This window comes from Amycolatopsis sp., assembly GCF_025464955.1.
In the GTDB taxonomy this organism is placed as follows: Bacteria; Actinomycetota; Actinomycetes; order Mycobacteriales; family Pseudonocardiaceae; genus Amycolatopsis.
Window position 1 is genome coordinate 1 of sequence record NZ_JAODNM010000107.1, and the last position, 57,049, is coordinate 57,049.

Below are 57,049 nucleotides of genomic sequence, written 5' to 3' on the forward strand. Positions count from 1 at the left end.
AGCACGTTGTTGATCTGGTTCGGGAAGTCGCTGCGGCCGGTGGCCACGATCGCCGCGTACTTCGACGCGATCTCGGGGTGCACCTCCGGGTCCGGATTGGACAGTGCGAACACGATGGCGTCGTCGGCCATGCCGGCGAGCAGCTGCTCGTCGATCAGCGCGCCCGACAGGCCGAGGAACACGTCCGCGCCCTTCAGCGCCTCGCCGAGGCCGCCACGCAGACCCGCCGAGTTGGTGGTCAGCGCGAGCTCCCGCTTGATCGGGTTCAGCCCGTCGCGGCCCTCGTAGATGATGCCCTTCGAGTCGAGCACCGTCACGTCCGCGACCCCCGCGGCCTGCAGGATCTTGGCGCACGCGACCCCGGCCGCACCGGCGCCCGAGATGACGACGCGCTCGGTGGCGATGTCGCGCTGGAGGACCTCGTTGGCGCCCCGCAGCGCCGCGAGCGTCACGATCGCGGTGCCGTGCTGGTCGTCGTGCATGACCGGGCAGTCGAGCGCTTCCTTGAGCTTGTCTTCGAGCTCGAAGCACCGCGGCGCCGAGATGTCCTCGAGGTTGACCGCGCCATAGGACGGGCGCAGCCGCACCAGCGTCTCGACGATCTCGTCGACGTCGGTGGTATCGAGGACCAGCGGGATCGAGTCGAGCCCGCCGAAGGTCTTGAACAGCACCGACTTGCCCTCCATGACCGGCAGCGACGCGCTCGCGCCGATGTCGCCGAGGCCGAGCACGGCGGTGCCGTCGCTGACCACGACGACGAGCCTGTCCGCCCAGGTATACCGCTTCGCCAGCGACGCGTTCTCCGCGATCGCGCGGCTCACCTTCGCCACACCCGGGGTGTACGCGATGGAAAGGTCGCGCGGGTCGGAGATCGGGCGGGTGGCGGCCACCGAGAGCTTGCCGCCCTCGTGACCAGCGAAGATCTCCGCGTCGGTCACCGGCGTGATTTCGGTGCGGACCTGGTGGTTCATCGGATTTCCTGTCGTTGAGTCCGTGATGGTTGCGGTGGGGGACTCGGATTTTGCGGATCGAGCGTAGGACACGTGAATCTCCTGGGACTGCGAGCGGGGAAACACCGGTGACGGGCACAACAGCCCATGGAACCGATGAAGCTGTCTCCTCCGGCACGGCAGCCCAGCGCGGTAGCGCCGGCCTGTCGGCTAGGCGTCACTTCGGCCATCAAGCCCTTGGTGGGGCCGCCCTTGGTCAGGCGATGGCCGCGGACGCGGCGGTCCCTCCATCATGACAGGCCCGCCGCCCGTTGTGCCCCCGTGGTGCGGCTCATGTCACACCCGCCGACCCTTTAGGCTGGTCAGTACCGGTTTACCAAGACGTCCGTCCGGCTTGCTAAAAGATCGTTAAGCTGGCCGCCATGGAAGCGCGTGAGTTGATCGTGCGGGACGCCTACGAGTTCACCCCGCGGACCTTCCCCGACGACCGAGGCGTGTTCGTCGCGCCGTTCCAGGACCAGGCGTTCCTCGACGCCGTCGGCTACCCCCTGCGCGTCGCGCAGACGAACCACAGCGTTTCCCGGCGGGGCACCGTCCGCGGACTGCATTTCGCCGACACTCCGCCGGGCCAGGCGAAGTACGTCTACTGCCCGCAGGGCTCCCTGCTCGACGTCGTCGTGGACATCCGCGTCGGCTCACCGACGTTCGGCCGCTGGGACGCCGTCGTGCTCGACGCCGTCGAATACAAGGCGATGTACATCGCGGAGGGCATCGGCCACGCGTTCGTCGCGCTCGAAGACGGCACCGCGATGAGCTATCTGTGTTCCGAGGGCTACAACCCCGGCGCCGAGCACGGCATCACCCCGGTGGACACCACGCTCGGCCTTCCGTGGCCCCAGGATCTCGAGCTGATCCTGTCCGAAAAGGACACTTCCGCGCCGACCCTCGCGGAGGCGGAGGCACAGGGTCTCCTGCCCCGCTACGAGGACTGCGTCGCGCACTACGAGAAATCACGCGCGGCCGTCTAACTCGCCCGACGCCGAAACAACAGCGCGGATGTCGAACCGTTTAAGCGGCTCCTGCGCCCCGCGCCCGGGACTCGGCGCCTGACAGTCGGGACAGCTGTCCCATCGCACGCAGGTTCTCCTCGCCAACCGTCGCAACTCGACGGCGAGTTGCGATGGTTGCGTGTTCAAGGACCGCAAGTCGCCGTCGAGTTGCCAGGGCACTCTTGGACAAAAGTGGCTCTTGTGTCGTATGTGTGGGTCCGCGACGCCTCCGTGGCTGGTGAGGTTCTTGAGGTCAGCGGGTGTGGTCGGCTGGTGGCGACTGTGGGACTCGTCGGCCTGAACGTGGGACTCGCCAGGCCGGAGTGTGGGACTCGCCGACGTGCTGTGCGAGTCCCACGTTCAGCGAGGGCGAGTCCTACAGTCAAACCGGCGTGTCCCACACCCAGCTCCGGACACCGACACGACCCGGCCCTTGCCGCGGTAAAACGCAGCCAGTCCACAGCAACCAGCACCCACACAGACGACCGAAGAGCCACAAAAGTGCCGGGTTAGGGGTGGATGTCTTCGGCGAGGACGCGTTCGATGTTGCGTTCGGCCAGCGCGGTGATGGTCACGAACGGGTTGACGCCGGTGCTGCCGGGGATGAGCGAACCGTCGGTGACGTACAGGTTCGGATACTCTCTGATCCGTCCGTAGTCGTCGGTTGCCTTACCCAGCACCAAACCGCCGAGCGGGTGGTAGGTGAAGCGGTTTTCGAACACCCGCGTGTCGCCGAAGAGGTCGTACCGGTAGATCGTCGAGTTGGCCCGGTTGATCTTGTCGAACAGCGCCTTCGCCGCGTCGATCGACGGCTGCCCCTGCGACACCGCCCACTGCAGCCGCGCCGAATCACTGGCCGCGTCGTAGGTGAAATGACCGCGCTCGGCGTTCTTCGTGATCGCGAGGTACAGACTCGCCCACGTCTCGATCCCCGCCGGCACCGGGGCGATCTCGGCGAACACCGGGTGCACCGGGTCGTCCCAGTTGTCGATGCCCATCGCGGGCATGCCCGCCTCCAGGCTGCCGGTGGTGTCCCAGAGGTGGTTGGCGCGCCCCAACATGACGTTGCCGTTGGTCCCCCAGCCCTGGCCGACCTCGGCGTTGAGCGCGGGCAGCCGTCCGGTTTCCCTCGCCCGCACCAGAAGTTCGGTCGAACCGAGGCTTCCCGCACCGAGGAACAGATACTTCGTATTCACCGACTTCGTCGCCAGCACGGTCCCGTCGGGGTCGATCTGGCGCAGCACAACGGTGTAAGTCCCGTCGGGCTGGTGGATGATCTCGCGAACTTCGTGCAGCGTCTGGATGGTGACGTGACCCGTGCCGACGGCGGCCGCGAGGTACGTCTTGTCCAGCGACCGCTTGCCGTGGTTGTTGCCGTAGATGACTTCCGACGCGAGCGCCGACCGCGGAACGGTGCCGGCTTCCTCCTGTTTCATGTACTCGAAGTCATAGACGCTCGGCAGGAACACGGTCTTGAACCCGGCCTTCGTCGCGGCCTTCCGCGACACCCGCGCGAAGTTGTACGACTTGCAGGTCTCGAACCACCGCTGGTCGATCTGGTTCATCCCCAGCGCGGTGTTGGCGCGCGGGAAGTACTTGCCATACATCTCGTCGGCGTCGACAGCGGGCAGGATCTCTTCGAAGTAGTCCCGGCGCGGCGTGACGGCCATCGCACCGTTGACGAGCGAACCGCCGCCGACGCCGCGACCGACATAAACGGACATGTCGCCGTAATGCACACGATCGAGGACCCCGGCGGAGGAGTCGATGTCGTGATTGGCGAGGTCGAGCCAGAGAAAGGACGCCAGCGGGGCTTCGGTACGCTTTTTGAACCACATCGACCGCTTATCCGGCGAAAGCATGTTACAGAAGACGTTGCCGTCCGGACCGGGCTGATTCCACAGCTGCCCCATTTCCACCATGAGCGTGGAAACCCCGGCCTCGCCGAGCCGCAACGCCGTCGCCGCGGCGCCGTAACCGGTGCCGATCACCAACGCGGGCACGAAATCCGGCAGCGGCGTCTCCGACGTGGGAGCCGCGCCCGCCGCGCTCGCGGAAATGGTTGTCAAGCCGAGTGCGGCTGCGGTGTTGAGCGCGGCAAGACCGAAAAAACGCCTTCTGGACAAGGGAGAGAGCATAACCGGATGCTTCCTTGATGCCCACCCGATCCACAACCCCGAATGCGAAGGAAATTCATGTCAGCTGGGTGAACGGTGTTAATTTTCACTCGGCTGGGCTACCGGGCCGAGTTGGTTCACGACTTACGCGTAACCCAGATGGTGATCGTGCCGGTCACCACGCCTTTGCCGTGCTCGTCAGAGATGACGACGGGCACCGGCAGGTCGAACCCCTCGTCGCCGAACTCGGGGAGCTCCGGCAGCTCAGCCACCGCGGTCAGTCCGGTCTCGGCCTTTGCGACGTACTCGACGGTCATCCCCTTGGGAAGCCAGCGATGCGTGGCCGGGACGGTCGCCTCGGCGAGCATGCCCATCGCGATCTCCGCGAGGTTGCAGGCCGCGATCGCGTGAAATGTCCCAATGTGGTTGTGGACACCCCACCATTTGGGCGCGCCGACCTCGCACCGGCCGGGCCGCAGGTCCCGCACCGACGGTACGACCGTCCGAAAATAGGGCACACGCAGGCACATCGCCGCGGAGAACAGCTGTTTGCCGCCGGGTTTGGCGGCCAGCTTCCGCCACATCGAGTACGTCGGACTGTCAGCCATCGGTGCTCCTCATCTAGCTACTCGTGAGTAGATAAGCAGATCACAGGTTATATTCGCAAACGTGGAACATCGCCTCTTTCTTCTCCGGCACGGACAGACCGAGTGGTCGCTCAATGGCCGCCACACCGGGCGTACCGACATTCCGCTCACCACGGCCGGCGAAAACCAGGCCCAGGCTGCCGGCGTGACGCTGCGGACCCTGCGCTTCGGCCCCGCGCTCGTCCTGTCGAGCCCGCGGCAGCGTGCCCTGAACACCGCCGAACTCGCGGGGCTGCACGTCGACGAGAGCACCGAAGACCTTCGCGAATGGGACTACGGCGACTACGAGGGCATCACCACGCCGAAGATCCGGGAAACCGTGCCCGGCTGGACAGTCTGGTCGCACCCGGTTCCAGGCGGCGAGAGCCGGGACGAGGTCACAGCCCGCGCAGACAAGGCACTCGACCGCGCCCGTGAAGCCCTGAACAGCTCCGACGTCATCCTCATCGGCCATGGCCACTTCAGCCGCGTCCTCGCGACACGCTGGGTCGAACTGGACGTCTCGTTCGGCGTCCACTTCGGCATCGACCCGGCGAGCATCACCGTCCTCGGCTTCGAGCACGACAGGCCGCAGATCCAGCACCTCAACATCACCCCGTCGTAGAGGATGAGATGACCGACAGCCGTATTCGCCGCGTCCGGGAGTCCGATGTGGACGCCGTCGTCGGGCTGGTGCACGAGCTCGCCGAGTTCGAGAAGTCGCCCGAGGAGTGCCACCTGACCGCTGAACTGCTGCACGCGGCGCTGTTCGGCGAGGCGCCCGCGCTGTTCGGCCATGTGGCCGAAGTGGACGGCGTCGTGGTCGGCTGTGCGCTGTGGTTCCTGAACTTCTCCACGTGGCGCGGGGTGCACGGCCTGTACCTCGAAGACCTCTACGTACGCGCGGACCAGCGCGGCTCCGGGCTGGGCAAGTCGCTGCTGGCGGCGCTCGCCGACGAATGCGTGCGGCGCGGCCTCGGCCGGTTCGAATGGTCGGTGCTCGACTGGAACCCGGCGACCGAGTTCTACCGGGCGATGGGCGCGGTCGCGATGGACGAATGGACCGTCTACCGCCTGTCCGGCGACCAGCTCAAGGCACTGGCCGCGCAGGCCTGACCCCTCACTCGCCCTGTTCGCGGCGGGCGGCGCGCCCGGCGGCACCGTCGCGGGCGGCCGCGGCTTCCTCGGACTCGCCCTCTTCCTGTCCGAGCACCCAGGCCCGCGACGGGCGGCGGAAGAGCAGCACCAGCAGCGCGAGCCCGACCACGCCGACAGGCACGCCGAAGCCGGGTTGCCCGGACGGCACCGCGGCGTACCAGCCGACGCCGATCATGAGCAGCGCGACCACAACGGACGGCGAACGGGCCCAGGTCTTGCCCAGCAGCAGCCCGCCGCCGCAGATGACCGTCCCGATGCCGAACACGGCGAAGTAGGCGGCTTCGGCGAAGACGTTGTTCCCTGGCGCTTCGGGTTTCCCGACGGCGCCGGCCATCTCGATCACCGCCAGCGCGATCAGGGCGAGGCCGGGGAGCACGGTGAGCAATCCGGCCAGGCGCACCTCGCGCGGAGCCGGCGAGAACTTGTCGGCGAACAACACGGAAACCGGCCTTCCGGAGAGTTTTTCCCGGGCACGGCCCTCGACCTGGGCGGGTGACCGTGAGTGAACACATTCGATGGTATGCCACCCGGACGGCCGTTTTGGTGGCGGCTGCGGAAGCAGATGATCGGTGGTGTCGTCGATGAGCGGGCGGTCGGCCCGGGTGCACTTGTCACGATGAGCGGACACCGTCGGCAGATGGAGGACAGCCCGCCACAGGGTCGAGGAGTCAGAGCGGCAACCGGTTCTCAGCGAGCCTCCGCCCGCTGAGCTTCGCGTCACCATGGGCGCCCAGCCCAAGGTTTCGTCACTTACGCTGCGATAGTGGATGTCGAGCGAAATGTGCCGTCGCGCACTCCGGAGGAGTGGCAGTGCGCGCTGTCCTGATCGTGAATCCCCAGGCCACGTCCACCACCCCCGGCGGCCGGGACGTCCTTGCGCACGCACTGGCGAGCCAGGTGAAGCTCGACGTCGTCGAGACCGACTACCGCGGCCACGCGATGGCTGTTGCCCGCTCCGCTGCCCGTGACGGCGTCGACCTCGTGGTTGCCCACGGTGGCGACGGCACGGTCAACGAGGTCGTCAACGGCCTGCTGGCCGACAGCGGCGGCGACCCTCGAGAACTCGGGCACGTGCCGATGCTCGGTGTGGTCCCCGGTGGCTCCGCCAACGTCTTCGCCCGCGCGCTGGGCATCTCGCACGACCCCGTCGAGGCCACCCACCAGCTGCTGAACGCCTCTGAGCAGGGGCGCAACCGCCGCGTCGGGCTCGGACTGGCCGACGGGCACTGGTTCACCTTCAACGCCGGCCTCGGCTGGGACGCCGATGTCGTCGCGAGTGTCGCCCGAAGGCGTGGCAAGCAGACGAGCGCGGCTCTCTATATGCGCGCCGCAGTCACCGCGCACTTCCGCCCACCGCTCGGCAGGCCACCGCTCACCGTGAAGCTCAACGGCGAGGAGCCCGTCGAGGTCGTCACGGCCTTCATCTCCAACACCGATCCGTGGAGCTACCTGGGCGAACGTCCGGTGCACCTCAACAGGGGATGCTCGTTCGACACCGGTCTCGGCCTGTTCGCACTCAAGGGCCTGGCGCTACCTACCGTGTTCAAGCATTTACGTCAAGCACTGAGTGGTTCGGGCGAGCAGCGGGGCCGACGTCTCCTTCGTCACGATGATCTGCCAATTATCCGCATCGAAGCAGGTGAACCGGTAAACTTCCAGGTGGACGGTGACCTGATCGGCCAGCGGACGAGGGTGGAATTTTTTAGTGTGCCCGGCGCGTTGACAGTCGTGGTGTGACGGCTTGCGCCGACCGGTAGGTCCGGTATCAGCTGATCGCCCGCGGCAAAGTGTTACAGCCGCTCGTCGACACCAGAGGTCCGCTCACCGCATCGAGCTTCCCATCGGGGGCCCGTTTCGGACAGAAACCGCAGGTCAGACGGGTCGCTCGGCCGGGTGAGCTGACTCACCGATCTTGAGAAAACCCTTGTCGAACGCGGTGCTTCGTGAAAGCATTCACAAGCACCCAAAAAAACGACCGCCATTTGACGACTGTGGCGCGGCTTGCCGCGTCACATATTGAAGGAGCTCAGAGACATGGATTGGCGCCACGACGCGGCCTGCCGAGACGAGGACCCAGAGCTGTTCTTCCCGGTGGGAACCAGCGGTCCGGCTCTCCTGCAGGTGACCGAGGCGAAGTCCGTGTGCCACCGCTGCACCGTCGCTTCTGACTGCTTGGCCTGGGCATTGGCCAGCGGACAGGATGCCGGCGTCTGGGGCGGCATGAGCGAGGATGAGCGACGCGCTCTCAAGCGCCGCCGCACTCACATCGGCACGCGTACCAACGCCTAAAAGCCAGCACCCAAGCTGATCCGAATACTGGTGAGGAAAGCCTTGCGTCCACCCCACCAGTGGTGATATCAGGATCAGCTTGAGCATAACAACAGAGGCAGACCCGCCTGCACGCGGGCTGGTCAAAGCCTCACCAGGACTTTAAGTCCTCCCGCAGAACCGTTCGAGGCCCGGCACCACACAGGTGCCGGGCCTTCAACGCGTCCGCAGGTAGTTGGACGTTTTTCGACTGGTCGTGAAGGCCACCTTCACGACGGCTAGCGCAATGATGGTGGCCTTCACGTCCCGCGATATATCGGGACGACCCGAGGTGGACAGCTCAGAGGCGACGGCTGAGCGGGATACGCAAAGCGGCTTCGGTGCCACCGCGCGCGAGGTCGTCCCCACGCAAGCCTCGCAGCGAAAGCGAACCCCGCAGCTCGGACTCGACGAGCGTCCGCACGATCTGCAGGCCGAGACCGTCACTCCGTTCGAGTGAAAAACCCGAGGGCAGGCCCCGGCCGTTGTCCCGGACCACGACGTCGAGCCAGCGCGCCGACCGTTCCACGATCAACTCGACCTTGCCGGGCCGGCTGTCCGGGAACGCGTGTCCGATGGCGTTCTGGACCAGTTCGGCCAGCACCATCACCAACGGCGTGGCGATCTCGGCGACCACGACCCCGAACGAACCGGTCCTCGACAGGCTTGCCTGCGACTCGGCGGTGGCGACCTCGCCGACCATCGGCAGCACGTTGTCCAGCAGTTTGTCGAGGTCAACCCGTTCGTCGACCGAAGTCGAGAGCGCTTCGTGCACCATCGCGATCGAGGCGACCCGGCGAACAGACTCGCCCAGCGCGAGCCGCGCCTCTTCGCTCGACGTTCGCCGCGACTGCAGACGCAGCAACGCGGCTACTGTCTGTAGATTATTCTTCACCCGATGGTGGATTTCCCGGATGGTCGCGTCCTTGGACAGCAGCGCCCTGTCCCGGCGTTTGACCTCCGTGACGTCCCGGACGAGCACCAGCGCGCCGGCCGGCTGACCCGCCGGCCGCAGCGGCAGCGCCCGGAACAGCACCACGGCTCCGCGCCGCGAATCGGCCTCCGCCCGGGTGCCGGGTTTGCCGTCGAGCGCGTCGATGATCCGGTGCGAAACCTCGGTCGCGTCGAACGGATCGCGGATGAGCGACCTGGTCAGCGGCGCGAGCCGGGTGCCCACGAGGTCGGACTCGTGGCCCATGCGGTGATACGCCGACAGACCGTTCGGGCTGGCGAAAACCACGGTCCCGGACGGGTCCAGCCTGATCAGGCCGTCGCCGACCCTCGGGCTGGTGTGCGTGTCGGTGGTGTTGTCGCGGCTGGGGAACGTGCCGTCCACGATCATCTGGCACAGATCGCCCGCGCTGCCGAGATAGGCGATCTCGAGCGGGCTCGGCACGCGCGGCTGCGCGAGGTTCGTCTCGCGGCTCAGCACGGCGATGACCGTCTTGTCGTGGGTGACCGGCACGGCCTCGCGCCGCATCGGGACGTCGCGATACCAGTGCGGGTCCTCCTCACGGCAGACCTTGACCTCGCGCATCGCCTTGGCGAGCTGCGAATGGTCGTCGACGACGAACCGCGTGCCGACGACGTCCTCCGGATGGGCCGTGGGCGCCGTCGTCGGCCGCGCGTGGGCGACGCAGACGAAGTCGCCGCCGTCGGGGTGGAGGCCTTCGGCCACCGGCACCCACAACAGGAAGTCGGCGAACGACAGGTCGGCGAGCAGCTGCCACTCCGCAACGACGGTCTGCAGGTGGTCCGCGGCTTCGCCGGGAAGTTTCGTGTTCTCCGCGAGGAGATCCGCCAGTGTCGACACCAGCCAATACAACCAGAACCGGGCGGTCACGGTACAGGCCGGGCGCCTGGCCTCGAAGGCACATGACACACTTGTGGGGTTGACCCGAGCCCGGCAGGCGTGTGAGCGCCCCGCGTGGGCCACACCAGCCGCGAACATCCGAGGAGTGAAACATGTCGAAGCGCGCCCGCAAGCGTCGTAGCCGGAAGAAGAACGGCTCGAACCACGGCCACAAGCCCAACGCCTGATCAGACGGCATACTGAGCAGTTTGCAAGACAAGGCCCCCGCACCGAACCGGTGCGGGGGCCTTTTCGCGTGCCGTCAGGGCTTACTCGGTGCGCCGTTCGACGGTGACCTCGGTGCGCTCGATGGTGATCCCGCCATGGGACTCGACGGTCTGCCGGATCGACGCGCGCAGCCTGCTCTTCAGGTCGGCCGGGGCGTGGTCCCCACCACACTTGCGGGCGAGCAGCTGCTTGAGCGCCTCGTCGATGCCGTACTCCTCGAGGCAGGGCGGGCACGTCTCGATGTGGTGCCGCAGCTCCGCCTCACGCTCGGGGCCACACTCCTTGTCGAGCAGCAGGTAGATCTCCGCCAGCGCGGCGTCGCACTCGGGTTTGCCGGTGAACGTCATCGCCCCGCCACCTCCTGTTTGCCGCTGCGGATGAAACCGCGCTCTCGCGCGACATCGGCCAGCAGGTCGCGCAGCTGGGCGCGGCCACGGTGCAGACGGGACATGACGGTTCCGATCGGCGTTTCCATGATCTCGGCGATTTCCTTGTAGGCGAATCCCTCGACATCGGCGAGGTAGACCGCGATCCGGAACTCCTCCGGCAGCTTCTGCAGGGCGGTCTTGACGTCGGCATCCGGCAGTGCGTCCATCGCCTCGACCTCGGCGGACCGCAACCCGCTCGAGGTGTGGCTCTCGGCCTTGGCGATCTGCCAGTCGGTGATCTCGTCCGTGGGCTGCTGCAGCGGCTGACGCTGACGCTTGCGGTAACCGTTGATATAGGTGTTGGTGAGGATGCGGTACATCCACGCTTTGAGGTTGGTACCCGCCTTGAACGACGCGAACGCCGCGTAAGCCTTGAGGAAGGTCTCCTGGACCAGGTCCTCGGCGTCGGCCGGGTTGCGGGTCATCCGCATCGCGGCCGAGTACAGCTGGTCCAGCAGCGGCATCGCGTCCCGCTCGAAGCGCTCGGCGCGTGCGTCGGCCTGCTCCTGTTCCATGCCCTCGTCGGGCACGACGGGCTCCTGCGTGCTCGGCAAACCGTTCCCTTCACGAAGCGCGTCGATGCGCGGCCGCGCATACGACTGCATCGAGGATACGCGGCGTGAGCCGGGCTGGCCGGGCACACCAGGGTTATCCGGGCGCTCGGACCCGCGAGGGGCTCGGAAGCTGGTTTTCTCAAGCGTTGTCGGCACGTCGGGTGTAACGCCGTCTTCGCGTCGCACATTCCCGGATTCCGGCGTCCCACATCGTAGGCTCGTGGTCATGGCGGGCAAGGGCACACCGGCGACAGCGTTGCTGGCAAAGCGAAAAGTGACACACACGCTGCATTCCTACGAGCACGACCCGCGGCACGAGTCGTTCGGGCTCGAGGCCGTCGAAGCGCTCGGACTGGCCCCGGAACGCGTGTTCAAAACGCTGGTCGCCGAAGTCGACGGAACACTCACCGTGGGTGTGGTGCCCGTCACGGGACACCTCGATCTCAAGGCGCTGGCCGCGGCCGTCGGCGGGAAAAAGGCGAAAATGGCCGACCCGGCGGCCGCCCAGCGCGCGACGGGATACGTACTCGGCGGGATCTCGCCGCTCGGGCACCGCAGCAGGCTGCCGGTCGTCATCGACGCCTCCGCGGAGCGGTTCGAGACCGTCCACTGCTCCGCCGGACGCCGTGGTCTGGAGGTCGAACTCTCCCCCGCCGACCTGGTCGCACTGACCAACGCGACCGTCGCCTCGATCGCGGCCTAGGGACTCGTGAGTGTTCCGACCTGTTCTAAGCGGCCGGAACGCTCACGAGCCACGCTGGGTCAGAGCAGGCGGACAATGCGGGTGAGCCACTCACCGGCGGCGCGGGCGACGCCGTCGAGGTCGGCTCTGAGGCCGTGGTCGCCGGCGAGGACCACGAGTTCGTGGTGCGGGCCCGCCGCCGGACGGCCGAACGGGTCCCGCTCACCCTGGATGACCAGCGTCGGCACCTCGACGGCGTCGAGCTCGGCCTGGCGGCTCTTCTCCGGCTTGCCCGGCGGGTGTTCGGGGAACGCAAGGCACAGGACGGCCGACGCCTGCCCCGCCGACGCCGTCCGGCACGCCACCCTGGCCCCCGACGAGCGGCCGCCGAACACCAGCGGCAGGTCGTCGAACCGGGCGCCGATGTCCTCGGCGACGCTCAACCACGCCGAGTCCAGCTGGTTCGCCGGCGCGGGCGCACGACGTCCGGCCACGCGGTACGGCTGCTCGACCAGCGCGACATGCAAGCCGGCGGCCCGCGCGGCCCCGGTCACCGCGACCAGGTCCTCGGCGCCGATCCCACCGCCCGCGCCATGCCCGAGCAGGAGTATCGCCGCGCCTTCCCCGGTGCAGTGCAGCTCGGCCCTGGCCGGGCCGAAGTCGGTGTCGATCGTGATCGTGGTCATGACGACGGCAGTTCGAACAGGGCGGCCTCGTCCAGGCGCTGCTCGGGTTCGACCCGGTCGAGGAGCTCGGGTCCGTTGTTACGCACGCTGTTGACGCGGGTCGACACCGGCCGCATTTCCAGCACGTCGACGACGTCGAGCGACGGCGGCACGAGCAGCGCGCTGACGTCCTCGCTGTCCGGGTCCAGCCACGGCTCCCACTGCTCCGGGGTCAGCAGCAGCGGCATCCGGTGGTGGATATCGGCGAGCCTGCCCACGGCGTCGGCGGTCAGCACGGAAAAGGTGATCAACGGTGGCCCGTCGGAGTCCTTCGGGTCGCGCCAGCTCTCCCACAGCCCGGCGAACACAAGCGACGCGGCGTCCGGGCCGGTCACGTAGAACGGGTCATTGTGCTTGCCGTCGCGACGCCATTCGAACCAACCGTCGGCGGGAACGAGACAACGCCTTTTGGCGAGCGCTTTGCGGTATGCGGGCTTCTCTGCGACCGTTTCGGCACGAGCGTTGATCATCTTCGCGCCCGAAGCCGGGTCCTTGGCCCAGAACGGCACCAGTCCCCAGCGCATCGCCCGCAGCGTGCGCACTGCCGGCTCGTCGCCGAGGACCTTGCCGTCGGCATCACGGGGATGTCGCTGCACCACGGTTGCCACGTTCTTCGTGGGCGCGACGTTGTAGTCCGCGGGCGACACCAGCCCGCCGGTCTGATCCAGCGCGGCGAATTCGGCGGTCAACGTGGCCGGGTCCTTCGTCGCGGCATAACGGCCGCACATCACCCAACCTCCTCAGTCTCCCTGAACGAACGGGGCATCTCGCCCGTCATCGTGACACGGTTCGCGCACCGATGGCGACCGGCGTGGGATCATTGAACAGGGACTACGCGTAAGAACGACAGAAGGCGTGAGGCGTTGGGCAACACGGACTGGAGCAAGCTGGACGAGTCCGATGTCCGGATCCGACCAGGCAAGAGCACCCGGCCCCGCACCAAGCGCCGCCCTGAACATGCCGACGCGTCGACGGCGATGGTCATCGGCAAGGACCGCGGCCGGTGGACGTGCGCGCTCGAACGTGACCCGGATCGCGTGGTCACCGCCATGCGCGCCCGCGAAATGGGCCGGGTCTCGGTGGTCGTCGGCGACACCGTGGGCATCGTCGGGGACGTCAGCGGCAAGCCGGACACCCTCGCCAGGATCATCCGCGTCGACGAGCGCTCCAGCGTGCTGCGCCGCACCGCCGACGACACCGACCCGTTCGAACGGGTGGTGGTGGCCAACGCCGACCAGCTGCTGATCGTCACCGCGCTCGCCGACCCGCCGCCGCGCACCGGGTTCATCGACCGCTGCCTGGTCGCCTGCTATGCCGGTGGCCTGCAGCCGGTGCTGTGCCTGACGAAGTCCGACCTCGCGAGCCCCGACGAGCTGCTGGCGAGCTACGCGGGCCTTGACCTGCCGACGCTGGTCACCAGGCGCGACGAAGACTCCGAAGCGGTGATCGAGCAGCTCGCGGGCAAGGTCTCGGCGCTGGTCGGGCACTCGGGCGTCGGCAAGTCCACACTGGTCAACCGGCTCGTCCCGGACGCTTTCCTGGCAACGGCCGGCGTCAGCCTGGTGGGCAAGGGCAGGCACACGTCGGTGGCCGCGATCGCCCTCCCGCTGCCGCTGGACACCGGAAAGGGCGGCTGGGTGATCGACACCCCGGGCGTCCGCTCGTTCGGCCTCGCGCACGTGACCGTCGACAACATCGTCGACGCGTTCGAGGAGTTCGCCGAAGCCGCCGAAGAATGCCCCTCGGGCTGCGGACATCTGGGTGCCCCCGAGGACCCGGACTGCATGCTGGACGAAGTCGTCGGCGACAACGTGGCCCGGGCTGAGCGGCTGGCGTCGCTGCGTCGGCTGCTCCGGTCGCGGGCCGGGATGGAAATGTGACCTTCGGGCGGTAACTCCCGGGATGCGGTGGCGATGAGTCAGGTATCGCCATTCGCGGCTCGGGGGAAACCATCTTGCGCAAGACATACTCGTCGCCTGCTGTGCGCTGGTGTTCGCGCTCAGCGCGTGCACCAGCGAGCCACCGCCGACCGGACACCTGACGCCCGCCGGAGCCGGACCGGCCGGGTACGGGCTGTTTCACGACGTCTCGACACTCGCCGCTGTCGCCGGTGTCGCTGTCGAGGGCAAGCCGTGCAAGTTCACGATGGACGCAACCGCGGACGGCAAGTCGCTCAAAGAGAGCGGGCAAGGCGAGTTCGACGGCGTAAAGACCGAGATTTCACTGAAAGTCTTGCTTGATGACCAGCAGATCGAACTGCTCATGATCGACACCGGAATGTACATGAAACTCCCGCCGGGGAGCCCCAAGAGCGGACCGATCGCTTGGCTTCGGATACCGACCGACGGCTCGGGCTCCGCTGACGCGAAAGCCTTCAGCGATAGCGAGATTCAGCTCACCAACCAAGAAGATCCCGTAAAGCTGCTCGCCAGGATCGGCAAAGCCGGCTCGATCTCCCACGCCGAACGGACCACGCTCGACGGTCGCCCGGTCGGCCACTACACGATCAGCCTGGCGTTCGCGAGGATGCTGGACGACTACCCGGTGTCGGCGGACGCCAAACGCTCGGTTATCGCGGCGGACGTCCATTTCGTCCTGGACTTGTGGCTTGATTCCGGCGAGCACCCGGTCCGGGCCACGCTGGACGCGACCTCATGGGAGAAGATAGGCGGCAGCTCGACCCCCGCGAAGATGACCGTCGACTACACCGACTGGGACACCCCGGTCTCCGTTCAAACCCCGCCTGCCGACCAGGTCGGAGACTTCCACTGACCACGAAACAGCGACCCGCGGCCCGGTATGTGACGCATGTCCAGGCTGCGTCGAAGTAACCATTTTCGCCCGTTTGCGATACTAAGCCGATCGACAAAACACACTGGGGGTTCTCATGCGTAGGAAAGCTCTGGCCGTAGCCGGCCTGGCACTGGTGTTGACACTCGCCGCGTGCGGTAAAGCGCCTGTGTCCGCACCGCAGCTCCAGACCGATCCCGGCGCGAACGCGTCGGCGTCGCTGTTCAAGGATTCGAGCGCGCTGGTCGCGGCCGCGAAGGCCGGTACCGAGAAGTCGAAGTCGGTCGACTTCGACGCCAAGATCGACATCGGCACCCTGTCGATGACCACCACGGGCCAGGCGAAGTTCGACGGCCAGAACACGGCCATGGCGATGACCATGGACGTGTTGGGGCAGTCGATGGAGATGCGCCTGCTGTCGGGTTCGGTGTACATGAAGCTGCCGAGCGCGGCGATGAAGCAGATGGGCGTCACCAAGCCGTGGGCCGAGTTCTCGCTCAGTGACCTGGGCTCGCTGGGGCAGGCCATGGGCAGCGGCGACATCAACAAGCTGGCCGAGCAGAACGACCCGAGCACCACGCTCGCGCAGATCCAGAAGTCGGGCACGATCGTCAGCTCGGACAAGACCCAGCTCGACGGGCAGCCCGCGAGTCACTACGTCTTCGACCTCGACGTCGCGAAGATGCTCGACAACCTGCCTGCCGGCGTACCGGCGCAGGCCAAGACCATGTTGGCGGGAAAGAACATCCACATGCCCGCCGAGCTCTGGCTGAACAACGACCAGCTGCCGCTGCAGATCAAGATGGACATGACTTCGATGGTCCAGGCCATGGCGCCGAGCGCCGCCGCCGCCAAGTCGATCGGCTCGATGAAGATGACGATGAAGTACACGAACTGGGGTTCTTCGGTCGACATCGTCGCGCCGCCTGCCGATCAGGTCCAGACCGGTGCCAAGCTGCCGGGTACGGCCGGTGGCGCCCCGACCACCAAGAAGCACATCTGAGAGTTCTTGGAGGGTTTTCGGTGAGGAAGACGACGTTCGCTGCCGGCGGCATCGCACTGGTGCTGGTACTCAGCGCGTGCGGCGGGGGCGGCCAGGCCTCGTCCGGCGGTACCCCGTCGCCCACGTCCGGCGCTTCAGCCGTGGCGGCGGGTACCCCTGCAGCCGGTGACCTGGCGTCGGTGCTCAAGGCCACGACGTCCGCGCTGGAGTCGAAGAAGTCGGTCAAGCTCGCGCTCGAGGCCTCCGAGGACGGCAAGCCCGTCACGGGCACCGGCCAGGCGCGGTACGGCGATCAGAACGTCACTTCGATGACGATCGAGTCCGCGGGCCAGAAGTCCGAAGTGGTGTTCGCGGACAACACGTTGTACGTGAAGCTGCCGGCCGACCAGCTGGCGTCGTTGCACACCACCAAGCCGTGGCTCAAGCTCGCCGGCAACAGTGCCGACCCGACGGCGAAGGCGCTTGCCGGCAGCCTCGGCGACGCGGCCAGCGGAAGCGACCCGGCCAAGGCGCTCGATCTGCTCGGCAAGGCCGGGACGCTCACCAGCACCGAAGAGGTCCAGCTGGGCGGGCAGGCAGTCACCCACTACGTCGTCGACGTGGATTACTCGAAGGCGGCCGATCAGCTGCCCGCGGGTATCCCCGGCCCGCTCCGGGACTCGCTCAAGACCAAGGGCGTCCACGCGCCGATGGACCTGTGGATCAACGGCGACCAGCTGCCGGTCCAGGTGACGACCGACGTCGGCCCGCTGCTGAAGGCCGCGGGAGCGCCCTCGACGGGCTCGACCAAGTCGACGGTGAAGTACTCCGACTGGGGGACCCAGGTCACCGTGCAGGCCCCGCCCGCCGACCAGGTCGCGGACTTCGCCGAGGTCCTCAAGGCGATGTCGGGCGATTCGACCCAGCCGACCGGGTGATCACCACCGCGTAATGGCGCCCCCGGACCAGGTCCGGGGGCGCCATTCTGTTGTGCCGGATCGTGTTGTGGCAGATTGTGGCTTGCCAGGAGGGACGGTTCCGGATGCGGGCGAGGACAGGGCTCGCGGCGAGTCTGCTGGTGGGGTCGTTCGTGGTGACGGGGTGCGGCGGCGATCCCGTGGCGCAGGCACCCGCTTTCGGCAACGCGCAGCAGCTCGTCCAAGCGGTTTCTGCGGCGACGGCCCGCAGCGGCTCGGCGCGGTTCACCACCGACATGTTCGTCGGCGGGGTGCAGACCAAGGGCCAGGGCCAGGCGCGGGCCACTGGCACCACCGCGCTGACGATGACGATGGACTTCTTCGGCGATGCGATGGAGATGCGACTCGTCGGCCAGGACCTGTTCGCGAAGGTGCCGGACGCGGCCCGTGCCGACGTCGGCACGGACAAGCCCTGGGTCAAGATCAAGCCCGACGGTACGGACCCGTTCTCGCAGGTGCTCGGCGGCAGCCTCACCCAAGTCGCCGCGCAGAACGACCCGGCCCGCGCGATCGACCAGATCCGGCGCGCCGGAACGCTGGTCAAGAGCGAGCACACCCAGCTGGCCGGGCGGTCCGCCACCCATTACTGGATCGACGTCGAGCTGGCGAAACTGGACGGCGAACTCCCGGCCGGTGTCGACGCGGGCGTGGTGAAACAGTTGCAGGGCAAGGTGTCCAAGCTCGATCTGGAGCTGTGGCTCGACGACGGCGCGTTGCCGGACCAGGTGCTGATCGACCTTTCGCCGATGCTCGCCGCGGCAGGCGCTCCCGCCGGCTCCGGCGCGAAGATCACCACGGACTACAGCGCCTGGGGCGCCCCCGTCGACGTCGAAGCGCCCCCACTTGACCAAGTCGGCTCCATCACCACCCCCCACTAACCCGGGCACTTTTGTGGGTCTTCGGTCGTCTGTGTGGGTGCTGGTTGCTGTGGACTGGCTGCGTTTTACCGCAGCAAGGGCCGGGTCGTGTCGGTGTATGGCGAATGCCGGCGTCCGGAGCTGGGTGTGGGACTCGCCGGTCTGACTGTGGAACTCGCCCTCGCTGAACGTGGGACTCGCACAGCCCATCGGCGAGTCCCACACTCCGGCCCGGCGAGTCCCACACCGGGTTTCGCCACGGCCGCAACTCGACGGCGACTTGCGGTCCTTGCGGACGCTAACTACCGCGACTCGACGGCGAGTTGCGGGGTGGGTTAGAGGAGTTCCAGGAGGAAGGGGAGTTCTTGGGCGGCGTACCAGGCGAGTTCGTGGTCCTCGGCCTCGCCGAGGGTGAACTCCGCGTCGGAGTCGCCGAGGTCGGCGGCGTCGATCACCTTCGCGGCGGCCAGGACGGCGTCTTCCGCTTCGGCGGTGTCGACGTGGATGGCGTCGACGTCCTCCATCGACACCGGTCCGTCGAGCCGCACGACGGCGGCGTCCAGATCCGGCCGCACGGTGGCGTTCGCGATCTCCGCGACCACGACCACCCGGCGCGGCGGGTCGGCCTCGGCTTCGTCGGCACTCTCGGCGGCGATCAGCCGCAGTGACGCGGTGGCCGCCTCGATCAGCACGGCGTACTCGAGCTCCTCTTCGGAGCCACTCGCGTACGACTCACGCAGCGCCGGCGTCAGCGCGAACCCCGTCCCGCTGACCGGTCGGAACTTCCCTTCCGCCAACAGGTTCCGCAGCATTCCGATCGTCGCCGGCAGATAGACCCTCACCAGTGCGCACCCTTCAGTTCTTCCAGAGATTCCTCGATCATCCCGGCCAGCACGTCCACATCGGACACTGCTTTCCGATCACCGTTCAGTCCGAAGTAGACACCACCGTGGTACGAGGTCACCCCGATCGCCAGTGCCTGGTTGCGCACGAGCGGCATCACCGGGAACATCTCCACCATCTTCGCCTGCCCCGCGTACAACGGCACCTGCGGGCCGGGGGAATTGGTGATCATCAGGTTGAAGATCCGGCCGGAGAACGAGCCCGCCGCACGGGCACCGAGCGAATGCAGCGTAGCCGGGGCGAACCCGCCAACCGTCAGCAGCGCCCTGGCCGCCACCGAACGCCCGGAATCCAGGTGCGCGGCCATCGCGTGCCCGATGTGCTGCAGCCGCAGCACCGGATTGCCCTCGCCGACCGGCAGGTCGACCAGATAGGCATCGACCTGGTTGCCGATCAGGGCAGGAGTCGAGTACTCGGCCGTCTCGGCGTCGCGCACCGCCATCGGCACCAGCGCTCGGACCGTCGTCGTCGCCGACAGTGCCTCGCCCCGCCCGAGCAGCCACTCACGCAGCGCGCCGGTGATCGCCGCCAGCACGACATCGTTCACCGTGCCGCCGTGCTCGGCGCGGACCTTCCGGTAGTCCTCGAGCCGGGTCCGCACCACCGCGAACATCCGCCCGCCGGACACCTTGACGTTGAGCGGGCCCGAAGGCGCCGGCCGCACCACCGTGCGCAGCGTAGACGCGACCCCGCCGAGGGTCTCGGCCATCTTCCCCGCGACGGCGGCGGCGTCATTGGCCGCCGAACGCACGTTCTCGACCAGCTCACCCGGGCGCGCGACGGCTTCGCTGACAGCGTCCAGCATCAGCTGTGTCCGGCTGGGACGGCGACGCGGTGTCCACGTGTCCTCGAACGGCTCCGGCTCGGCGGGCGCCGTGTCGAGGATCAGCTGACCGAGCTCGATCGTGCCGACACCGTCCACCACGGACTGGTGGGTCTTGGTCACCAGGGCGACCCTGTCCCCGGCGAGGCCCTCGACGAAGTACGCCTCCCACAACGGGCGTTCCGGGTCGAGGCGGCGCGACATCAGCCGCGCGACCAGGTCGAACAGCTGCGCGTCCGTGCCCGGTTCCGGTAGCGCCGACCGGCGCACGTGGTAGTTGAGGTCGAAATCGACGTCGTCCACCCAGACCGGGCGCGCGAGGTGCCCCGGCACCTCCGCCACCCGCTGCCGGTAGCGCGGCAGGTACCCGAGCCGCTGGCCGATCAGCGCGACCACCTGGTCGTAGGTGAAACCGGCGCGGGGACGCTCGAAGATCGCCACCCCGCCGACGTGCATCGGAGTCAACGGGTCTTCCACGTACAGGAACGACGCGTCCAGCGCGGAAAGGCGGTCGGGCATGACGTGATCCTGACACAGGTGGCATGCTGCGTTCGTGGGTGATGAGTCGTCGATTTCTCCGAAAGACCGGTTCCTGACGGTGTACGGCCGCAAGCCGGTACTGGAAGCGCTGGACGACCAGTCGCTCGTGGTCGACAAGGTGATCCTCTCCGAGGACTCCCGCGGCCCCGGCGCGTCGGAAATCCTCCAGGCCGCCAAGGCCGCCGGCGTCACCGTGCAGCGCGCGAGCTCGCACCGGGTGAAGGTGCTGGCGGGCAACGGCAAACAGGACCAGGGCGTGCTCGCCGACGTCGTCGCTCCCCGCATGCTGCCGCTGAGTTCTGCGCTGTCGGCCACCCCGCCGCCGTCGCCGGTACTGGTGCTGGACGGCATCACGACCCCGGCCAACGTCGGCATGATCCTGCGGACGGCGACAGCGGCGGGTTTCGCCGGGATCGTCGTACCGAGGCGCGGAGTCGCCGCGCTGGACCCGATGGTCGTCAAGGCGTCCGCCGGAGTGGCGTTCCGGGCGCCGGTGCTGCGCTGCGGGAGCGCGCGTGAAGCCGTCGAGTCGCTGACTGAGGCCGGGTACGGGATCTACGCGCTTGGAGCCTCCGGGGCGACTTCGCTGTTCGACGCGGAGTTGCCACAGCGTGCCGCCTTCGTACTGGGCGGTGAGACCGGCGGCGTGAGCCAGGAGGTCGGTGAGCTCGTCACCGAGTGGCTGTCGATCCCGATGCCGGGCGACGTCGAGTCGCTGAACGTGTCCGCCGCGGCCGCCGTGCTGTCGTTCGAGCTGGTCAGGCGGGGAACAACGCGCTGAGTTCGGCGAGCGTCGCGCCGACCGAGGTGTGGTGCACCCCGACCATGCCGGTGGCGACAGCGCCGCGGACGTTGCGCGGCGCGTCGTCCACGAACACGCAGGCGTCGACCGGCACTTCGAGCAGCTCCGCGGTCAGGCGGTAGACCTCTTCGTCCGGCTTGCCGACCCCGACCTCACCGGAGAAGACCAGGGCGTCGAAGTACCGCTTCAGCTCGCGCTTGCTCTCCGGCGACGCGCCCTCGGCGTTCGACAGCAGCGCGGTGCGGATGCCGCGACCCCGCAGCTCGTCGAGGGCGTCGTACAGCTTGTCCGCGTCGGCGTCGGTCAGCACTCCGACGTAGTCCAGCACCAGCCCTCTCACCGCGCCAACCCTAGCGCCGGCAGACGTCGCATAGCGCATCGCCGAAGCGCGCGTAGCGAAATAGCCCGGTTTCACCGGTTTCGGCGATTACTGTCCGAATTTGGCTGATTACCCGCTCTATCCCTATGTGGGCCGAGGTCATCCGGACCGCGGCGCGAAACCATTGGGGAGATGGGGATGCGAAACCACTCATGCCGTACCTGTTTGCGACCGCTGACACCGTACGAACCGGCGAGACACCTCGCCAGACCTGGATCGCCTATGATATCCGCAGGTCAGGACGTAGTAACCGGCCAACTGACGCTCAACCTGACCTTGCCCGCCCTCATCACCGGCGGACAGCCGAAGCCACCGGCCGACACCGCGGTGCCCGACCAGCGCTTCCTCGGGAAGGTGATCACGTCGGTCCTGGAAGCCACCGAGGGACGACGACCCGCGGCACAGGTGCGCCCGCTGCTCGCGCCGAGCCTGTACACGCGGCTGTTCGCCACCACCCGCAGCAGCAGCGGCGCGCGGTACACACTCCGCTCTGTCCACGCCCGCCAGCCGACTGACAACGCATTGGAGACCTGCGCGACCGTGCACTCGGGACGTCAGGCCTTCGCTGTCGCCGCGCGCTTCGAGAAGACACGGGCAGGCTGGCGGTGTACCCGCTTCGAACTGCTCAAGCCGCCACCGCTTCGCGCCTCCACCGGCCGCCTCGCCCGGTCCGCTTGACCCAGAAAACCCCTCAGGGCCTCCCCAGTGGCGTTGAACGCCACTGGGGAGGCCCTGAGGGGGTGTAAAGGGGAGCCCTCTAGCGGCGGGGGCCCTTCCTGCCCTTCTTCGCGGTGGTGCGCTGGGCGGCGCGGCGGTCGCGGCGGGTGCCGCTGGTGTCGTCGTCGTCCGCGGCGTCCGAACGAGACTCGACGCCGCCGTCCTCATCGGGACCGGAGAACGTCAGGTTCGCCTGGGAACCGCCGCCGAGGCCCTTGCCCCGCAACGCCGAGGGCACGGACTTGGTGTCCGTGGTCGGCGGCTGCGGCGGGGCGGGCCGCGAGTGGCGGCCGCTGTCGACGGCGGCACCGTTCCCGTTGCCGTTGGTCGCACCGACCGGCAGCGCGGTGGCCTGTTCGGGCGCCGCCGCGGGAGCCGGCTCCGCGGCCTCGACCTGGAGGTTGAAGACGAAACCGACGGCTTCTTCCTTCAGCGAGTCGAGCATCGCGTTGAACATGTCATAACCCTCGCGCTGGTACTCGATCAGCGGGTCACGCTGGGCCAGGGCCCGCATGCCGATGCCCTCCTTGAGATAGTCCATCTCGTAGAGGTGCTCACGCCACTTCCGGTCGAGCACGGACAGCATGACGCGCCGTTCGAGCTCGCGCATCGCGCCTTCGCCAACCTTCGCGTCGATGTCGGCTTCGCGTGCGCCGTATGCCGCCATCGCGTCGTCGATCAACGCCTCACGCAGGTGCCCGGCGTCGAGGTCGTCGTTGTCGTTGAGCTCGTCCCAGTTGGCCTTGACCGGATACAGCGTCTTCAACGCCGTCCACAGCTTCTCGTGGTCCCAGTCTTCGGCGTACCCGCCGGCCGTGGCGCCGTCGACGTAGGCGGCGACGACGTCGGTGAGCATGCGCTCGATCTGCTCGCGGAGGTCCTCGCCCTTCATCACGCGCAGCCGCTCGGCGTAGATCACCTTGCGCTGCTCGTTCATCACCTCGTCGTACTTGAGGACGTTCTTGCGGATCTCACCGTTCTGCTGCTCGACCTGCGTCTGCGCGCTCTTGATGGCCTTGGAGACCATCTTGTGCTCGATCGGCATGTCGTCCGGCAGGCGCATGGTGGTCATCACGCGCTCGACCATCGTGGCGTTGAAGCGGCGCATCAGATCGTCACCGAGCGAGAGGTAGAACCGCGACTCACCCGGGTCGCCCTGACGGCCGGAACGACCGCGCAGCTGGTTGTCGATGCGACGCGACTCGTGGCGCTCGGTGCCGAGCACGTACAGCCCGCCGGCCTCCTTGACCTCTTCGGCCTCGGACTTCACCAGCGTCTGCACCTCTTCGAGCACCTTCGGCCACGCGGCCTCGTACTCCTCGGAGTGCTCCACCGGGTCGAGACCGCGGGTGCGCAGCTCCTCGTCGGCGATGATGTCCGGGTTGCCGCCGAGCACGACGTCGGTGCCTCGACCGGCCATGTTCGTCGCCACCGTGACCGCGCCCTTGCGACCGGCGCGGGCGATGATCAGCGCCTCCCGGTCGTGGTGCTTCGCGTTGAGGACCTCGTGCGGCACGCCGAGCTTGAGCAGCAGCTTCGACAGGTGCTCGGACTTCTCGACCGACACGGTGCCGATCAGGACCGGCTGGCCCTTCTCGTGCCGCTCGGCGATGTCCTCGGCCACGGCGAGGTACTTCGCCTCTTCGGTCTTGTAGATCAGGTCGGGCTGGTCGTCGCGGACCATCGGCTTGTTCGTCGGGATCGGCACCACACCCAGCTTGTAGGTCTGGTGGAACTCGGCGGCCTCGGTCTCGGCGGTACCGGTCATGCCGCCGAGCTTGTCGTAGAGCCGGAAGAAGTTCTGCAGCGTGATCGTGGCGAGAGTCTGGTTCTCCGCCTTGATCTCGACGTTCTCCTTGGCCTCGATCGCCTGGTGCATGCCCTCGTTGTAGCGGCGCCCGTGCAGCACTCGGCCGGTGAACTCGTCGACGATCAGGACCTCGCCGTCGCGGACGATGTAGTCCTTGTCGCGCTTGTAGAGCTCCTTGACCTTCAGCGCGTTGTTCAGGTAACCGACCAGCGGCGTGTTCGCGGCCTCGTAAAGGTTCTCGATACCGAGCTGGTCCTCGACGAACGCGACGCCCTTCTCGGTGACGCCGACCGTCCGCTTGCGGATGTCGACCTCGTAGTGGATGTCGTCCTTCATCATCGGCGTCAGCCGGGCGAACTCGGTGTACCAGCGCGAAGATTGGTCCGCCGGGCCGGAGATGATGAGCGGGGTCCTGGCCTCGTCGATCAGGATCGAGTCGACCTCGTCGACGATGGCGAAGTTGTGGCCGCGCTGGACGCAGTCGTCCAGGCTCCACGCCATGTTGTCGCGCAGGTAGTCGAAGCCGAACTCGTTGTTCGTGCCGTGGGTGATGTCGCAGGCGTACTGCTGCCGGCGCACCTCGGGGGTCTGGTCGGCCAGGATGACGCCGACCTCGAGGCCGAGGAAGCGGTGGATCCGGCCCATCCACTCCGCGTCGCGCTTGGCGAGGTAGTCGTTGACCGTGATGACGTGGACGCCCTGTTGCGCGATCGCGTTCAGGTACGCGGGCAACGTCTGGGTCAGTGTCTTGCCCTCACCGGTCTTCATCTCGGCGACCTGGCCGAGGTGCAGCGCGGCACCGCCCATGAGCTGGACGTCGAAGTGCCGCTGACCGAGCACCCGGAAGGCGGCTTCGCGCATCACGGCGAAGGCCTCGGGCAGCAGGTCGTCGAGCGATTCGGGCTTGTGTTCGTCGTTGTAACGCGCACGGAACTCGTCGGTCTTGGCCCGCAGCTCGGCGTCCGACAGATCCTTGACGTCGTCTTCGAGGGTGTTGATGTGATCGGCGATATTGCGCAGCCGCTTAACCATCTTGCCCTCGCCCACGCGGAGCAGGCGGTTCAGAACCATCCGGTCGACCTCATTAGCTATTTGTGATCACACCCGGGCCGACCCCGGGCAGTATCTCGCTCGCGAACGGGTTTGCCGGTCGCGTGCTACCCCCATCGTAGGGAACGTTCGCCCTTCTGTGCATGCCCGTGCACGCGAACGGCCCGCACGCGGCTGCGTGCGGGCCGTTCCCAAGCGGTGCGGGTCGGCCTCAGCCGAGCCGGATCACGCCGTAGTCGAAGCCTCTCCTCCGGTAGACGACGCTGGGTGTGCCCGCATCGGAGTCGTTGAACAGGAAAAAGTCATGCCCGACCAGTTCCATCTCGTAGAGGGCCTGGTCGACCGTGATCGGATCCGCGGAATGTTGTTTCTCGCGGACGACTCGACCCGGTTCGTAATCGGTCGCTTCGTCTTCCCAGCGCTGCCGGGGGATGGATGACTCGGCCGGGCCCATGGCTCCGGCCATCGGGGCTTCGGTCGGTGCTTCGAGCACCGCCGTACCCGCCATGGCGTGCGTGCCGCCGTCCGCCGGGACCGAAAGGTCACCGGATACCGACGTCGCCGTGGCAACGGACTCCGGGCTGCGGCGCCCGTAGTGGACCCGCCTGCGGTCGTGTTGCTTGCGCAGCCGGTTCTCGATCTTGGTCACCGCGGCGTCGAATGCGGCGTAGAAATCGCCTGCACACGCCTCGGCGCGAACGGCCGGGCCTTTGCCCTTGCCGGTGATCTCGACGCGCTGACAGCTCTTGGACTGCCGGCGATTGGGTTCGTGGAAGAGCTCCACGTCGTATCGGATGACTTTCCTGTCGTAACGCTCCAGCCGGGCCAGTTTCTCGCTGACCAATGCCCGATAGTGCTCGGGCACCTCCACGTTGCGGCCCTTAACGACGATGTCCATACACGACCTCCCTCGCTCAAGTGACTGCGAGCTGTTTTGTTCACTAGGGCGCCGGTGAAATCGGGGACGTTGCCCGAAAAGCGGGCGGAGAGCGAGACCTGGGCTCGTGGCTCGCACGAGGGGCTCAGGTGCCGGCTCAGCGCAGCTCCGGCGCCAGGGACATGGGCTTTTCACCTCCCTGCTGACCGGGATTGCTGATAGCGGAGCACGTTAGCTTCATCACGGCTCGAGCAACAGCCCCCGAGCCGGGGGATGTCCCGTGGTGAGTGCTCGTCACTGCGCGCAGCGAAACCCCGGTGATCGACCAGAAATGGGACCCCGTTCGGCGCACCGGATGACGGGACAATTCACGCGGACGGCGCAACGCGGCCGTGCCACCTATTCCAAGAGTGATCGCCGCGGCCGAACCAAGCGCCACCGGAGTGGTGCCTCTCGGCGTCGGTGTGGTTCTGACGATCACCCTCATACCCCGACAACGGGCACACGACAGTGGACGTTCCCGAGCGCCGTCACTCTTGTAGGTGACCAGGCGATCACCCGGCTGCCGTCAACGAGAGCACCGCGGTGACGACCATTCCGGCGTCGGTCAGCGCCCGCGCGCAGACGGCCGCCGTGGCCCCGGTGGTGACCACGTCGTCGAGCAGCACCACGGCCGCGCCCGCCGGCGGCGCCCCCGCCGGCTGGAGGCTGACCCGCCCGGCCAGGTTCGAAACCCGCTGCCGCCGGTCGAGGCCGACCGCGTCCCGCACCCCGGCGTCCAGCCGCAGCGCGGGCGCCACGGCAGCCGGACGGCCGGTCTCGGCAAGGCTCCGCGCACAGTGTCTGGCCAGCCTTCGCATATGCGGGCCGCCACGGACCCTCGCCGCCACACGACGCGACGGAACGGGCACCAGCCACGTCGTCGAGTCCTCCGCAGAGGACACAGAGAGCACCCCTGGTAGCACTGGGACAGCCTCCGCGAGCGCGCCACCGAGCGAAGCGGCCAGGTCGCGCCGCCCGCGCTCCTTGTAAGCCAGCACGAGCCGCCTGGCCACCCCGCGATACGCCGCGAGCGCGTACACCGGCACGACCCCGTCCGTCGGCGCGCGCGCTACCTCACGCAGCGAACCCCAGACAGCCCGGCAGGTCACACAGCACGCGCGCCCCGGCTCGCCACACCCGGCGCACGTCGTCGGAACGAGGAGATCAAGCACTGAACGAAGCACACCGGAGAGTATTCACCCGAGCACCGACAGTTTCTGCGGTTCGGTGGTGCGGCGTCCCCTCGCCGAGCTCAGCCGGGGTAGAAGGGGTCCGCGTCGGCAACGGTGTGCGGCTGGGGGCGCCAGACCTCGCCCACCTCCGACGCCGTCCAGAGGCCGAGCGAGTCGGCGACGACGACCGGCCGGCTGGGCGCCGCGGTCACGCCGCGCACCGGGGCGCTCAGGTTCGACCGGTTGTAGGCATCCATCCGAAACCCGTCGATCGGCACCTTGACCACCGGCAACGTCGTCGAGGACGTGGCCACGACGAGGGTGTCCTGGCTGGCCCAGTCGACGTCGACCACGTTGGTCAGGTCGGCGGCCTGCAGCACCTTCGGCGCCCGCAGGGTTACGGACTCGCCCGAGGACCGGACCACGGCCGAGACCACGATCTGCCCGCCGGCCACGACGGCGGCGTGCGCGCCGTCCCGGGACAGGCGCAGCGCGGTGATCGGGCCGATGGCGCGCACTTCGGTCGCGTTGACCGCACCGGCCGTCCAGGTGCCGTTGGCGGTCTGCACCACGCGGACCACAGTCTGGTTGTTGAGCGTCGTCCACACTTCGCCGGACACCGCGCCGCCCGCCGGCGCCGGGACCCACGTCGGCCTGGTGAGGGAGTCTCCCTGCAGGTTGACGAGCTGTTCGTCGCGGCCGACGTCGCCCACCCGAAGGGCGACCTGGCCGTCGCTCAGCTTCGCGATGATGGCCAGCCGCTTGCCGTCGATGGACTGCGCGGCACTCTGGACGTCGTACGTGCCGTCACCCGCCGGTCCCGGCACCGCGGAGCCGTCGCCGAGTGACCGCACCCGGCCGTTGACCGTCATCAGGCCGGGCAGTTCGGAACTGGGCACCGTCGCGGCGTTGTACGCGGGGAGGTCGCTCGTCCGCCAGTACTCGTGGTCGGGCAGCAGCAGCTCACCGTCCGACAGCAACTTGATCCTGCTGTTCGTGACCCCTTGCAGGGCGAGGACGATCTGGGCGGCGATCAGCCGCTTGTCCTCGACCGTGCGGTCGTGCAGGCCGGCCAGAGGCACGATCAGCGAGCCGTCGTCGTCCGTGCGAACGTTCGAGTCCATGCTCACCTGGCCGTCGAGCAGGTTGCGCACCGCTCCGGTCAGGCCGTCGGACGGACCGGCCAGCAGCAGGTCCATCACCCGGCCGGGCAGCCCGGACTGGGGTTTGGCGACGATGTAGCGGGGATCGGGCACGAACGCCCCGGAATCCGGCGAGTAGAACGGCACCGAGATCGGCGAGTAGTTCGCGGAGAAGTCGCTCTGCGTGATCGCCAAGCTGACCGGCGGGTCCTCGATCCGCCACTGGCCGTCGGCCTGGCGCAGGACGCGGATCAGCTGCGTGTACGAACCGGTGGACGGGGTGAACGCGCTGTCCAGCCCGAGCGAGCCGAGCGTGGACCCGCGCACGACCACGGTCCGCACGTTCGGATCGGCCGGCTGCGGGTCGTCGGTGCTGGAGAGGGTGCTGAACGTGTCGCCGATGATGGTCAGCCCGGTGGCGGGCTTCCACTGCGCCCGCGAGGAGTCCTGGACGTAGACCCGCGCCGCCGCGTTGTTGTTGCCCGGCAACGCGCTCGCCTGGATGAACCCGCGGACCACGGACAGCGCGTCCAAGCCCGGCGCGGGGGCGGCCGGGTCGGTGGCCACGGGGGTCTGCTTGACGCCGGGAAGGACCGCCGGCTGGGATTCCTGCGGGATGTTCGCGCAGCCCGCGAGGAACAGCGCGCAGCACAGCAGGACAAAAAGCTTCTTCATCGACCGACCTCTTCACGGTCCGCGTCGCGGTCGGCGAGGATCGCTTCCGGCGCGGGCTGGAGCTCGACGAGCGGCGCCTGTGATCCCGCTGACGGGACGAAGTCTTCCGGCGGCAACGGCAACGGGCTCTCTTCGAACGGACGCCCCTGGTATCGCGGGAGCGTCAGCCGGAAGCAGGCGCCGTGGCCCTGTTCGCCCCAGGCTTCGAGGGAGCCTCCGTGCAGCCGCGCGTCCTCCTGGCTGATCGCCAGCCCGAGGCCGGTCCCGCCGGTGCGGCGGTTGCGCGACGGATCGGCGCGCCAGAACCGGTTGAACACGAGGTCCGCTTCCCCGTTGCGCAGGCCGACGCCGTAGTCGCGCACAGTGATCGCGATGGCGTTCTCGTTCACGCCGACCCGCATCCGCACCGGACCGCCTTCGCTGTGGTCGACGGCGTTGGCGAGCAGGTTGCGCAGGATGCGCTCGACCCGGCGGGCGTCCACCTCGGCGTACGACTCGCCATCGGGGAGCTCGAGTTCGATGGGACTGCCGGCGGCGCCGGCGATCACGCGCACCTGGTCCACCGCGCGCTGGGCGATCGGGCCGACGTCGATCGGGTCGGCGGACAGCTCCTCGACCCCGGCGTCGAGCCTGCTGATCTCCAGCAGGTCGCCGAGCAGCGATTCGAACCGGTCCAGCTCATCGACCAGCAGTTCGGTGGAGCGGGCCAGCCCGGCCGGGAACTGCTCGCGCGAGGCGTGCAGCACGTCGGCCGCCATCCGCACGGTGGTCAGCGGGGTGCGCAGCTCGTGCGAGACGTCGGAAGTGAAGCGGCGCTGCAGCCCGCCGAAGTCTTCGAGCTGCCGGATCTGCCGCTGGATACTGGCCGCCATCTCGTTGTACGACACCGCCAGCTTCGACAGGTCGTCCTCACCGATCACGGCCAGTCGCTGCTCGAGATCACCGCCCGCGAACTGTTCGGCCGCCGCGGCGGCTTCCCGGACCGGCCGGACCACCTGCCGGGTGACCAGGTTGCTGATCCCGGCCAGCAGCAACAGCAACACCAGACCGCCCACCAACAACGTGTTCTGGACGGTGGAAACGGTGTTCTGCTCAGCGGTCAACGGAAACAGGAGATACAGCTGCAAGGGGATCAACGTGCTGGTGACGGGTGAGCCGATGACCAGGTATGTGGTCGACGAGCCGTTCCCGTCGGGCACAGTGTGGATTTGCTGGCTGAGCTGGTTCGCCTCGACGAACTGGCGCAGCCGCGGGGGCACCTTGTCGAACGGCCCGGCGCTCACCGGGTCGCCGCCTGCCTGGCCGGGGCCGCCGTTGGCGAGCACCGGCTCGAACGTGCCCGCCGCCGAGCCCGCGGCGTCCTGAGTGGACGTCGAGCTGCTGGAGATCTTCTTCAACGCGGCGTCGAGCCGGTCCCGCATCGCATCGGGGGCCTCGGCGCCGATGCCGACGAGCTCACTGGAGGCGGTGTCCAGCACCACCTCGGTCTGCGCGACCGCGGCGGTGCGCTTCGTTTCGAGCAGCCGGTCGGTGATCTGGTTCTGGAGCACCATGCCCAGCACGAAGACCACGGCCGAGGACAGCGCGAGCGTCGAGATGGTGACGCGGAACTGCAGGGAATGCCGCCACATCTCGCCGAACGCGCGCACGTGACGGCGCCCGAACACGACGGCACGCCGTGCGAGCTGAGCTGCTGCGGGGGCGTACGCGCCGAGGCGCCGCCTCATCGCCCGATCGCCGTGATCACGGCGGCCCAGCCTTGTAACCAACGCCGCGAACCGTCAACACCACCTCGGGGTGTTCCGGGTCCCGCTCGACCTTCGACCGCAGACGCTGCACGTGGACGTTCACCAGCCGGGTGTCCGCGGCGTGGCGGTAGCCCCAGACCTGCTCGAGCAGGACCTCGCGGGTGAACACCTGACGCGGTTTGCGGGCGAGGGCGACCAGCAGGTCGAACTCCAGCGGGGTCAGCGGGATCGCCTTGCCCTCCCGGGTCACCTCGTGCCCGGGGACGTCGATGGCGAGGTCCCCGATCGTCAGCGACTCGGCCGGCTCGGCCTCGGTGCGGCGCATCCGCGCGCGAACCCTGGCCACCAGCTCCTTGGGCTTGAACGGCTTGACGACGTAGTCGTCGGCGCCGGACTCCAGGCCGAGGACGATGTCGACGGTGTCGCTCTTGGCCGTCAGCATGACGATCGGCACGCCGGACTCGGCGCGGATCGCCTTGCAGACGTCGATGCCGTTCATCCCCGGCAGCATGAGGTCGAGCAGAACGAGGTCGGGTTTCAGCTCGCGCAGCGCGGGCAGCGCACGTGAGCCGTCCGCCACGACAGCGGTGTCGAACCCCTCCCCGCGCAGCACGATGGTGAGCATCTCCGCCAGAGCGGGGTCGTCATCGACTACCAAGACGCGTGCCTTCATGACGCACATATTCGCACTGTTGAACCCGCCGACGCGCGCGACCCGGCGATCTGACCACCAGAAAGATCAACAATCAGCCCTACGACTACGCCATCCGGGTGCCAAGCCGCCTCCGGATGCCCCCTTACCGCCGCGGTGGGGCCAAGGACCCCTCGGGGCCACGATAGGTGCGTTGAACGCCACTGCGAGGGTCGCCATGTCGTGCCGAGGGAACGCCACGACGTCATCCGGCGGCTTCCAGCGCAGGCACGGTGTCCACGAAGATCACCCCATCGGTGACCACGACCGGATAAGTGCGGACGGGTTTCTTCGCCGGCAGGCAGCTCGGCAGGCCAGTGCGGAGGTCGAACTGCGCGGCGTGCAGCGGGCACTCGACGAAACAGCCCTCGACCCAGCCGTCGGCCAATGAGGCGTCCTGGTGGGTGCAGGTGTCGTCGATCGCGAAGTACTCCCCCTCGGCGTGGAACACCGAGATGGGCACATGGGCGACGATGCGGATCGCTTCTCCTTCGGGGAGGTCGGCGACATCGCAGGCTCGGATCATCAGGGCCTCCGCGGGAGTAACTGGCGAAATAGCGAGCTGTTTCGTGAATGTTGCGCATTACGAGACAGGACGTGCTGTGCGCAACAATCCAGGTCGACCGCGCTCGCCGTCAAGAGATTCGCCCGCTCAGCCGATCCTGGACGCGCTGGACGGTTAGTGTTGCGTCATGCGGAACCAGGACCCGGGCAACGCAGCGTCCGACAACCCGGTCCCCAGTCAGGTGCAGTCCGTCGACCGGGCGATCACCGTGCTGGAGATCCTCGCGCGCAACGGCGAAGCCGGCATCACCGAAATCTCCGTTGAGCTGGGCGTGCACAAGTCAACGGCGTCGAGACTGGTGAACGCCCTGGAGTCCCGCGGGCTCGTCGAGCAGCTCGGCGAGCGCGGGAAGTACGCGATCGGGTTCGGCATCGTCCGGCTGGCCGGTGCCGCGACCGCCCGCATGGACATCGCCAAGCTCGGCCGGCACAGCTGCCAGGCGCTGGCCGAATCGCTCGGGGAAACCGTCAACATCGCGGTCGCCGACAACGGTGTCGCCATCAACGTCAGCCAGGCCAAGGGCGCCGCCGCCATCACCACGCAGAACTGGACCGGCCAGCGGACCCCGCTGCACGCCACCTCCAGCGGCAAGGTGCTGCTCGCCTACATGTCCGAAACCGAGCGACGCCGGCTGCTGCGCCGGAAACTCGAGCAGTACACCCCGCGGACCACTGTCGAGCCCGGCGATCTGACCCTCGAACTGGACCGGATCGCCGAAGAGGGCTACGCCGTCTGCTTCGAGGAGTTCGAACTCGGCATGCACGCCGTCGCGGTGCCGATCCACGGCCCGGGGGGTGAGGTCGTGGCCGCGATGAGCGCGTCCGGGCCGTCCTACCGGCTGTCCAAGCAGCGGGTGCGGCAGATCGTCCGGCCGATGACCGAGGCCGCGGAGGAACTTTCCTCCCAGCTGGGCTACTTCCAGGAGTAACTCCCGTCGGCGCGGGAGTCACTTGCGGATAACGCAAGTAGCCGTCCGCGCATAGCGGGTCCGGCCAGGCAAACCTCACCGGTGGAGGTATTGACACGGCGTCTCGGATCCCGCACCTTGTTGCTGAGGACGGAACGGTTACGCCCCACGCAGCACTGCCCGCGGAGGTCCCTCGATGGCCGTCACACCCCGAGTGGTCGTCATCGGAGCCGGCATCGTCGGCTGCGCGCTGGCGGACGAACTGACGGTCCGCGGCTGGACCGATGTCACCGTCCTCGAACAGGGCGACCTGTTCACCACCGGCGGCTCGAGCTCGCACGCGCCCGGTCTGGTCTTCCAGACCAACGGCGACAAGACGATGACCGAGTTCGCGAAGTACACCGTCGCGAAGTACTCGGGCCTGACGCTCGACGGCAAATGGTGCTTCCAGCAGCTCGGCGGGCTCGAAGTGGCCACCACGCCCGAACGGCTGCAGGACCTCAAACGCCGTCACGGCTGGGCGCAGTCGTGGGGCGTGCGCAGCTTCCTGCGGTCCCCTGACGAATGCGCGCGGCTGCATCCGCTGCTCGACTCCGCGAAAGTGCTCGGCGGCTTCCACATCCCGAGCGACGGCCTCGCCAAGCCGCTGCGCGCCGCGGAAGCCCAGGCGCGCCGCGCGATCGACCGCGGCGCGAAGTTCCTCGAACACCAGAAGGTGACCGGCATCGAGCGTTCGGGCGGCCGCGTCACCGGGGTCACCACCGAGACGGACCGGTTCCGCGCCGACGTCGTCGTGTCGTGCGCGGGCATGTGGGGACCGCTGATCGGCGAGCTCGTCGACCTGACCGTGCCGCTCGTGCCGATGGCCCACCAGTACGCCAAGTCGGCCCCGTTGCCGGTGCTGGACGGCCATAACGACGAACTGACCGAGGCAGGCAGGCCGATCCTGCGGCACCAGGACGCCGACCTGTACTTCCGCGAGCATGTCGACCGGATCGGCGTCGGCGCGTACGGGCACCGCCCGATGCCGCTGGACCCGGCCGAACTCGCCGACCCGCGCACTTCTCCCGGCATGCCGTCGGAACTCGCGTTCACCCCGGGCGACTTCGACGAGTCGTGGGCGGCCGCGGTCGACCTGCTGCCGGCACTCGGCGAGTCGAAGATCGAAGAGGGCGTCAACGGGCTGTTCTCGTTCACCAGCGACGGTATGCCGCTGCTCGGCGAGCACCCCGACCTCGACGGGTTCTGGGTCGCCGAAGCCGTGTGGATCACGCACTCGGCCGGGGTCGCGAAGGCGATGGCCGAGTGGATGGTCGACGGGCAACCCGAGCTCGACCTGCACGCCGGCGACCTCGCCCGATTCGAGCGGGTGCAACTCGCGCCCGACTATGTCCTGGGACGCAGCTGCCAGAGTTTCGTCGAGGTCTACGACATCCTCCATCCGCTGCAGCCGATGGAGGAGCCGCGTCCGCTGCGCACAAGCCCGTTCTACGAGCGCCAGACCGAACTCGGCGCGTACTTCCTCGAAGCGAGCGGCTGGGAACGCCCGCACTGGTACGAGTCCAACGCGAACCTGCCCGAGGTCGAGCAGATCCCCGAGCGCAACGCCTGGGCGTCGAGGTTCTGGTCGCCGATCGGCGGCGCCGAGGCGCTCGTCGCGCGGCAGCGGGTGGCGATGTTCGACATGACGGCGTTGAAGCGGTTCGAAGTCGTCGGACCCGGCGCGCTGTCGTTCCTGCAGGCGTTGACCACCAACCAGATGGACAAGAAGCCTGGCGCGGTCACCTACACGCTGCTGCTGGGCGAGGACGGCGGGGTCCGCAGCGACCTGACCGTGGCCCGGCTCGGCCAGGACCGGTTCCAGGTCGGCGCCAACGGCAACCTCGACCTCGACTGGCTGCGCCGGCACCTACCCGGCGACGGCAAGGTCGGCATCCACGACGTCACCCCGGGCACCTGCTGCATCGGCCTGTGGGGACCGAGCGCCCGCGCGCTGCTGCAGCCACTGTCCAAAACGGACTTCTCCCACCAGGGCATGGGCTACTTCCGGGCGAAACAGGGTTATGTGGGCCAAGTACCGGTCACCGCGCTGCGTCTGTCCTATGTGGGCGAACTGGGCTGGGAGCTGTACACCTCGGCCGATATGGGCCGGAAGCTCTGGGACACGCTGTGGGAGGCCGGCCAGGCGCACGGGGTCATCGCTGCCGGCCGCGACGCCTTCGCCAGCATGCGGCTGGAAAAGGGCTACCGCTCCTGGGGAACCGACGTCACCGCCGAACACGATCCGTACGAAGCCGGCCTGGGTTTCGCGGTGCGGATGGACAAGGGCTACTTCGTCGGGCGCGACGCGATCGGGGGCCGGTCCGCCGAAACGGTCACCCGCAAGCTCACCTGCCTGACCGTCGACGACCCGTACGCCGTCGTCCTCGGCAAGGAGCCGGTGCTCCTCGACGGCAGGCCCGCCGGATACGTCACCAGCGCGGCCTACGGCTACACGATCGGCAAGAACATCGCGTACGCCTGGCTCCCGGTGTCCGCGGCCGTGCCGGGACGCCCGGTGGAAATCGAGTACTTCGGCGAGAAGGTGGCCGCGGTTGTCGCGGCGGAACCGCTGTTCGACCCTGGCATGACCCGGCTGCGGAGCGCGTTATGAAAGCAGGACGTCGGCCAGCGCCTTGAGGTCGACTCCGGCGACGCCGTCGATGGTGTGCCACGGGGAGAGCCAGGACATGGCCGCGAGCTCGTCGTAGACGGCTCCGCAACGCTCCTGCAGGCCGCCGTCGGACTCGAACGAGTCCTTCGCGCGGTCGGCGTTCGCGCGGGCGCGGCGATCGGCACGGGCGGCAGCCACCTCAGGTGCCACCCGCAGCAAGAGGTGCGCCTCGGGGACCGGCAAGCCGAACCGGTCGATTTCCAGCTCCCGCACCCAGTTGACGAACTCGCCGCGCGCGTCCTGGTGGAGCCTCGCGGCGCCGTACGCCGCATTGGACGCGACGTACCTGTCCAGCAGGACGACGTCGTGGGTGTCACGCTCGGCGCGGAGTTCGTCGACCGCGCCGCGGCGGTCCAGCGCGTAGAGCAGGCCCATGCCGTACACCGAGTCGGCGAGATCGCCGTGGCCCCGGTACAGGGCTTCCTGCACGAGATCCGCGTGGATGCTCTTGCCGTAGCGCGGGAACGCGAGCGACGTCACGCTCCCCCCGGCGGTTTCCAGCGTCTTCGTCAGGCCGTTGGCAAGCGTCCGCTTGCCCGCCCCGTCGATACCCTCGATCACAACCAGTCGGCCCACGGCGGCAACCATACGGCGAGTGGATGACCGGCGGGCTCAGCGGGTTTCCCAGCGCCGAGCCCGCCGGACGCTTTATGCGGGGCGCCTGACCAGGTAGACCGAGAACGCCCCCGCGCCGACGACGAGTACTCCCCCTAATATCGCCAGCATGGTCCAGTCGGACTCGACGCTCCCTCGAGCCTGCGCGGCCTGGCCGTCCCGCGGCATCACCCGCAGGCCGAGGCCACCGGACGCGGAAGCGGGCTGGCGGCTCGAAGCGGCGGCCGGAGACATCGCCGCTTGGGCCCCGAGAGGCGCGCCCAGCAGCCCGGCGGTGATCAACCCGGCCACCACCATTCCGCGCCGGGCTACCGGACGAACAGCGTGGTCGGTACAAGGTCTCGTGGACATGACCGGCACCGCGGGCCTCCTGGCAGAGAACGAGCGAATCAACCTGACTACAACCGTGAATTGCCCGGTCACCCAGAGCAAGAAGGCAGCTACCCTGGTAGGACCGTTCCGCGTCAACCCCGGAACGCGGAACGGCCACTACATCGTGGCAAGCTGACACTAAGGAGGGACGGAATCGCCACTCTCCGCTGCTAGCGTGAACGTTCCCTGGTGTTCACCGAAGAAGGGATGAGCGGTGACCCCCGACCCCCAGATACAGACAGTGAACGGCCGACCGCGTCGGCTGCCGGCCGAAACCCTCCCAAAGGAACTCGCGGAGGCGCTCCGGTCGGGAGAATTTCACCAAGCACTGCGGTTGGCGATCGCCCACCGCGGCCTTTCGCTGGCCCGGCTGCGGGCACATCTCGACCGCCGAGGTGTCCACGTCGGACAGTCCACGTTGAGCTACTGGCAGCGCGGCCTGCGCCAACCCGAGGTGCCGAAGGCGCTGCCTGTGGTGCGAGCGCTGGAATCCGTGCTGCAGCTCCCTGGGGACTCGCTGGTCGTCCTGATCGGGCCGCGGACGTCACGGGTGCGCAACGGCCAGCCGACGGCTTCGTTCTCCGACCTGCGTTCCGGCGAAATGGCGTCAATTGTCGACCAACTGCTGAGCGAACTCGGCGCGTACACCTCGTCGAACAACTCCAACGCCGACCTGGAGCTGCTCTCGGTCCACGACACCGTGACCTTCGACGCCGACCGCCGCGAGCGCGGCGTGCAGACCCGGCTGGTGACCCGCGCCCGTCGACACGGCCCGGACCGGTACATCACGGTGTACAACGGCGACGAAGGCTGCCGGATCGAAAACGTCGAGCTCACCACCGCCGAAGGCTGCCGGGTCGGCCGGATCCGGCGGCATCCCGGCGGGGACACCCTCGCCGTCGAGTTCCTGTTCGACCGCAAGCTCGCCGAGGGCGACATCCACGTCTTCTGCTTCGAGGTGCGCGACGACTCGGGTTCCGCGTCCCCCGGCTACTACCGCATGTTCCGGGTCCAGTGCGCGAGCTACCTGCTGCAACTGCGCTTCAACCGGCGCGCGCTACCCGCCCGGTGCACCCGCCAGTTCCGCACCCGGGACGACGCCGCCCCGGTCGAATCCGACGAGCTGCCGTGCGACATGGGCGGCGTGACCAGCGCATACTTCCGCGACGCGGCACCCGGTCTGGCCGGCGTCGCGGTGGAGTGGAGCTGAGGCGGAGCTGGTCGCGGGCAGGACTGACTCAGGGGACCCTTGGTACGAATGATTCGTACCAAGGGTCCCCTGAGTCAGTTTGAGACCGGGCCGGACCGGAAACGTCAGTAGCGGTAGTGGTCCGCCTTGAAGGGGCCTTCGACGTCGACGTCGATGTACTCGGCCTGCTCCTTGGTGAGCTTGGTCAGCTCGCCGCCCAGCGCCGCCAGATGGATCCGCGCGACCTTCTCGTCGAGCTTCTTCGGCAGGCGGAACACCTCGTTGTCGTATTCCTCGTGCTTGGTGAACAGCTCGACCTGGGCGATGACCTGGTTCGAGAAGCTGTTCGACATCACGAACGACGGGTGGCCCGTCGCGTTGCCCAGGTTCAGCAACCGGCCCTCGGACAGCACCAGGATGGTGCGGCCGCTCGGGAAGATCCACTCGTCGACCTGCGGCTTGATGTTGTTCTTGATGATGCCCGGGTAGCGCGCCAGCCCGGCCATGTCGAGCTCGTTGTCGAAGTGGCCGATGTTGCCCAGGATCGCCTGGTGCTTCATCTGCGCCATGTGCTCGACCATCACGACGTTCTTGTTACCAGTCGTGGTGATCACCAGGTCGGCCTCGGGCAGCGCCGACTCCAGCGTCTTGACCTGGTAACCGTCCATCGCCGCCTGCAGCGCGCAGATCGGGTCGATCTCGGTGACGATGATCCGCGCACCCTGGCCGCGCAGCGACTCCGCCGCACCCTTGCCGACGTCGCCGTAACCGCAGATCACGGCCACCTTGCCGCCGATGAGCACGTCGGTGCCGCGGTTGATGCCGTCGATCAGCGAGTGGCGGATGCCGTACCGGTTGTCGAACTTCGACTTCGTCACGGCGTCGTTGACGTTGATCGCCGGGAACAGGAGCTCGCCGGCCGCGGCCAGCTGGTAGAGCCGCAGCACCCCGGTCGTGGTTTCCTCGGTCACGCCGAGGATGCCGGCGCCGATCTTGGTCCACTTGCCCTTGTCCTCGGCGTACGAGGCACGGACCAGCTCGAGGAAAACCTTGAACTCGTCCGGGTCGTCGTCCTCGGGGCCCGGCACGACGCCGGCCTTCTCGTACGCGGTGCCCTTGTGCACGAGCATGGTGGCGTCACCGCCGTCGTCGAGGATCATGTTGGGACCCTCGCCGGCCCAGGTGAGCATGCGCTCGGTGCACCACCAGTACTCCTCCAGCGATTCACCCTTCCAGGCGAACACCGGCACGCCCTTGGGCTCCTCGACGGTGCCGTGCGGGCCGACGACGATCGCGGCGGCCGCGTGGTCCTGGGTGGAGAAGATGTTGCACGACGCCCAGCGCACCTCGGCGCCGAGCGCCACGAGGGTCTCGATCAGAACGGCCGTCTGGACCGTCATGTGCAGCGAACCCGCGACACGGGCGCCGCGGAGGGGGTAGACCTCGGCGTACTCCCTGCGCAACGTCATCAGTCCAGGCATTTCGTGCTCGGCGAGACGGATTTCCTTGCGACCGAACTCGGCGGCGTCCAGATCGGCGACGGCGAACTCGATGCCGTTGCGGGTGTCGTGCCGCTTGGCAACGCTTTCGGGGGTCATAGTGCGGTTCCTCCAAGGCTGGATTACCTCTGAACAGTACCGTTGATGCCTTGCGTTTCAATCGAAGAACTGAAGAACTAAGGAGACCCTCGTCGTGCCACTCCCCGGCCCCGACACCCGCGTCGTCGAGCTGCGCGTCCCGGGGTTGATCGGCACCAGTGGGGCAACGCTGCTCGATGTCGTCTCCACCGTCGACGTCGCGGGTGACGGCTACGGCCGGGTCATCCGCCCGGCCGACCGGCTGCGACGTCCCGCTCCCGGCCCGGTCCTGCCGGCGCTGGGCCGTTCGATACCGCGGACGCTGGAGGGTTACCTGTGGAGCCGGATGACCTCCGGCGGCGCGGCGAAAGCGACCTGGGCGTTGCTGTTCCCGTTCTCGCTGGCCAACGTCGCGTATTGGATGCTCCCGCCGGTCCGCCCCGACAGCCGGACGGCCGTCGTGGTCGGCTCGCTGTGCCGGGGCCTGCTGCGGGTTGCCGCGCTGCTGCTGACCGCGCTGCTTCTCAGCCAGCTCGCGGTGGTCAGCGTCGACGTGCTCGCCGCGCAGTGCCTCGCACCCGGCACGGGCTGCCTCACCGGCACGCCGCAGTGGGTGCGTGACTCCGGACACTTCCGGCTGGCGGCCGGGATGGTCCCGCTCCTCGTGGTGATCTACGTCCTGCACAGGGTGTCGTCGACGAACTGGGCGGTGAACGCGGGGGAGTCAACCGGGGAGTCGGACCCCACGCTCCCCGGGCACGGGTTGGTCGCCGACCCGGACACCCCCGGCCTTCGCTGCCTACACACCGTCGCCGCGTTGGCCTGCGTCGCGCTGCTGCCACTCGGCGGGCCGCTTCACGTTCCGAACGGCGTAGTCGCCTTCGTCGCTTGGGTGTGCACGTTGGTGCTGCTGGGTGGCACCCTGATCGCGGCCGCGGCCGGACGCCGGATCGGGCGTCCGGGGAAGGTCCTCCGGCGCGGGTTGATCGCGTTCACCTCGCTCGTCCTCGTGGCGGCGGCCGGGTTCGCCCCCGCCCCGGCGAAGGGCGGGCTGCCCGGCACCGACGGATTGGTGGAAGGCATCGGCGCGGCGCTGGTACTGATCGCCTTGCTGTTCGCGCTGCTGGTGGCCGTGGCCGCGCTGATGGCCAGGTCCGCCTGGCGCGAGCTGCCGACGAGGTTGCGACCGTGGGTCGGCGGCTGGGCGGCGGCGCCGGTACTCGCGCTGGCGGGGCTACTCGGCGGCGGTTTCGGCGCCGGGCTGACGGTCGCGGCCGCACGCCTCACGAAGTCCGGCCTGCGCATGCCGGATACGTATCCGCTGATCACCGTCCTGTGGGGCGGCGGGCTGGCGCTCGCGACGGTGCTCGGCGTGCTGGGTTTCGCGGTCGCCGTCCCGCTGCGCCGCCGACGTCGCGGGATCCCAGCGGTCGTCGAGCTGATGGACCTGAACCCGGACCACGAGAAGAAAGCCTCCTCGGCCTGGGCCCGCTCTGCCTGGGAACGCCGGCACCTGCACCACATCGCGCTCGCCGTACCGATCGCGATGTCGATCGGAGCGGTGGCCCTGCTGGTTGTCCGCTTCGGGCTGCGCCAGACGCCGGCATGGTTCACGCCCGTCTCGGCGATCGGCGTGTTCGCGCTCGGCGCGCTGGCGGCAGGTCTGCTGCGGCTGGTGTACTCCGCCGCGAAGACGCCGGGCCGCAGCCGTCACCTCGGCGCGCTCGCCGACCTCGTATGCTTCTGGCCGCGCGCCGCCCACCCGACCGTGCCGCCTTGTTACGCGCTCAAAGTGATCCCGGAGCTGGCCGCCCGCGCGAAGGAGCACCTCGCCGAGCCGAACACACGGGTGGTGCTGGCCGGTAGCAACCTCGGAACGCTGCTGGCCATCGTCGCGGCAGCTCGCCTGGCCGACGAGCTGCCGGAGGAAGCGCGCGACAGGGTCGGTCTGCTGACCGCGGGTTCGCCGTTGCAGTGGGGCTACCAGCGGGCTTTCCCCGCGGTGCTGCCGTTCGCTGCGCTCGCCGAGCTGAACGGCAGGCTCGGCGGGCGATGGCGGTCGCTCTGCCGGGGCACCGACATCTTCGGCGGCGGTGTCACGACCTGGCGGCAGGCTGTCACCGACGGCGAGCTGACGGGTGTCGGCTTCCTGCCTGCCGGCGGCGTCGGCGACCTGACGGCGACCGCGGAACCCACCGGCGCGCTCGTACTCGGCGGGGACCACTGGCTGCCGGACCCGCTGCGCGCGCCGAGCGGCGTCGACCGCTGGGCCCCGGGCCTGCTCAAGCACACCGACTACTTCGTCGACGCCGAATGGGACCACGCCGTCGCGATGGCCGCCGGGCTGGACCGGCCCGGCCGGCCGTTCCGCCCGATCGGGGAGCAGGTGCCGCTGTTCGGCTTCTCACCCAAGGACTAGCCAGGCACTTTTGTACTTTTGTGGTTCTGCTGCTCTATCGGTGGGTCCGCGATGGTCTCGGGTGTCGATTGACCTGGGCCGGTTGCGTTCTCCAGCGGCAAGGACCGGGACGAGTGGGTACTCCCTTGGCCGAGTCGGCGAGTCGCTACGGCCCGTCAAGGTCCGCTACGAGACGGGAGCGCGGTCCAGATCGGGCTCGAGGTAGATCAGCCGGGCGGCGGGGACGACGACACGGACCCGGGCTTCGGCCTCGTTGATCGCCTCGGCGATCCCGCTGGTGTCGAGGCCGGGGGTGATCGCGACCTTCGCGGCGACGAGGAGCTCGTCCGGGCCGAGGTACTGGGTGCGGATGTGGATGACACGCCGGACGTCGCCCCCGGACAGCGCGCCCACGATCGTCGCGAGGTCCGCGTGGGTGGCGCCTTCGCCGATCAGCAGGCTCTTCATCTCCACGATCAGGATGATCGCGATGATCCCGAGCAGCACGCCGATCATCGCGGTGCCGACGCCGTCCCAGACCGGGTCGCCGGTCAGCTCGGACATGCCGACACCGAACAGCGCGAAAACCAGCCCGACCAGCGCGCCCGCGTCCTCCAGCAGCACCACCGGCAGCTCGGGAGCCTTGGCCTGGCGGATGAACTGCCACCAGCTGGCGTCACCCTTGAGCCCCCTTGACTCACCGACGGCGGTGCGGAAGCTGTAGCCCTCCAACCCGAGCGCGACGACGAGGATGACCACCGCGACGATCGGCGAACTCAGCGGCTCCGGCTCGCTGATCTTGTGGATACCTTCGTACAGCGCGAAAACCGAGCCCAGCGTGAACAGCATCAGCGCGACGATGAACGAGTAGAAGTACCGGTCGCGGCCGAAGCCGAAGGGGTGTTCCTCGGTCGCTTCCCGCTTCGAAGTCTTCTGTCCGAGGAGCAGCAGTCCCTGGTTGGACGTGTCGGCCAGCGAGTGCACCGACTCGGCGAGCATCGACGACGACCCGGTCACCAGGAAGCCGGCGAACTTCGCCACGGCGATCCCGGCGTTCGCGCCGAGCGCCGCGATGATCGCCTTGCTGCCGCCACTTGCTGACACGTTCTACCCCCTGGAGGCCCGCACCGGAAATGTCTGGTTGGAGCCTAACCGGGGGACGCCCGTCAGTCCGTGCAGGTGCCCGCCGTGGCTCGGAAGACCTGGACCGGACCGGGGCCGACCGGGGTAAGGCGGACGGCCGGGTCGGCAGCGGGCAACCAGACGGACTGGCCGCGGCCGAGTTCGACCTGCTCGCCGTCTTCGGCGCTCACGAGCACACCGCCGGCCGTACAGAGCAGGATCTGTGGGCCGGAGCAGTGCACCGTGACCTCGCCGTCGTCTCCGGCAGGCCACTCGAGGCGCGACAGCTCGAACTCCGGCGCGTCGGTGTGATACACCGACATCCGCTGCTCGACCTCGCCGGTCTGCACCGGCATCTCGCCGCTGCCGAAGTCGACCACCCGGAGCAGCTCGGGCACGTCCACGTGCTTCGGGGTGAGCCCGCAGCGCAGGATGTTGTCCGAGTTGGCCAGGATCTCCACGGCCGCGCCGTGCAGGTAGAGGTGCAGGTTGCCGGCGGCAAGGTAAATCGCCTCGCCCGCGGCCAGCGTCAGCCGGTTGAGCAGCAGCGCGGCCAGCACGCCGGCGTCACGCGGGTGCGCCTCACCGAGCTCCAGGATCGTGCGGCACTCGACGTCGAACTCACCGTGCTCCTTGACGTGCAGGACGCACGCGTCGAGCACCTCCGGCAGCAGCTCGTCGAGCGTGGTCTGCGGCAGCGTGATCCACGTCGTGAAGAGCGCACGCAGGCCGTCGGCGTCGGGCTGGGCTTCCAGCAGCGCGGTGTACTTGGCCAGGCCCGGGGTCTCGATGGCGCGCAACAGCGTCATCGAGCGCTCGGGATCGCGGAACCCGGCGAGCGCGTGGAACTCGGTCAACGCGCACACGAGCTCGGGTTTCGCCGTCGGATCCGGGTAGTTGCGGTTGGGTGCCTCGCGGGGGATGCCCGCCTTTTCCTCCTTGGCGTGCCCTTGTTTGGCCTGTTCGGCCGAGGGGTGCGCCTGCATGGACAGCGGTTCTTCGGCGGCGAGCACCTTCAGCAGGAACGGCAGACGGCCGCCCCAGCGTTCGGCGCACTGCTCGCCGAGCTGACCGACCGGGTCGGACTCCACCAGGTCGAGCAGGCTTCGCTCGACCCCGTCCGGGCCGGTGATCTTCGACGGATCCCCGGGGTGGGCACCCATCCAGAGTTCCGCTTCCGGATGTGGTGCCGGCACCGGTCGCCCCAGCAGCTCGGGGATCGTGGTTCGCGATCCCCACGCGTAGGGCCGCACCGCGTTACGCAGCAGCTCCACAGTCACCTCAACTCCTCGCCGGGCACGGCTTTCCCCGCCCTCTTCGCACCGACCTCACGCCGGGACGGACGTGTAATGGCCGGCTCCCCCGATGCTTCCAACGGCCAACCCGAGGTAGACGGCGGCCAGCTCGAACCGCAACGCCAGCACCCCGGCCCGGATCGGTTCGGCCGCGTCGATCTCTTCCGCGGCGGTGATCAGGTCCACTCCGGGCAGCATCTCTTCCGCCTGGTACCTGGCAGCTTCGGCAGCCTGACCGGTGCGGACAGCGAGCAGCACCACCCTCGGCTGGATACCCCGGGGGCCGTCGTCCGGATCGGCAAAAATATCCCGGTCACTGTTGCCGACCAACGCGGCCTGACGCAAGGCAGGTCTGGCCAGAGCTTGCCGATAGTCCTCAACGTCACACACGGTCGCCGCGTGCGCCGCGAACGCGTGGGCCGCGTGCTCACCCACCGCGACCGCGACCGGATCGAGCCCCCACAGCAGCGGGATCCGATCGGCCAGTCGCAGGGCGAGCGATTTCGCCGGGTTGGCGAAAGAGTCCCTGGCCAGGTAGTTCTTCTCCGCCTCGACGTCAAGCTGGTCGGCGAGCGACTCCAGATCGGAAACCAGCAGCCCGAGCGCGTTCGCGGTGAGCAGCCCGGCGGCCAGGCCGCGCGGGAACGCCATCTCCGGCGGCACCGGGATCCGGGGCGGGAGCAGCACGCCCTTGCCCGCGACAGCGGCGGGCACCGGGCCGTCCGGCGGCGCCGACAGGACGACTGTCGCGCCGAAGCGGGCGGCCCGTTCGAGCGAGGCCGCCAGCTCCCGGTCGCCGGGGTCGTCGGTGTGGGCGAAGACGACGTCGAGCGCGCCGATCCAGCTGGGCACTACCTCCGCGACCACCACCGGGACCGGGCATGACGGCGTGAGCAGGGCGGCGAGCAGCCGGGTCACCGTGCGGCTGACGCCGGGCCGGTCGATCAGGACGAGCGCGCGGGGACGGCCCACGTCGAGCCGGTCACTGAGCTCCACCTCGGCGGCGGTCTCCAGCGTCGCCCGCACCTGCGCGCCGGCCATCGCGGCGGCACGCAGCAACCCCGCGCTGTCGGCTTCGGCCAGCCGCGCGGGGTCGTCGAGGAGCGAGTCGTCAAGCACCGTCGGCACTGGAGTCGCCCGAGTCCACGAGGCCGGTGGCCTCGTCCAGCAGCAGTACCGGGATCCCGTCGCGGACCGGGTAGACCCGGCCGCACTCGGTGCACGTCAAGGCGTCGGCATCCGGATCGGTCGGCGAACCCGCCCGCAGCGGCGCGTGATCAGCCGACGGGCAGGCCAGGATTTCCAGCAGTTGAGCGTCAAGCGTGACGGCCATGGTTACTCCCTACCACGTTCAGAAGCGGCATGAACGTGGTTGCGCTACCGGAGAACGATTTCGCCGCGCCCTCCATAACACGCTCATCCACGAACTATTGCCAGGACTTCGTCGGTCAGCGCCTGAACTGCGGCCGAATCGGCTGCCTCGACGTTAAGCCGGAGCAGCGGCTCCGTGTTCGAGGCGCGGATGTTGAACCAGCCGCCGTCGGGCAGGTTGATGGTGAGCCCGTCGAGCTCGTCGAGAGTGACGCCCGGACGAGCGCCGAAAGCGTCCTTGACCGCGGCCACCCGCGCTCCCTGGTCGTCGACCGTCGAGTTGATCTCACCGGACGCGGCGTAGCGCGAGTACTCGGCCGTCAGCGCGGACAACGTGCCGTCCTGCTCGCCGAGCGCGGCCAGCACGTGCATCGCGGCCAGCATGCCGGTGTCGGCCCGCCAGAAGTCGCGGAAGTAGTAGTGCGCGGAGTGCTCGCCGCCGAAGATCGCGCCGGTCCTGGCCATCTCGGCCTTGATGAACGAGTGCCCGACCCTGGTCCGCACCGGCTTGCCACCGTGCTCGGCGACGATCTCCGGCACGCCCTTGGACGTGATCAGGTTGTGGATGATCGTGCTGCCCGGGTCCTTGGCCAGCTCGCGGACCGCCACCAGTGCGGTGACCGTGCTCGGCGAAACCGGCTCGCCGCGCTCGTCGACGATGAAGCACCGGTCGGCGTCGCCGTCGAAGGCGACACCGGCGTCGGCACCGACCTCGCGCACCTTCGCCTGCAGGTCGACGATGTTCTTCGGGTCGAGCGGGTTGGCCTCGTGGTTCGGGAAGCTGCCGTCGAGCTCGAAGTACATCGGCACGATCTCGAACGGGAGTCCGGCGAAGACCGTGGGCACGGTGTGGCCGCCCATGCCGTTCCCGGCGTCGACGACGATCTTCAGCGGCCGGCTCGTCGACAGGTCCACCAGGTTGCGCAGGTAGGCCGAGTAGTCGGCGAGGACGTCCTGCTCGGTCACGGTGCCGGGCTGCCCGTCGAAGGCCGGAACGCCCTGCTCGACGGTCTTGCGAACCTCGGCGAGGCCGGTGTCCTGCCCGACCGGTGACGCGCCCGCGCGGCACAGCTTGATGCCGTTGTACTTCGCGGGGTTGTGGCTCGCGGTGAACATGGCGCCGGGCATACCGAGCGAGCCGGAGGCGAAGTACAGCTCGTCCGTGCTCGCCAACCCGATCAGGACGACGTCGAGTCCTTGCGAGGTGACGCCGTCGGCGAAGGCGGAAGCGAGCCCGGGCGACGAGTCGCGCATGTCGTGGCCGATCACGACGGACGGCGAGTCCGGCTTGATCAGCAGGGCGAACGCGGCGCCGAACTCCCGGACCAACGCCTCGTCCAGCTGCTCGCCGACAACGCCTCGGATGTCATAGGCCTTCACGATGCTCGAAAGGTCAGACACGCCTCTCCCCGGAGTACTCGAAAACTCTCGCGCCCGATGCGCGTCGAGCCAGCCTACCGGCGTGGCCGATGCTCAGGAGCGACCGGGCAGGACCCGCAGGTGCCCGCGGCGCCCGGAGGGGCCTTCGGGCTCGGTGGGCGGCGCCTGCCGGTCCGGGCGGCCCGCCTCGCGCACGGCCTCGGCCAGCGCGGTGAGCTCGTCGGCCGAGGGATCCGGATGGGCGAACTCGCCCTCGTGCCGGACGACCTCCCAGCCCTTCGGGACGGTCAGTCTCAGCGCGTGAGCCTCGCACAGGTCGTAAGAGTGCGGCTCAGACGCGGTGGCCAGCGGACCTACGACAGCAGTGGAGTCACTGTAGGCGTAGGTGAGCGTGGCGACGGCAGGCTCGAGACAGCCTGTCCGCGAACACTTTCGTACGCTCCGCACGATCGAGAACGATAGCGCGTTCCCGCACGGCCGTACCGGCGACACGCGCTGCGGATCTGCGAGCGCGTACCCTTCCCCTCGTGGCGACGGCTCGTGATTCCCGACAGCGGCAGCGTCTGCGCCGGGACCGGCACGGTCGCGGCCTGCGCGGAGTGCTCTTTCCGGCGTCCCTGCCGGCCGCCGCGAGCCGCGCGGAGAAGTTCGACGCGCTCGTGCTGGACGCCCTCGAACCCATCGAAGCCCGCTGGCGGCACGAGCTGACCAAGCTCGACGTCGCCGTCGACGACGTCCCCGAGATCGACCGCCGCGGCGAGGAACCGTCACCGGAAGCCGCCGAGGGCGTCCTCCACGACGGTTCGGTGCCGCTGTCGCGCCTGGTCCCGGCCGGAGTCGACAGCTCGGGCCTGCCCACCAGGGCCCGGATCGTCCTCTACCGCCGCCCGCTCGAGGCCCGCGCGAAAGACCCCTTGGAGCTCGCCGACCTCGTCCACGACGTCCTCGTCGAGCAGGTCGCCGGCTACCTCGGCCTCGAACCCGACGTCATCGAAGGCGAATAATCTTCACGTTCCCGGTGGGTTGCGCACGACAGAAGCGCTAGCGCCGACCGCGGAGCTGTCGACGGCCGGGAACTGCGGTCAGGGCGGTGAAGAGGACGGCCGCGACCTGTCCGAGCAGCAACAGGTCCCGCAGCGTCGACGGGTGGTCGACGACGACCTCGGACGGCTGCGGCGGCACCGACACCGCGACCTGGTGACCCCACGCGGGCACGATCGGCACCGGTTTGCCGTTCACGGTCGCCTGCCAGCCCGCTTCCTCTTCCGCGGACAGCACCAGCAGACGTCCCGTCGGCCCCGAGGACACCCGGACGCGCACGTCCGGCAGCGCGGCTTGGACTCCGACGACGCCGGCGGACGCGCCAGGCGCGCCTTGCCCGGTGACGGCCCGCTTCGCCAGTTCCGGTGAGATCAGCGCGACCTGGCCGCCCTGAGCGAGCATCCGCAGCACCGGTCTGCCGTCCGAAGCCGGCGCGGCGACACCGGCGAGATCGGGCGCGAGCTTGAGGAACGCCTGCGGGTCCGTGCCCTGCGGCAGCACCACGAACAGCACCCCGGACGACGTCGCCGCCGCGAACGCCGCCTTGACCTGGTCCGCGGTGCCCTGCGCGAGGTCCCGTTGCCACCCGGCCAGCCGCTCCGGCGTGCCCGGGGTCGGGGCGAGCTCGTCGTCGCCGAACAGTGCTTGACGTCCTCCGGTCTGACGAAGGGGCTCGGTCGCCGTGCCCAGCACCAGCACCGACCTGCCGGACGTCGACAGCTCATTCGTCAGCGACGACGCCAGCCGCAGTTCGCCATCGGTGTGCAGCGGCCCTTGCCGGTCGTAACCCAGCACGCCGGCCGCGAGGGCGAGCATTGCTACGACACCGACAAGGGCGGCAACCTTGGGCAGCCACGTGCCGGCGGTGACCGGAGCCAGGTCTCGATGGCACGCCGCGAGCACCATCCACAACAGCCCCGCACCGATAAGCAGCAGCGGCACGCCCGCGTAGCCGTGCGACGGCGTGCCGCCCTGCAACGGGACGACGGCGATGTTCCGCAGCAGCGCCCAGCCGCCAGCGCCGAGCACGACCAGGCTGATCCCACCGCCCGCGCGCATCGACGGCCGGATGACGAACGTGACGAGCGCGGCGATCACGATGACCGCCCCGACCGGCACGCTGCCCGAGCCGGGATCGAGGGAGAACAGCGTCGCCGCCTGCGTGACCGGTCCGCCGCCGCCGAGACCTTGCAGCAGCAGCTCGGGATGCTTGAGCAACACGGTCGGCCACGGCAGCAGCAAGGCGAGCGGCAGCACGACGACGATGCCGACGGCCGCGATCCGCCTCGCCAGCCCCGTCGGCGCCGGCAGCACCACGAACCCACCGATCAGGCCCAGCAGCGCCAAGCCGTGGGCGAGCGGCGAGAACGCGCCGAGCAGGGCGACACCCAACGCGCACAGCACCGAAACGTGCAGCCATCGTGCGTCGGCGCGGACGAGCAGTCCCGCGATGCCGGCGATCACCAGCGGCAGCAGGATGTGCACCACTACGACGTCGAGACGCCCTTGCGCGACCGACGTCGTCGCGGCGGGCAGCAACCCGTAAGCCGCCGCGATGCCGGCGCGAACCCAGCGCCGGACCCGCAGCCGACGACTCGCCGCGTACGCCGCCAGCGCGGCAAGCGGGATGTCCAACAGGAACAGCAGCGCGACGAGCGCGGCCGGACCGCCGATCGGAGCGAACACCGCGCCGAGCGCCCCGAGCACCGGCAGCGTCGCCGGTGCGGCGCTCGCCGTCCCGCCGGACACCGCGTGCCATGGGGCGAGGTAGGTGGACCACAGTTCGCCGAGACTGCCGACCGGCAGCAGTTTCCCGCCGCTGAGATCGAGCCCCAGCCGTCCGGAGTTCAGGACCAGCGCGAACGCCGTGAGGACCACGAGCAGCACCACGGGCGGCGCGAACACCGTGGCCGACAACACCCGGCTCCGGTTGACCTCGACGAAGACCAGCTCGGGTTCGGGCTGGGGTCGCGGTTCAGGTTTTGCTTCGGTGTCACGCCGGAACGGCGACGGCCGGGGTTTGGTTTCCGTGGTGGCGGGAGCGGTTTCCTGCTGTTCCGGCAGCGCGACCGCGACCACGCCGCTGGGCCGGCGCAACCCGGACCCGCGAGAGCCCGCGCCCCGCAACGCACCGGCGGGCAACGCGTCCGGCCCGACGGGACGGGCCGCCGGCGTGTGTGCGTTCATCGCCTCCGGCGGAATCCACGCGGACTCCGCGGCCGTACTCTCCGGCAGCCTGCCGAGCGCGGCCTCACTCGCCACCCGCCGACGCACGAGGTCGACAACGCCGGCCCTGGCCGCGTTGCGCAACCTGGCGAGCCTGCTGGTGAACAACCCGCGGACCGAACCGGGCCGTCCGCCGGACCGTCGCTCGGCACGGGCGGCTCGCAGCCCGGCGCGGCCGCTCAGCAGATACCGGATGGCCGCGAACTCGGCGCCTGCCTCGGCTGTTCGCCGAAGCACCAGGAATGCCAGCACCCGCACCAAAGCCATGACGGGCAACCGGACCAGACCGAACCAGTACGACAGCGCCGAGCAGTTGACCAGAAAAACGCGAAGCCCGTTGGCACGGTTGGCGGCCCGCACCGAAGAAGTCAGCGCGTCGGCGGCGCGTTGCCCGGTGCTGAGCGCGCGAGCGTGGCGAAGCCGTGCCAGTGGCACCGACAGCACGACACCGCCCGCGGCGTTGACCCGCCAGCCGAAGTCGATGTCCTCGCGGAGCAAGGAAAAAGCCGGGTCGAACCCGCCGAGCGAATCCCAGGTCTCCCGCCGCACCAGGGAACCCGCGCTGGGCACGGCAAGCACTTCGGTGGTGCGCTCGCCGTCACCGGCGATCTGCTGGCGGTGACCGGAAGCATCGGTGGACAGCCCGGCCTCGACGATCAGCCGGGGATCGCTCCAGTCGAGCGCCAACGGGCCGAGGACGTTCGCCGACGGCGCGGTATCCGCCGCGTCGAGCAGAACTTCGAGACAGTCGGGTTCCGGCGCGCAGTCGTCGTGTAGCAACCAGATCCACGCACCGGGGTCGCCCCATCGCTCAACGGCGTAAGCGGTCGCTTGCTTAACTGCGACAGAAAATCCGATATCACTCGGAAGAGTGAGGACTCCGTCGAGCACGGGAGCGGTGTCGGGGCCGGCGAGGATCCCGTCCGGGTCCATCGCTTCGGCGAGCAGCCGCGGGGTCAGGTCCGCGGAACCGGTATCGACGGCGAGGACGTGGCGTGGCCGCACAGAACTACGCCGCAGCGCGGAAAGTGCCAACGGCAGCCAGGTTTCGCCGTTGTGGCAGACCACAATGGCCAGTACGGGAGCGGTGCGCGGCGGGGACGGCACAGGGGTGCGGGGCAACAACCACTCCAGAACTTGCACGCGGGCGGGTTTGCGCCACCCTACGACGCGGGCTCATCAGTGAAGGGAGAGCCCACGCCGTGGGACTGCCGCGGATCCGCTAGACCGCGCGCTTTTTCAGCTTTCGCCGTTCCCGCTCGGACAGTCCGCCCCAGATGCCGAAGCGCTCATCGTGCGCCAGCGCATACTCGAGACAGTCGTCCTTGACGTCACAGCCAAGGCAGATTCGCTTGGCTTCGCGGGTGGAGCCGCCCTTCTCAGGGAAGAACGCCTCCGGATCCGTTTGCGCGCACAGCGCGCGCTCCTGCCATTCCTGCTCTTCGGTGGCATCGAAGAGATCAGTGAGATCGACCGGCTCCTGCTCCGGAGTCTCTCCCCAACCCACTACGTGCACCCATTCCTTTCCATCGGCGTCCAACCGCATGTCCGCCTCCTCGCTTCCACGCACTCCCCCAGGCTGGCGGTGTTGAACTGTCGCTCGCGACTCCCCTTGCAGCTACGAATGACATTGATGTGATTACACCCGTGTAGTGCGGTCAGGTCAAGCCGAGTACCAAGTTTGGGGGATACTTGAGACCCTCCGCGCAAGCGGACACGCCGGGAACTTCACAGCAGTTAAACCGTATCCGGGGGGTAAACCGGGGTGACACTGCCCGAACGGGCACCCGGGTTCGCCCCATCACCCCCCACGAACGGGCGATACGGAACACTGGAGACGTGCAGAGATCAGCAGTACGCCCGAGCCCCGTGTTCCTCGGCATCCTCGCGGTAGCGATCGTGGGCGGCGTCCTCACCGCGCTGTCGGACGCGTTCGTCATCGTCGACGGCACGGTGTTCCGAACCGGCGCCGCCGACACTGTGTTCGTCATCGGCCTGTTCCTGCTCGTGGTCGGCGGCTGGGTAACGACCCTGTCGCTGCATGAGTTCGGTCACGCGTTCGTGGCGTTCCGGGGCGGGGACTACAGCGTCCAGCACAAGGGCTACCTCAACCTGGACGTGCGCAAGTACACCGACCCGGTGCTCTCGATCGTGTTGCCGCTGGTGTTCCTTGCCATCGGCGGAATCCCGCTGCCCGGCGGCGCGGTCTGGATCAACCGCGGCGCCCTGCGCTCGCGCGCGACCTCGACTTGGGTCTCCCTGGCCGGTCCGCTGAGCAACCTGGGTGTCGGCGTGGTCCTCGCGCTCGTGCTCGAGTTGGTGCCAGGAATCCCGGTCGGGCTCGTGATCGGCTTGTCCTACCTCGCGATCCTGCAAATGGTGACTTTCATCCTCAACATCCTCCCGGTGCCGGGACTCGACGGCTACGGCGCGATCGAGCCGTACCTCTCCCCGGACGCGCGGGCGTTCGGCGCGAAGGCCCGTCCATGGGCACCGCTGATCCTGTTCGCCGCGCTTTTTGCGTTGCCCGGGGCCAGCAATCTCCTGTGGGAGGGCGCCGGAAACCTCTTCACAGCGCTCGGCGGCAACACCGACGCCGCGTTCGCCGGCCAGTCGCTGTTCCAGTTCTGGCGCCACTGAGACTTCGGCCGGCGCCACTGACGCGCGTTGAACACCGTTCCACCGCAAGCGATCGAGGGTCAGCGGCCGGCCGGAGACGCGGTCCACTTCCGGGCCCGTTTGGCCACTTTTTTCAGCCCGGACCGCTCGCCGAAGTAGTCGCCTGCCATGCCGACCACCGGCAGCATGCCCAGGATCCGGTGGTAAAACCGGCCGCGCGGGCGCTTTTCCAACTCCTCGACGATCCCGAGGAGCGACCTGCCGAGCCGCCACAACGTGCCCACTGACGCCTTGAGCGTGATCTTGCCGTGCTTCTTCTCCGACTCGGCGAGTTCCTCGGTGAGTCGTGCCGTCTCGGCGTTCTCAGCGTCCTCCCCCGTGTCCTCCCCAGTGTCCTTCTCGGACAGTTCGTGCGCACCGGCAGCGACAGCCGGGTCGATGTCCCGATCGAACAGCACCCAGGCGATGAGCCGCACCCGGTCGGTCACCTCGACCACGCCGCGCTCGCCGGCGATCGCGCACAGGAGCAGCCCCTGCGAAGCCGCGCCGAGCGTGTCCTGCACCGGCAGCCTGTCCGCGAGCGCGCCGCCGAGACCGGGAATGGACGTCAGCAACGCGGTGAAGCGGCCCACGCGGTTCACCCACCAGTCGGTCCGCTGTTCGACGTCCATCGCGGCCCAGGCGGCCGTCCCCGGCACCTTGACCGACGTGAGCCCGTTCAGCAGCTTCTCTCGCAGGCCTGTTTCGACGGCAGCGAGCTCGTCGTCGGAACCGGTCGCGGCGCGGGCGCGAAGGCCGAACGGGTCCGACTCGCGCAGGGCGTCCAGCATCGGCCCGCAGCCGCGCACGAACGGCCGGAGCACGGCGACGACCTGACGGTCGGAGATGGCGTCAGCCACGTGGCTGTCCCCCTGCGGTGGGCTGCTTGGCGGCGGCTTGCTTCGTGGCAGCGCCAATGCTGCCGCCGAGCATCATCGCCCCGGGGAGGGCTCCCCCGCCGAGCAGCAGCAGGGTCCGCCAGTCCTGGATGAGCACGACGTCCCCGCCGGGGCCGGCCACCCCGACCACCAGCAGCACGACGACCCAGACCAGCAGCGGTATCCAGGACAGGCCCGGCCGGACGAGCTTCGCCGTCGTGGTCACCAGCAGCGGCGTGGTGACGACCGCGACCAGGATCGTCACCGGGAACGGGAAGTCGCCGCCGAACTCGGGCAAGGCCGTGCCATCGAACCGTAGCGGCAGGAAGAACTGCTCCAGCAGTGCGAGGACGACGGCGTCGAGTACCAGCAGGCCGAACAGCCACCGCTGGGAAGGTCGTAACGGCATTAGAGCCCTCCGAACAGGTCCGTGCCGGCGCCGTCTGGTTCGCCGTGCGCCAGCACGAAGTACTCGTACGGCGGAATCGGCTGGGCGATGTCGTTGGACAGCGTGAAGCAGTCGTCGGCGGGCACGTTCACCTGGGTCCGATGTGCCCGCAGCGCCGTCCGCTTGGCCGCGAGGTAGGCGCTGACGTCGACTCGCGTGGTGATGCGGTCGTCGGGGGTGACCGGCAGCTCGCCCTCGTCGGCGACCCGGAAGCCGAAATCGGGCCGCTCCCGCAGCGCGGCAAGGCCCTGCGAAGTCGCCCTCTCCGAACTCACGACGTGAAACACGCGCGCGACGGACTCCGCCGCGGGCGCCGCCGCCATGGTGATCTCGTGGGCGCGAATGTGGTCCGGATGGCCGTATCCCCCGAACGCGTCATAGGTAATGACCACTTGGGGCCGGACTTCGTCGAGGATCGCGGTCAGCTGGGCGGTCTGGCCGGCCACCGTGCCGCCAGCGAATGCACGTGCATGTGCAGCCGCCGCCGTCCCGGCCATGCCCGAATCCCGCCAGCGGCCGGCTCCGCCGAGATAACGATGTGCACCGAGCCCGAGCGCGGCGCAGGCCAGCGAAAGCTCGCCGAAGCGGTAGCCGCCGAGCTGGTCGGCAGCCCACGAACCCAGCTGCTCGAGACCGGGCGGAATGATCTCCCCCTCTTCGCCGAGTGTGCAGGTCACCAGGGTGACTTCGACCCCCTCGGCGGCGTAGCGGGCGATGGTGCCGCCGGTCGTGATGCTCTCGTCGTCAGGATGGGCGTGGACGAGCAATAACCTTTGGATCACGGGATCAGGTTAATTCCCACCTTGCGGCGCGATTGTCACGGCTCCATGACTAGTCCTTTCGTGGGGTCCGCAAAGGGGAATGAGTCGGTTAGTCTCCCCCGAGCCAGGCATCGCGCCGGAGCAGGGGATACCCAACTGGGCGTACTCGTGCACCGTGTCTTAGTGACTACTTTCTGTTGCTAAGTCACAGGGCATCCATCACCCGGGAGGGTGGTAACACGAGGTCACCGTTCCATCACGATCTCACTCAGAGTGTCCAGCGCCACAGTTCCCCTGCCTACGTTGTGTGACTACGGTGAGCAAACTCGATCACATCGACAGTTCGCAATCGCAGGATGAGGCCGCCTCGAAACCCACGAAGGCGTCGAGCAAGGAGAGTTGATGTTAAGGACGACAAAGAGGCGTGCCGCCAAAGTGGGCACGTTTGTCGCGGTGGCCGCACTGGCACTGGCGGCTTGTAGCGGTGGCAGTGCCGGCAGCTCGGTGCAGACCGGACAGGCATTCGCGGACTGCGACAAGAGCCCGAACACCTGCAACTCGGCCACGGCCGACCAGATCCAGGCCGGTGGCGACGTCACGTACGCCATCGAGAAGAACATCCCCAACTGGAACGTCATCTCCGCCGACGGGAACGTGTTCGAGACCGGGATGGTCACCAAGGGCATCCTGCCGTACACCTTCTACACCCAGCCGGACTTCAATCCTGCCCTGAACAAGGACTTCGTCGAGTCGGCCGACGTCACCAGCACCAGCCCGCAGACGATCGTCTACAAGATCAACCCGAAGGCCTCCTGGTCCGACGGCACCCCGCTCAGCGCGGACGACTTCATCTACAACTGGAAGACCCAGGACAACAAGGACTGCCCGGCCTGCGCAGTGGCCGGCACCGCGGGCTACGACCAGATCAAGTCCGTCGTCGGCTCCGACGGCGGCAAGACGGTCACGGTCGTGTTCGACAAGGCCTTCACCGACTGGAAGCAGCTGTGGAGCTCGAACGGGGCCATGTACCCCGCCCACCTTGCCGCCCAGCACGGTGACATCAACACGCCGGCAGGCCTCGCCTCGTCGTTCGACTGGTTCGGCAAGACGGTCCCCACCTGGTCCGGTGGTCCGTGGAAGATCGACAACTTCGTCGACAAGCAGTCCGTGACCGAGGTCCCGAACCCCACTTACTGGGGCACCAAGCCGAACCTGGGCCGCGTCATCTTCCGCGTCATCACCGACGCGACGCAGGAGCCGACCGCGCTGCAGAACAACGAAGTCCAGGTCATCTACCCGCAGCCGCAGGTCGACCTGGTCAACCAGGTCAAGAACCTGCCGAACGTGTCGTCCTACATCGGCACCGGCCTGACCTGGGAGCACTTCGACTTCAACCTGAAGAGCCCGGCACTGGGCGACAAGGCGCTGCGCTCGGCCCTGTTCACCGCGGTCGACCGCAAGGCCATGATCGCCAAGACCGTCGGCCAGTTCACCGACAAGATCACGCCGCTGAACAACCACAACTTCGTGCCTCAGCAGTCCGGCTACAAGGACGTGGTTTCCGCGACCGGCCAGGGCAGTGGCGACCTCGCCAAGGCCAAGGCCGACCTGACCGCGGCCGGCTACACCGGCATCGGCACGAAGCTGGTCGACAAGTCCGGCAAGGCGGTCCCGTCGCTGCGTATCCGCTACACCACGGGCAACGCTATCCGGCAGAGCGAGTGTGAGCTCTTCCAGCAGACGGCCAAAGCGCTCGGTGTCACGGTCACCATCACCCCGACCGACGACCTCGGCAACACCACGACCACCGGCGACTACGACGTCATCGTGTTCGCCTGGGTCGCCTCGCCGTACCCGTTCGCCGGTGCCGCTCCGCTCTG

53 protein-coding genes (1 of these 53 cut by a window edge) are annotated in these 57,049 nt (G+C 68.6%); 20 read left to right on the top strand and 33 right to left on the bottom strand.

The features are described 5' to 3' along the window. On the bottom strand, positions 1–971 hold a 971-nt coding region (locus JWQ81_RS25105; protein WP_297545160.1), incomplete at its 3' end, for a malic enzyme-like NAD(P)-binding protein. A gap of 401 nt (positions 972–1,372) precedes the next feature. Between JWQ81_RS25105 and rfbC the strand changes: the two genes are divergently transcribed. After that, positions 1,373–1,978 (top strand): dTDP-4-dehydrorhamnose 3,5-epimerase, encoded by a 606-nt coding sequence (gene rfbC, locus JWQ81_RS25110; protein WP_297545162.1) that lies wholly within the window; start codon positions 1,373–1,375, stop codon positions 1,976–1,978. A gap of 530 nt (positions 1,979–2,508) precedes the next feature. Here the strand turns inward: rfbC and JWQ81_RS25115 are convergent. Continuing rightward, positions 2,509–4,137: a GMC oxidoreductase gene (locus JWQ81_RS25115; RefSeq protein WP_297545164.1), complete on the bottom strand. Its 1,629-nt coding sequence runs from the start codon at positions 4,135–4,137 to the stop codon at positions 2,509–2,511. Between the two features lie 116 nt (positions 4,138–4,253). Beyond that, positions 4,254–4,724 carry a hotdog fold domain-containing protein gene (locus JWQ81_RS25120; protein ID WP_297545166.1) on the bottom strand — a complete coding sequence of 157 codons (471 nt, stop codon included), beginning with the start codon at positions 4,722–4,724 and terminating at the stop codon, positions 4,254–4,256. Between the two features lie 61 nt (positions 4,725–4,785). Here JWQ81_RS25120 and JWQ81_RS25125 point away from each other — a divergent pair, with 61 nt between their 5' ends. Together JWQ81_RS25125 and JWQ81_RS25130 are read left to right on the top strand one after the other, a co-directional pair. After that, positions 4,786–5,367, top strand: coding sequence for an acid phosphatase (locus JWQ81_RS25125; RefSeq protein ID WP_297545168.1), 582 nt, complete (start codon positions 4,786–4,788; stop codon positions 5,365–5,367). Between the two features lie 8 nt (positions 5,368–5,375). Beyond that, a complete protein-coding gene (locus JWQ81_RS25130) occupies positions 5,376–5,858 on the top strand; it encodes a GNAT family N-acetyltransferase (RefSeq protein WP_297545170.1) in 483 nt (160 codons plus the stop codon). Between the two features lie 4 nt (positions 5,859–5,862). On the opposite strand, the gene JWQ81_RS25135 is transcribed toward JWQ81_RS25130, so the two are convergent. Next, positions 5,863–6,339, bottom strand: a complete 477-nt coding sequence (locus tag JWQ81_RS25135; RefSeq protein WP_297545172.1) for a PGF-CTERM sorting domain-containing protein — start codon at positions 6,337–6,339, stop codon at positions 5,863–5,865. Between the two features lie 371 nt (positions 6,340–6,710). Between JWQ81_RS25135 and JWQ81_RS25140 the strand changes: the two genes are divergently transcribed. Continuing rightward, the gene (locus JWQ81_RS25140; protein WP_297545174.1) at positions 6,711–7,637 is read left to right on the top strand and encodes a diacylglycerol kinase family protein; all 927 of its coding nucleotides are present in this window, start codon (positions 6,711–6,713) and stop codon (positions 7,635–7,637) included. A gap of 297 nt (positions 7,638–7,934) precedes the next feature. Next, the gene (locus JWQ81_RS25145) at positions 7,935–8,189 is read left to right on the top strand and encodes a WhiB family transcriptional regulator (protein ID WP_297545176.1); all 255 of its coding nucleotides are present in this window, start codon (positions 7,935–7,937) and stop codon (positions 8,187–8,189) included. A gap of 319 nt (positions 8,190–8,508) precedes the next feature. Here JWQ81_RS25145 and JWQ81_RS25150 read toward each other — a convergent pair whose 3' ends face one another. The 3 genes from JWQ81_RS25150 to JWQ81_RS25160 form a co-directional block, all read right to left on the bottom strand. Further along, on the bottom strand, positions 8,509–10,020 hold the full coding sequence (locus JWQ81_RS25150; protein ID WP_297545304.1) for a sensor histidine kinase: 1,512 nt from the start codon (positions 10,018–10,020) through the stop codon (positions 8,509–8,511). A 308-nt stretch (positions 10,021–10,328) separates the two neighbouring features. Next, the gene (rsrA, locus tag JWQ81_RS25155; protein WP_297545177.1) at positions 10,329–10,634 is read right to left on the bottom strand and encodes a mycothiol system anti-sigma-R factor; all 306 of its coding nucleotides are present in this window, start codon (positions 10,632–10,634) and stop codon (positions 10,329–10,331) included. Beyond that, on the bottom strand, positions 10,631–11,230 hold the full coding sequence (locus JWQ81_RS25160; RefSeq protein WP_297545305.1) for a sigma-70 family RNA polymerase sigma factor: 600 nt from the start codon (positions 11,228–11,230) through the stop codon (positions 10,631–10,633). Before JWQ81_RS25160 ends, rsrA begins: the two co-directional genes overlap by 4 nt. 265 nt (positions 11,231–11,495) lie before the next feature. Between JWQ81_RS25160 and ybaK the strand changes: the two genes are divergently transcribed. Further along, positions 11,496–11,972 carry a Cys-tRNA(Pro) deacylase gene (gene ybaK, locus JWQ81_RS25165; RefSeq protein ID WP_297545180.1) on the top strand — a complete coding sequence of 159 codons (477 nt, stop codon included), beginning with the start codon at positions 11,496–11,498 and terminating at the stop codon, positions 11,970–11,972. Positions 11,973–12,031: 59 nt separating this feature from the next. Here the strand turns inward: ybaK and JWQ81_RS25170 are convergent, their stop codons facing one another. Then, positions 12,032–12,637: an alpha/beta family hydrolase gene (locus JWQ81_RS25170; protein ID WP_297545181.1), complete on the bottom strand. Its 606-nt coding sequence runs from the start codon at positions 12,635–12,637 to the stop codon at positions 12,032–12,034. Continuing rightward, positions 12,634–13,404, bottom strand: coding sequence for an SOS response-associated peptidase (locus JWQ81_RS25175; RefSeq protein ID WP_297545183.1), 771 nt, complete (start codon positions 13,402–13,404; stop codon positions 12,634–12,636). The genes JWQ81_RS25170 and JWQ81_RS25175 overlap by 4 nt, the downstream gene beginning before the upstream one ends. A gap of 135 nt (positions 13,405–13,539) precedes the next feature. On the opposite strand from JWQ81_RS25175, the gene rsgA reads away from it, so the two are divergent. The 5 genes from rsgA to JWQ81_RS25200 all read left to right on the top strand — a co-directional run bounded on the left by rsgA (position 13,540) and on the right by JWQ81_RS25200 (position 18,303). Further along, positions 13,540–14,556: a ribosome small subunit-dependent GTPase A gene (gene rsgA, locus JWQ81_RS25180; RefSeq protein ID WP_297545184.1), complete on the top strand. Its 1,017-nt coding sequence runs from the start codon at positions 13,540–13,542 to the stop codon at positions 14,554–14,556. A gap of 109 nt (positions 14,557–14,665) precedes the next feature. Continuing rightward, entirely contained in the window at positions 14,666–15,448 is a 783-nt protein-coding gene (locus tag JWQ81_RS25185) for a hypothetical protein (RefSeq protein WP_297545185.1), read from the top strand. 115 nt (positions 15,449–15,563) lie between these two features. Continuing rightward, positions 15,564–16,469 (top strand): hypothetical protein, encoded by a 906-nt coding sequence (locus JWQ81_RS25190; RefSeq protein ID WP_297545187.1) that lies wholly within the window; start codon positions 15,564–15,566, stop codon positions 16,467–16,469. Positions 16,470–16,489: 20 nt separating this feature from the next. Continuing rightward, entirely contained in the window at positions 16,490–17,386 is an 897-nt protein-coding gene (locus JWQ81_RS25195; RefSeq protein WP_297545189.1) for a hypothetical protein, read from the top strand. A gap of 104 nt (positions 17,387–17,490) precedes the next feature. Next, positions 17,491–18,303: a hypothetical protein gene (locus tag JWQ81_RS25200; RefSeq protein ID WP_297545191.1), complete on the top strand. Its 813-nt coding sequence runs from the start codon at positions 17,491–17,493 to the stop codon at positions 18,301–18,303. 314 nt (positions 18,304–18,617) lie between these two features. On the opposite strand, the gene JWQ81_RS25205 is transcribed toward JWQ81_RS25200, so the two are convergent. Both JWQ81_RS25205 and JWQ81_RS25210 read right to left on the bottom strand, forming a co-directional pair. After that, positions 18,618–19,124 carry a hypothetical protein gene (locus JWQ81_RS25205; protein WP_297545193.1) on the bottom strand — a complete coding sequence of 169 codons (507 nt, stop codon included), beginning with the start codon at positions 19,122–19,124 and terminating at the stop codon, positions 18,618–18,620. Further along, positions 19,121–20,527: a wax ester/triacylglycerol synthase family O-acyltransferase gene (locus JWQ81_RS25210; protein ID WP_297545195.1), complete on the bottom strand. Its 1,407-nt coding sequence runs from the start codon at positions 20,525–20,527 to the stop codon at positions 19,121–19,123. The genes JWQ81_RS25205 and JWQ81_RS25210 overlap by 4 nt, the downstream gene beginning before the upstream one ends. Before the next feature lie 34 nt (positions 20,528–20,561). Here JWQ81_RS25210 and JWQ81_RS25215 point away from each other — a divergent pair, with 34 nt between their 5' ends. Next, positions 20,562–21,329 (top strand): RNA methyltransferase, encoded by a 768-nt coding sequence (locus JWQ81_RS25215; protein WP_297545197.1) that lies wholly within the window; start codon positions 20,562–20,564, stop codon positions 21,327–21,329. On the opposite strand, the gene JWQ81_RS25220 is transcribed toward JWQ81_RS25215, so the two are convergent. Then, entirely contained in the window at positions 21,307–21,729 is a 423-nt protein-coding gene (locus JWQ81_RS25220; protein WP_297545199.1) for an HAD-IA family hydrolase, read from the bottom strand. The genes JWQ81_RS25215 and JWQ81_RS25220 overlap by 23 nt on opposite strands. 222 nt (positions 21,730–21,951) lie before the next feature. Between JWQ81_RS25220 and JWQ81_RS25225 the strand changes: the two genes are divergently transcribed. Continuing rightward, complete coding sequence (locus tag JWQ81_RS25225; protein ID WP_297545201.1) at positions 21,952–22,407, top strand: Rv3235 family protein; 456 nt, start codon at positions 21,952–21,954, stop codon at positions 22,405–22,407. 79 nt (positions 22,408–22,486) lie between these two features. Here the strand turns inward: JWQ81_RS25225 and secA are convergent, their stop codons facing one another. From secA to JWQ81_RS25260, 7 genes are all read right to left on the bottom strand, one after another. Further along, positions 22,487–25,327: a preprotein translocase subunit SecA gene (secA, locus tag JWQ81_RS25230; RefSeq protein WP_297545202.1), complete on the bottom strand. Its 2,841-nt coding sequence runs from the start codon at positions 25,325–25,327 to the stop codon at positions 22,487–22,489. A gap of 190 nt (positions 25,328–25,517) precedes the next feature. Then, the gene (gene raiA / locus JWQ81_RS25235) at positions 25,518–26,204 is read right to left on the bottom strand and encodes a ribosome-associated translation inhibitor RaiA (protein ID WP_297545204.1); all 687 of its coding nucleotides are present in this window, start codon (positions 26,202–26,204) and stop codon (positions 25,518–25,520) included. Positions 26,205–26,737: 533 nt separating this feature from the next. Next, positions 26,738–27,334, bottom strand: a complete 597-nt coding sequence (locus tag JWQ81_RS25240; protein ID WP_366942335.1) for a ComF family protein — start codon at positions 27,332–27,334, stop codon at positions 26,738–26,740. Between the two features lie 143 nt (positions 27,335–27,477). Then, positions 27,478–29,214, bottom strand: a complete 1,737-nt coding sequence (locus tag JWQ81_RS25245) for an LpqB family beta-propeller domain-containing protein (protein WP_297545208.1) — start codon at positions 29,212–29,214, stop codon at positions 27,478–27,480. Then, positions 29,211–30,941 carry an MtrAB system histidine kinase MtrB gene (mtrB, locus tag JWQ81_RS25250; RefSeq protein ID WP_297545210.1) on the bottom strand — a complete coding sequence of 577 codons (1,731 nt, stop codon included), beginning with the start codon at positions 30,939–30,941 and terminating at the stop codon, positions 29,211–29,213. The genes JWQ81_RS25245 and mtrB overlap by 4 nt, the downstream gene beginning before the upstream one ends. A gap of 16 nt (positions 30,942–30,957) precedes the next feature. Further along, entirely contained in the window at positions 30,958–31,635 is a 678-nt protein-coding gene (gene mtrA, locus JWQ81_RS25255) for an MtrAB system response regulator MtrA (protein WP_007028977.1), read from the bottom strand. Between the two features lie 223 nt (positions 31,636–31,858). Beyond that, complete coding sequence (locus JWQ81_RS25260; RefSeq protein ID WP_297545214.1) at positions 31,859–32,179, bottom strand: bifunctional 3-phenylpropionate/cinnamic acid dioxygenase ferredoxin subunit; 321 nt, start codon at positions 32,177–32,179, stop codon at positions 31,859–31,861. Between the two features lie 166 nt (positions 32,180–32,345). Here JWQ81_RS25260 and JWQ81_RS25265 point away from each other — a divergent pair, with 166 nt between their 5' ends. Further along, positions 32,346–33,146, top strand: coding sequence for an IclR family transcriptional regulator (locus JWQ81_RS25265; RefSeq protein ID WP_297545215.1), 801 nt, complete (start codon positions 32,346–32,348; stop codon positions 33,144–33,146). Between the two features lie 175 nt (positions 33,147–33,321). Beyond that, complete coding sequence (locus JWQ81_RS25270) at positions 33,322–35,778, top strand: FAD-dependent oxidoreductase (protein WP_297545216.1); 2,457 nt, start codon at positions 33,322–33,324, stop codon at positions 35,776–35,778. On the opposite strand, the gene JWQ81_RS25275 is transcribed toward JWQ81_RS25270, so the two are convergent. After that, positions 35,773–36,426, bottom strand: a complete 654-nt coding sequence (locus JWQ81_RS25275) for a dTMP kinase (RefSeq protein WP_297545217.1) — start codon at positions 36,424–36,426, stop codon at positions 35,773–35,775. The genes JWQ81_RS25270 and JWQ81_RS25275 overlap by 6 nt on opposite strands. A 60-nt stretch (positions 36,427–36,486) precedes the next feature. Continuing rightward, positions 36,487–36,804 (bottom strand): hypothetical protein, encoded by a 318-nt coding sequence (locus JWQ81_RS25280; protein ID WP_297545218.1) that lies wholly within the window; start codon positions 36,802–36,804, stop codon positions 36,487–36,489. A 262-nt stretch (positions 36,805–37,066) separates the two neighbouring features. Here JWQ81_RS25280 and JWQ81_RS25285 point away from each other — a divergent pair, with 262 nt between their 5' ends. Further along, positions 37,067–38,035 (top strand): hypothetical protein, encoded by a 969-nt coding sequence (locus JWQ81_RS25285; protein ID WP_297545306.1) that lies wholly within the window; start codon positions 37,067–37,069, stop codon positions 38,033–38,035. Between the two features lie 104 nt (positions 38,036–38,139). Here JWQ81_RS25285 and ahcY read toward each other — a convergent pair whose 3' ends face one another. Beyond that, positions 38,140–39,612: an adenosylhomocysteinase gene (gene ahcY, locus JWQ81_RS25290; protein WP_297545220.1), complete on the bottom strand. Its 1,473-nt coding sequence runs from the start codon at positions 39,610–39,612 to the stop codon at positions 38,140–38,142. 94 nt (positions 39,613–39,706) lie between these two features. On the opposite strand from ahcY, the gene JWQ81_RS25295 reads away from it, so the two are divergent. Further along, positions 39,707–42,010, top strand: a complete 2,304-nt coding sequence (locus JWQ81_RS25295) for a hypothetical protein (RefSeq protein ID WP_297545222.1) — start codon at positions 39,707–39,709, stop codon at positions 42,008–42,010. 165 nt (positions 42,011–42,175) lie between these two features. Here JWQ81_RS25295 and JWQ81_RS25300 read toward each other — a convergent pair whose 3' ends face one another. The 6 genes from JWQ81_RS25300 to JWQ81_RS25325 form a co-directional block, all read right to left on the bottom strand. Continuing rightward, positions 42,176–43,093 (bottom strand): cation diffusion facilitator family transporter, encoded by a 918-nt coding sequence (locus tag JWQ81_RS25300; RefSeq protein ID WP_297545224.1) that lies wholly within the window; start codon positions 43,091–43,093, stop codon positions 42,176–42,178. Positions 43,094–43,155: 62 nt separating this feature from the next. Next, positions 43,156–44,385, bottom strand: coding sequence for a mannose-6-phosphate isomerase, class I (manA, locus tag JWQ81_RS25305; protein WP_297545307.1), 1,230 nt, complete (start codon positions 44,383–44,385; stop codon positions 43,156–43,158). 54 nt (positions 44,386–44,439) lie between these two features. Next, positions 44,440–45,525: an SIS domain-containing protein gene (locus tag JWQ81_RS25310; RefSeq protein WP_297545225.1), complete on the bottom strand. Its 1,086-nt coding sequence runs from the start codon at positions 45,523–45,525 to the stop codon at positions 44,440–44,442. Further along, positions 45,518–45,739: a Trm112 family protein gene (locus JWQ81_RS25315; RefSeq protein WP_297545226.1), complete on the bottom strand. Its 222-nt coding sequence runs from the start codon at positions 45,737–45,739 to the stop codon at positions 45,518–45,520. Before JWQ81_RS25315 ends, JWQ81_RS25310 begins: the two co-directional genes overlap by 8 nt. An 83-nt stretch (positions 45,740–45,822) precedes the next feature. Beyond that, entirely contained in the window at positions 45,823–47,178 is a 1,356-nt protein-coding gene (locus JWQ81_RS25320; protein ID WP_297545228.1) for a phosphomannomutase/phosphoglucomutase, read from the bottom strand. Between the two features lie 72 nt (positions 47,179–47,250). Further along, positions 47,251–47,604, bottom strand: a complete 354-nt coding sequence (locus JWQ81_RS25325; protein WP_297545230.1) for a DUF3499 domain-containing protein — start codon at positions 47,602–47,604, stop codon at positions 47,251–47,253. Positions 47,605–47,684: 80 nt separating this feature from the next. Between JWQ81_RS25325 and JWQ81_RS25330 the strand changes: the two genes are divergently transcribed. After that, positions 47,685–48,161 carry a metallopeptidase family protein gene (locus JWQ81_RS25330; RefSeq protein ID WP_297545232.1) on the top strand — a complete coding sequence of 159 codons (477 nt, stop codon included), beginning with the start codon at positions 47,685–47,687 and terminating at the stop codon, positions 48,159–48,161. 37 nt (positions 48,162–48,198) lie between these two features. On the opposite strand, the gene JWQ81_RS25335 is transcribed toward JWQ81_RS25330, so the two are convergent. Together JWQ81_RS25335 and JWQ81_RS25340 are read right to left on the bottom strand one after the other, a co-directional pair. After that, positions 48,199–51,546, bottom strand: coding sequence for a glycosyltransferase family 2 protein (locus JWQ81_RS25335; RefSeq protein WP_297545234.1), 3,348 nt, complete (start codon positions 51,544–51,546; stop codon positions 48,199–48,201). Between the two features lie 100 nt (positions 51,547–51,646). Then, positions 51,647–51,970 (bottom strand): WhiB family transcriptional regulator, encoded by a 324-nt coding sequence (locus JWQ81_RS25340; protein ID WP_297545236.1) that lies wholly within the window; start codon positions 51,968–51,970, stop codon positions 51,647–51,649. A 293-nt stretch (positions 51,971–52,263) separates the two neighbouring features. Here JWQ81_RS25340 and JWQ81_RS25345 point away from each other — a divergent pair, with 293 nt between their 5' ends. After that, entirely contained in the window at positions 52,264–53,064 is an 801-nt protein-coding gene (locus JWQ81_RS25345; RefSeq protein WP_297545238.1) for a site-2 protease family protein, read from the top strand. Between the two features lie 59 nt (positions 53,065–53,123). Here JWQ81_RS25345 and JWQ81_RS25350 read toward each other — a convergent pair whose 3' ends face one another. The 3 genes from JWQ81_RS25350 to mshB are packed head-to-tail and all read right to left on the bottom strand — an operon-like array spanning position 53,124 to position 55,190. Beyond that, the gene (locus JWQ81_RS25350; RefSeq protein ID WP_297545240.1) at positions 53,124–53,942 is read right to left on the bottom strand and encodes a hypothetical protein; all 819 of its coding nucleotides are present in this window, start codon (positions 53,940–53,942) and stop codon (positions 53,124–53,126) included. Next, a complete protein-coding gene (locus JWQ81_RS25355; RefSeq protein ID WP_297545242.1) occupies positions 53,935–54,369 on the bottom strand; it encodes a hypothetical protein in 435 nt (144 codons plus the stop codon). Before JWQ81_RS25355 ends, JWQ81_RS25350 begins: the two co-directional genes overlap by 8 nt. Then, a complete protein-coding gene (mshB, locus tag JWQ81_RS25360; RefSeq protein WP_297545244.1) occupies positions 54,369–55,190 on the bottom strand; it encodes an N-acetyl-1-D-myo-inositol-2-amino-2-deoxy-alpha-D-glucopyranoside deacetylase in 822 nt (273 codons plus the stop codon). Before mshB ends, JWQ81_RS25355 begins: the two co-directional genes overlap by 1 nt. Before the next feature lie 381 nt (positions 55,191–55,571). Between mshB and JWQ81_RS25365 the strand changes: the two genes are divergently transcribed. After that, positions 55,572–57,049 carry the 5' portion of an ABC transporter family substrate-binding protein gene (locus JWQ81_RS25365; protein ID WP_297545245.1) on the top strand. 271 nt of this gene lie beyond the right edge of the window, so 1,478 of the gene's 1,749 nt are visible here — the first part of the coding sequence; the start codon lies at positions 55,572–55,574; its stop codon lies off the right edge, out of view.

Excerpts from the sequence above, each read along its gene's own strand:
- mtrA (WP_007028977.1), bottom strand. The coding sequence starts at position 31,635 with ATGAAGGCACGCGTCTTGGTAGTCGATGACGACCCCGCTCTGGCGGAG.
- JWQ81_RS25275 (WP_297545217.1), bottom strand. The coding sequence starts at position 36,426 with ATGGTTGCCGCCGTGGGCCGACTGGTTGTGATCGAGGGTATCGACGGG.
- JWQ81_RS25270 (WP_297545216.1), top strand. The coding sequence starts at position 33,322 with ATGGCCGTCACACCCCGAGTGGTCGTCATCGGAGCCGGCATCGTCGGC.
- secA (WP_297545202.1), bottom strand. The coding sequence starts at position 25,327 with ATGGTTCTGAACCGCCTGCTCCGCGTGGGCGAGGGCAAGATGGTTAAG.
- ahcY (WP_297545220.1), bottom strand. The coding sequence starts at position 39,612 with ATGACCCCCGAAAGCGTTGCCAAGCGGCACGACACCCGCAACGGCATC.
- rsrA (WP_297545177.1), bottom strand. The coding sequence starts at position 10,634 with ATGACGTTCACCGGCAAACCCGAGTGCGACGCCGCGCTGGCGGAGATC.
- JWQ81_RS25145 (WP_297545176.1), top strand. The coding sequence starts at position 7,935 with ATGGATTGGCGCCACGACGCGGCCTGCCGAGACGAGGACCCAGAGCTG.
- JWQ81_RS25190 (WP_297545187.1), top strand. The coding sequence starts at position 15,564 with ATGCGTAGGAAAGCTCTGGCCGTAGCCGGCCTGGCACTGGTGTTGACA.
- JWQ81_RS25200 (WP_297545191.1), top strand. The coding sequence starts at position 17,491 with ATGCGGGCGAGGACAGGGCTCGCGGCGAGTCTGCTGGTGGGGTCGTTC.
- JWQ81_RS25220 (WP_297545199.1), bottom strand. The coding sequence starts at position 21,729 with ATGCGCTATGCGACGTCTGCCGGCGCTAGGGTTGGCGCGGTGAGAGGG.
- rfbC (WP_297545162.1), top strand. The coding sequence starts at position 1,373 with ATGGAAGCGCGTGAGTTGATCGTGCGGGACGCCTACGAGTTCACCCCG.
- JWQ81_RS25160 (WP_297545305.1), bottom strand. The coding sequence starts at position 11,230 with ATGGAACAGGAGCAGGCCGACGCACGCGCCGAGCGCTTCGAGCGGGAC.
- JWQ81_RS25115 (WP_297545164.1), bottom strand. The coding sequence starts at position 4,137 with ATGCTCTCTCCCTTGTCCAGAAGGCGTTTTTTCGGTCTTGCCGCGCTC.
- JWQ81_RS25130 (WP_297545170.1), top strand. The coding sequence starts at position 5,376 with ATGACCGACAGCCGTATTCGCCGCGTCCGGGAGTCCGATGTGGACGCC.
- ybaK (WP_297545180.1), top strand. The coding sequence starts at position 11,496 with ATGGCGGGCAAGGGCACACCGGCGACAGCGTTGCTGGCAAAGCGAAAA.
- JWQ81_RS25245 (WP_297545208.1), bottom strand. The coding sequence starts at position 29,214 with ATGAAGAAGCTTTTTGTCCTGCTGTGCTGCGCGCTGTTCCTCGCGGGC.
- mtrB (WP_297545210.1), bottom strand. The coding sequence starts at position 30,941 with ATGAGGCGGCGCCTCGGCGCGTACGCCCCCGCAGCAGCTCAGCTCGCA.
- JWQ81_RS25280 (WP_297545218.1), bottom strand. The coding sequence starts at position 36,804 with ATGTCCACGAGACCTTGTACCGACCACGCTGTTCGTCCGGTAGCCCGG.
- JWQ81_RS25265 (WP_297545215.1), top strand. The coding sequence starts at position 32,346 with ATGCGGAACCAGGACCCGGGCAACGCAGCGTCCGACAACCCGGTCCCC.
- JWQ81_RS25315 (WP_297545226.1), bottom strand. The coding sequence starts at position 45,739 with ATGGCCGTCACGCTTGACGCTCAACTGCTGGAAATCCTGGCCTGCCCG.
- JWQ81_RS25175 (WP_297545183.1), bottom strand. The coding sequence starts at position 13,404 with ATGTGCGGCCGTTATGCCGCGACGAAGGACCCGGCCACGTTGACCGCC.
- JWQ81_RS25260 (WP_297545214.1), bottom strand. The coding sequence starts at position 32,179 with ATGATCCGAGCCTGCGATGTCGCCGACCTCCCCGAAGGAGAAGCGATC.
- JWQ81_RS25210 (WP_297545195.1), bottom strand. The coding sequence starts at position 20,527 with ATGCCCGACCGCCTTTCCGCGCTGGACGCGTCGTTCCTGTACGTGGAA.
- JWQ81_RS25120 (WP_297545166.1), bottom strand. The coding sequence starts at position 4,724 with ATGGCTGACAGTCCGACGTACTCGATGTGGCGGAAGCTGGCCGCCAAA.
- raiA (WP_297545204.1), bottom strand. The coding sequence starts at position 26,204 with ATGGACATCGTCGTTAAGGGCCGCAACGTGGAGGTGCCCGAGCACTAT.
- JWQ81_RS25340 (WP_297545236.1), bottom strand. The coding sequence starts at position 51,970 with ATGCGGTTGGACGCCGATGGAAAGGAATGGGTGCACGTAGTGGGTTGG.
- JWQ81_RS25355 (WP_297545242.1), bottom strand. The coding sequence starts at position 54,369 with ATGCCGTTACGACCTTCCCAGCGGTGGCTGTTCGGCCTGCTGGTACTC.
- JWQ81_RS25170 (WP_297545181.1), bottom strand. The coding sequence starts at position 12,637 with ATGACCACGATCACGATCGACACCGACTTCGGCCCGGCCAGGGCCGAG.
- JWQ81_RS25225 (WP_297545201.1), top strand. The coding sequence starts at position 21,952 with ATGATATCCGCAGGTCAGGACGTAGTAACCGGCCAACTGACGCTCAAC.